Here is a 45,640-nt window from a genome sequence, read left to right as displayed (position 1 = left end):
CCGTCCCCGCGGCCGCGCTTGGGGGGGGGTGCGCCGTAGCCTCCACGCGCCCGGCGGGGGCGTTGGGGGCCGGGGGCTGTGCGCGTCTTTGGATCGGGCCGCCGGTCTGGGTCCATGGCGACGTCGCCTCGGGCAATCTGCTCGTCGAAGATGGCAAGCTCTACGCGGTCGTCGATTTCGGTAGTTCGGCTATCGGCGATCCTGCCTGTGATCTGGTGATCGCGTGGACGGAATTTTACGGCGAGAGCCGTCAGGCGTTCCGCGACGCCATTGCCCTTGACGAGCACAGCTGGGCGCGCGCACGGGGCTGGGCGTTGTGGAAGGCGCTGATCGTCGCTTCGGGACATGACGGCAACCAGCGCGAGGCGGAAAAATCGTGGCGGGTCATCAATGAGGTGCTGGCGGATCACACAAACAGTCGGAGCGGGAAGGCTAATTCAGTCTGAACGCGTCCCGCTCTAATAACGAAAGCATTACTGCCCGCCCATCTCCTTCCTGAACGTATCGAAATCGACCTGCATGCCGTTGAAGATGGTGCTCCAATGGCGGGTCAGCGCTGAAACGGCGACCGCCTCCTGGATCTCCTCGTCGGTGGCGCCGGCGCGCTTGGCGTCCTGCGTGTCCGACCAGATACAGTAGTTGCACGGGATTTGCGCCGCCACCGCCAGCGAGATCAGCGACTTGACCTTCGGCGGCAGCGCCGTCTTGTCGCTGAGCTGGATGGCCTTGACCTCGGCCCATGCACCGGGCAGACCGGCTTTCGGGAACTGCTTTACGAAACCGGGCACCCCGCCCATGGTCGACTGGATGTCCTTGACGGTCGCGTCATACTCATCGGCATAAGAAGGAGCTGCAGCCAGGGTCAGCACACAGGTGGCGGCGAGCAGGCAGGCGCGGCGGATGGAAGAATGCGTTGATGAAAGAGTACGATAGGCAGACATGACATTCTCCTCTGGCGTTTGTTTGCCTTACGGTGTAAGGTAATGTCAAAATGAACCTTACAGCGTAAGTTGTCAAGCGGCACCATGGACACATCGATCAAAAAAAAGCGACTGCGCGGCCGGCTGTCTTGCGAGATGATCGAGGATGCGGCTTTGAAGGTTATCGAGAGCGAGGGCCTCGCCGGGTTTTCGATGCGCAAGCTGGCGGCAGAACTCGGCTGCGAGGCGATGAGCATCTATCACCACTTTCCTTCGGTGGCGCATCTCTTCGAAGCCTTGGTGGATCGGCTGATCGGCTCCCTCGAAATGCCCGACGCGGACCTCCCTTGGCGACAAAGGTTACGCATTGCCGTGCAGGATTTCCGCCGCGTCGCGCGTGAGCACCCGGCCTTTGCCACGTTCCTTGTAACCTACCGGATGAATTCGCCGACCTGTCTCACTTGGCTGAACGGCATCCTTGGCGTGTTCGAGGCCGGCGGCTTCGGACCGGAACTGGGCGCGCGGCTGTTCCGCACCACCGGCTATTATCTGATGGGTGCCATCCTCGACGAGACTGCCGGCTATGCAAAGGGGCCTTCGGCCGCGACCATCGTCAGCGACGAGCAACTGGCGCAGGATTTTCCAAAAATAGCTGCGGCCGGGCGTTATTTCGGCACCGCCGAATTCGACCGGACGTTTGATCTCGGCCTTGACATGCTCCTGGACGAAATGGAGAACGCCCGCGACTGCGCCAGCGCGCCGAACACCGGGTCTTGACGTTATGTGCTCCCTGTTCGCCCTGATACTGCTCATCGGTACCGGCATCGGCGTCGTCTATCCCTGGGCGATGACCAATTTCTCCGGCCGTGAGATCGGCACCTGGCGGGTTTACGACCAGGGCCGGTTCAAGCCGGTGACCGTGCCCCTGAGCGCACGCGACGGGCCGCTACGCGTGCTGGTCGACCTTACGGCGAGAGCCGAGCGCATCGTCTCGCAGCAGCGCACTGTGTTGACCCTCACTGCCGCCACCGGCGGCAGGACGGTGCTCGCCTCGACGCTGCAGTTCAATCACTCCGACAATCCGCGCCAGGTCAGCCCGCAACTGCCGGACAGGATCTTTCGCGACGAGGCCGGCCTGATCCCGACCGTTACCCCTGGTTCCTACATCTTCACCGTCGGTCCGGGCGACGCCGAAGGCATTCCGATGCGGGCCGTCGATCTCGTCCTGCGCTCGGGTGCCGGCGAGGTCGACCGCCGGGCGCGCCCGGTCGGTTTTTCCCTGATGGCGGCCGGCCTGGTCGGGCTGGTGCTGGCATTCCGTTTCGGCGGCCGCCGGCCGGAAAATCCAAACTCGCAGCCGCCACCGCCGCGCTGGGGCAGGGGCTCCAATTGAACTATCGCCACGCCTACCATGCCGGGAACTTCGCCGATGTCGTCAAGCATGTCGTGCTCAGTCGGCTGATCGAATATCTGAAGCAGAAGGACAAGGCGTTTCGGGTCATCGACACCCATGCCGGGATCGGCCGCTACGATCTGTCCTCGACCGAAGCGCAAAAGACCGGCGAATGGCAAGGCGGCATCGGCCGGCTCGTCGATGCGGCCCTCGATGCGCCGGCGGCGGCACTGCTGTCACCGTATCTTGAAGCCGTAAATTCGCTCAATCCGGATGGCGGCGTGAAAAAATACCCGGGTTCGCCGCTGATCGCCCGGCACCTGATGCGCAAGCAGGACCGGCTGTCGGCAGTCGAACTGCACCCTAAGGATGTCGTCAGGCTGAAGGCGCTGTTCGACGGTGACTTCCAGACCCGGGTGATCGAGCTCGACGGCTGGCTGGCGCTCGGCGCGCATCTGCCGCCAATGGAAAAGCGCGGCCTCGTGCTCATCGATCCGCCTTTCGAGGAAGAGGGCGAGTTCGGTCGCTTGGTCGACGGGCTGCAAAGAGCCCATCGGCGCTGGCCAGGAGGGATTTACGCGCTGTGGTATCCGCTCAAGGACCGCAGGGCGGTCGCCGCCTTCCGCAAGGCGCTGAAGCAGACGGGCATTTCGAAGCTGCTCGACATCGGTTTTGAGATCAGGCCGGACGCCGTCGAGCCGAGCCTCGACGGCTGCGGCATGGTGGTGGTCAATCCGCCCTTCACGCTGGAAGGCGAGTTACGGACGCTGCTGCCGGCGCTGCACCGGCTGCTTGCACTTGAGCAGCCGTCGCATTGGACGCTGGACTGGCTGGCGGGAGAGTAGTTTGAGGCGCGGCCCTGCCGTTCCGTCAGCGCAACCATCGTCACCACAACCACGGTCGCTACAACCGCTTGACCGCGCGTCAGCGAATCCGCACAGTGCACGCAGTCGACCTTGAGAGGCTGCCATGACTCGCTTCGCCCAATCCGCCCTTGCCGCACTGCTCGCCTTTTGCACGCCGCTGGCCGCGCCTCTTGGCGTCACCCAGGCAGTCCAGGCGGCCGACCTTGCAATCTATACCGACGAGGATAGCGGCGTCTGCGGCGAGGCCTGGGTGCTGAACAAGATCACCGACCGCTTCTCCTATCAGGTGCATCACGTGCCGCATCTGCCCGATGTGCAGATCGTCGACTTCCAGCGCATCCACCAGCATCGCTATCTGCCGGCCGACGACACCTGGCCGATCGGCCGCCGTTATTGCGGCGCCACCGTCAGCCTCTCCGACGGCGGCGCCCGCACCATCTGGTACCTGATCGAGGAAGGCCAGGGTTTTGCCTCGATCGGCGACAATGTCGAATTCTGCGTCTCGGGCTTCGACCGCTGGATGGTCTACAACGGCCGCTGCCGCGTCCTGCGCTGATCGCACTCGCTGATTCCGACTTTTTAGCACCGGCCACCTGATCGACCGTCACCGTTTCCATGCGGCGCAGCATTCGCGGGAAGCGCGATCTGCTGTCACGAGTTTGCGGGGAAACAGCACCACATGGATTCGCTTGTTTATACTGTTGCTCTCGGCGCGGTCGTTGCAGGCTTCGTCCAGGGGCTTTCCGGGTTCGCTTTCAGCCTGGTTGCCATGTCGATTTGGGTTTGGACCGTGGAGCCCCAGCTTGCTGCTGCCATGGCGGTCTTTGGGGCGCTCACCGGTCAGATCATCGCTGCCGTCACCGTCCGCCGGGGTTTCGATCTCAGGCTTCTGCTGCCCTTCCTGATCGGCGGGACCATAGGGATTCCGGTCGGTGTCGCCATCCTGCCCTTGCTGGATGTGCAGTTGTTCAAGCTGGTCTTCGGCGCGCTGCTGGTCGTTTGGTGTCCCTTGATGCTCTTTGCGCGTCGCCTCCCTCCCATCACGGTCGGGGGTCCTGTTGCAGACGGTGCAATAGGTCTGGTCGGCGGCATCATGGGTGGACTTGGCGGCTTCACCGGCCCGGTTCCAACGCTGTGGTGCGTGCTGCGCCAATGGGAAAAGGACAGGCAGCGTATTGTCATCCAGAATTTCAACCTTGTGACCCTCTCCATGACGATGGCCGCCTATCTTGCGGCCGGAAAGATCAAGCTCGAAATGCTGCCGATGTTTGCCGTCGTCGCGCCGGCGATGTTGATACCGACACTCCTTGGCGCGAGACTCTACATCGGCGTTAGCGAGGCGACTTTTCGAAAGATCGTCCTCACACTCTTGGCCGCATCAGGTGCGGCATTGTTGGCATCGTCCTTGCCGCACCTCATAAGCCGGGTTTGAACGACACACAGAAATCCCGACTTCCGCCGTGCCATGCGCTATCGACCGATGCGGCCTGCTCCCGATAGGTAGGCGCAGATCAGGTCGACGAGTTGCTTTTGCAGCTCCGGCGCGGCGAGCATGTTCCGGCGTGCCGCATTGTGGATCACACCTTCGATCGCTGACGACAGCACGCGCGCCACGGTCTGCATGTCGGCGCCTTTCCTTGGCTTGCGATAAGTGGCGACAGCAGTCGCATAGTGATTGAGGTATTGCGCCTGGAACGAAGCATGGGCGGCCCTGGAGCCGCGATCGCCCGGCGTCTCGTCGAGCAGCACCTGGTGTAGTGTCGGGTGAATGCTGTGCGCCGCGATCATGCCGCGCACCAGCTCCTGCGCGAATTTCCTGAGCGGCTTTTGGTCTTCCGCCGAATCGCGAATGACCGACAGCACATGATCGAAGTGACGGCGCCGGACGGCAGCGAGCAGGGAAAGCTTGTCGGGAAAATACTGGTAGAGCGTGCCGATGCTTACACCTGCTGTCTCGGCAACCTTGTTGGTGGTGAAGCCGGCCCACCCCAGCCCGCTCAGAACATGAGCCGCCGCCTCGATGATCGCCTCGACGGTTGCTCTGGAACGCGCCTGGCGCGGCTGTTTGCGCATGCGCGGATGCGGTTTTGCAATGCGAGTAGACACGTTCGCCCATTCTCCTGAAAATATAAACAACATACTCGCATTTCCGGAAAAGGACACCGACCATGAATGCGCTCGCTCTGCTTCGCAGCCTGTTTGCCTATCAGGCCTGGGCCAATGACGAACTGCTGGAAAAGCTCGCGAGTCTCGACCCGCATGTTCACGGCAAGGAACGGCAGGCCGTGATACGGCTCGTCGATCACAGCCATGTGGTGTCGCGGATATTCTCGGCGCACCTGGTTGACGCAAGCCATGGCTACTCCGCCGACACCACCGAGGACACGCCGGCGTTCGACGAACTTCGCGCCGCGGTCGCAGCGACCGATCGCTGGTATCTCGATTATCTCGAAACCGTTTCGTCGCGGCAGCTGTCCGAGCCCGTCGCATTCGTGTTCACCGACGGGGATAAGGCATTGATGTCGCGACAGGAAATGCTGACCCACGTCGTACTGCACGGCGGCTATCATCGCGGTGAAGCGGGGCGCATCCTGGCGCAGATTTCGGTCATGCCGCCATGGGATACCTTCGCCGTCCATCTCCACAGGGCCGAGCCTTCGCGCCGGCTGCAGATAGGCCGTGAGCCGCTCGGCGCCTGAACGGCCAAGCGCTTTCGATCACGGTCGGCTCGACCGGATCTATCGACGGATATCCTGTCCTTCAGAAATGCGAGCTGTCTGCTTACTTTCATCGCGTCGTGCAAGATAGTGCAGCGGCGTGCTCGTCGCGTTGCTTCCTACTTACCTGTAGTTTATCGTTTCGGACAAGACGAGGCGGGCGACCGCCTTCGCTCTTGACAATGTTCGCGCCGAGCGTCGGACGTTGAAGCGCAAAGCTGGTCGAACAGGTCATGAGCTTGACGAGAAGACCGGTCGAGATAGAGCGACCAGAATTTCTGTCGCAGAACTTCGCTGCGGGACACAAAGATTCGCAGCCGATTTTTGCGCGGGTAAAATGGTCGCGCGCTCGCCGTAACCGAAACTTAAGCTACAAAAATCATTCTAATGCTTCGCTGGCTAGCAAGCCGCGAGTCAGATATGCAATGCGCGCCGGGTCAATAACGGCCGTCGGCACAACGGAAGGGGCATGATATGGCTAAGCAGTCATCCAAAGCGCCGGCATCCAAGGCACCGGCAAAGTCACCGGCAAAGAAAGCACCGGCAAAAGCAGCCGCGGCAAAGGCCGCAACTGCTGTGAAGAAAGCAGCACCCGCGGCCAAAGCGAAGGCCGCTGCGCCTAAGGCAAAAGCAGCGCCGGCCAAAAAGCCGGCCGCCAAGGCCGCGGCAAAACCAGCCGTGAAGAAAGCAGCACCGGCCAAGGCAAAAGCAGCACCGGCCAAGGCCAAGGCTGCACCGGCAAAGAAGGCGGCACCGGCCAAGAAGCCGGCTGCAAAGGCCGCGGCGAAGCCCGCTGCGAAGAAGGCAGCACCGGCAAAGGCCGCCGCTGCGAAATCTTCTGCAGCAGTGAAGAAAGCAGCGCCCGCGGCCAAGCCGAAGGCAGCGCCCGCAAAGGCGAAGGCCAAGAAGTAGTCGCGGTCCTGCTGTCGCAGGGGACAGTACTCAAGACAGCCAGGGCGGGATGCCGGACAGGCGCCTCGCTTCTTGGTTGACAGTCGGGCAGGACCAGAAAGAGGCGGGAGGAAGACGTCTTTTCGCAGCTCCCAGGACTTCGCCATGCGGCGAAGTCCGGTGGGATATTCGTGGCTGCCAAAACCAACCTTCGGTGCAAGGCCGAGTTGGTAGTTGCTCGGATCTGGATTGTCCGACCTGCTCGCGTCTGCCGCCGCACCTCCGGCTCATCGCATCCGAACGCGAGACTATGGCTGCACGCTGGCGGCGCGGTTTTCCGCCTCTGGCCGTTGATGAACCCTGCATGATCGGTCAACAGTGCCACGCACGAGCCCCTGTCGGAATCGATTTTCGGTAAGGGTCATGCGCGAAGTCACAATGCTACCGCGTCCTTTTGCGCGTCCAACAGGACGTATGGAGCTGTAGCCGACAAACAGGAATCGACAATGCCCAGACTGCTCTACGCGTCTACTTCTCCCTATAGTTCCAAGGTGCGCATGGCAGCACTTCATGCCCGCATTGCGGTCGATCTCGTGCCGATAAAGACCGAGGAAAGGCCGGCCGAACTGATCGGCGCCAATCCGCTCGGCAAGATCCCGGTGCTGGTGCTCGATGACGGCCGCTCGGTCCACGACAGCCGCGCCATCACCCAGCATCTCAACCGGATGTCGAAGAACGCATTGTTTCCGCGCAATCCCGACAAGCGCCTTGAGGCGGAGGTGCTGGAGGCATTGGCCGACGGCATCTGCGACTGCGCGCTGTCGATGGTCTATGAGCGGCGCACACGGCCGGAAGAGATGGTCTACCAGCCTTGGCTCGAGCGCCAGTGGACGAAGATTTCGGCCGCGCTCGATCTGCTCAACGCGAACCCGCCGAAGCTGCCGAAGAAAATCACCCTCGGCCAGATCGCACTGCGCGCCTGCCTCGGCTATCTCTCGCTGCGCTTCGCTGGAAAATGGGAAAAGGGCCGCGGCCGGCTGACGCGCTGGGCGGCACGCTTCGACGAGAAATTCCCGGAGCTGAAGCCCGCCATCCCGGCTTGAGGACAAGCGGTCTCAACCGATGCCAACAAAAAAAGCCGGGCGCGAGGCCCGGCTTTTTCGTGTCGTGGCTTGGACGACTTAGAACTTCATACCGACGCCGAAGGTGACGCGATTGTCGGTCGACTTGACCTTGCCGATACCGTCGAAGTCCTTCCTGCCGAAGTCCGTGTAACGATACTCGACACGGCCGAACACATTGTCGGTGATCTTGATGTCGGTACCCACGCCGGCTGTCCAGCCAAACTGCGTGTTGGTGTCGCTTACGCCGGCAGCTTCAATCTTCTGGTTCTTCAGCGCGCCACCGGCGGTGCCGTAGAGCAGGATATCCGGGGTGACGGCGTAGCCGAGGCGGGCACGCAGCGAGCCTTCGAAGCCACCCTTGGCCTCGATGCCGGCATCGTCGCCCTTGACGCCGTTGTAGCCGATATCGGCTTCGGCACCGTAGACGAAGTTCTCCTGCTGCCAGTTATAGCCGCCGAAGACGCCGCCGACAAAACCCTTGGTGTCGACGTCGACGCCAATGTCTTTGGCTTTGGCATGGCCAGCGAAGCCGTAGCCGACGCTCACACCGGCATAGGGACCGGCCCAGGATGCGACCGGAAGTTCTGCGATCGGGGCAGGTGCCGGCGGCTCTTCCTGAACCACGTCCGCGGCATAGGCGGTTCCGCCGAGGGCGAACAGCCCAAACGCCACCGCGAGCGGTCGCGCAAATTTAAGATTGGCTTGCATTGTTCTTTACTCCTTAAGCCACAGGACACAGGCTTGTTTTTCATGAGCGCCCTCAACCCGTCCGGGGGGTGAAACGGATCCGGCGTTCAACGGTTCCAAATGTCGTGTCGAAATGCGGCTGAAGCGAACCTGAACTTGGGTCATTACCTGGCACGAATGAGGCAGAACCTTGACGTTGCATCTTCGCAACAGCGAATGTCAGCAGGTTCGCCGTGCTGCACTGCACACGGCTTGGTGTAAGGGCTCCAGCGCCCTATATTGCGGGCGGGCTGGCCCGAATTCCGGTCGAGCCAAAACGCCCACCGGCCACTTTGCCACAATCCTGCCCCAGGTGGAAATGGGATTTAACGCTTGGCGGGCCATAATTTGCCGGCGCGATCCCGGCAGGTCGGAATCGGCATCGGATTAAGGATTGACAGATGAGCAAGGTCGCCGCGACGGCACTGGTGACGGGCGGGGCGAAGCGGATCGGCAGGGCGATCGTCGAAGATCTTGCCGCGCATGGTTTTGCCGTAGCCATTCATTGCAATCGCTCGCTGGCCGAGGCGGAGGAACTGGCGGCCCAGATCACCAGTGGTCATTTTGGTCGACATGGCCGGGCCGCAGTGGTTGCTGCCGACCTGACCGACATGGGCGCGGTCAGCAACCTTGTCGGCCGCGCTGCGGCGGCACTCGGGCCGGTGTCGCTGCTGGTCAACAACGCCTCGCTGTTCGAGCACGACAGCGTTGAGGATTTCGACTGGCCGGCCTGGGATCGCCATTTCGCCATGCATGTCAAGGCGCCGGCGCTGTTGGCACAGACTTTCGCCCGGGCCTTGCCGCAGAACAGTGAGGGGCTGATCGTCAACATGATCGATCAGCGCGTCTGGCGACCGACGCCGCGTTATTTCTCCTATGCGCTGTCGAAGTCGACCTTGTGGGCGGCGACCGAGATGATGGCGCAGGCGCTGGGTCCCCGCATCCGTGTCAACGCCATTGGTCCTGGCCCGACCTTGAAGAACACGCGCCAGCACGACAGCGATTTCGATGCCCAGATTGCCGGGCTGATCCTGAAACGCGGCCCGGAATTGCCGGAATTCGGTGCCACTATCCGTTATCTCTGGGCGGCACGCTCGGTCACCGGCCAGATGATCGCGCTTGACGGCGGCCAGCATCTTGCATGGCAGACGCCCGATGTGACAGGCATGACGGAATGAGCCCCATGGACCAGAAACAAAAAACGCGCGGTGGCGCCGACGACCTGCCGCCCGAAATCGACCTCGAGGACGAGGCGGCCGAGGAGGTCGTCGAGCCTGCAGCCAGCGGTCCGGACGTTACTTTCACCGCCATCGACTGGACCCCGCATGCCGGCGACGCCGACGGCATGGTCGGCGCCGAGGTGATCCAGACGCTGGTAAAGCGGCTGCCCAATGCGCCCGGCGTCTACCGCATGATGAATGCCGCCGGCGACGTGCTCTATGTCGGCAAGGCACGCAGCCTGAAGAAGCGGGTCACCAGCTACGCGCAAGGCCGGTTCCACACCAGCCGTATCGGCCGCATGGTGCGAGAGACATCGACCATGGAGTTCGTCGTCACCCGCACCGAGATCGAAGCGCTGCTGCTTGAAGCCAACCTCATCAAGCGCTTGCGGCCACGCTTCAACGTGCTGATGCGCGACGACAAGTCATTCCCCTATATCCTGTTGACCGGCGACCATGTCTCGCCCGGTATTTACAAGCACCGCGGCGCGCGCTCGCGCAAGGGCGACTATTTCGGCCCCTTCGCCTCGGCCGGCGCAGTTGGCCGTACCATCAACTCGCTGCAGCGCGCCTTCCTGCTCAGGAGCTGCACCGACTCCTTCTACGAGAACCGCACCCGGCCTTGCCTTTTGTTCCAGATCAAGCGCTGCGCCGGCCCGTGCACCGGCGAAATCTCGCACGGCGACTATGCAAGGCTTGTCGCCGAGGCGAAGGATTTTCTCTCCGGCCGCAGCCAGAAGGTGAAGACGGAGATCTCCGCCGCCATGCAGCAGGCTTCGGAGAACCTCGATTTCGAACGCGCCGCCATCTATCGCGATCGGCTGGCGGCGCTGTCGCATGTGCAGAGCCATCAAGGCATCAATCCGCAGACCGTCGACGAGGCCGATGTCTTCGCCATCCATCAGGAGGGCGGCCAGGTCTGCATCCAGGTGTTCTTCTTCCGCACCGGCCAGAACTGGGGCAACCGCGCCTATTTTCCCAAGGCCGATCCGGCGCTCGAAGCCGGCGAGGTGCTGGGATCGTTCCTGGCGCAGTTCTACGACGACAAGCCGACGCCGCGCACCATCCTGTTGTCGCATGGCGTCGAGGACCAGGAATTGCTGGCGGAGGCCCTCTCCACCCGCGCCGGCCGCAAGGTGTCGATCTCCGTGCCGCAGCGCGGCGAGAAGAAGGACCTGACCGACAACGCGCTGCAGAACGCGCGCGAGGCACTCGGCCGGCGGCTCGCCGAAACCTCGACCCAGGCGCGGCTGCTCACTGGCTTTGTCGAGACCTTCGGCCTGGAAAAACCGCCGGTGCGCATCGAGGTCTATGACAACTCGCACATCATGGGCACCAACGCCGTCGGCGCCATGGTCGTCGCCGGGCCGGAAGGTTTTGTGAAGAACCAGTATCGAAAGTTCAACATCCGCTCGACCGAGATCACGCCGGGCGACGATTTCGGCATGATGCGCGAGGTGATGCAGCGGCGCTTTTCGCGGCTGTTGAAGGAACATGGCGACGCCCCGCAAACCGAGAGCGCGGGCGAGGCGAGCCCTACCGAACCGGGCGACGATATCGAGGACGCGGGCGGCTTCCCCGCCTGGCCCGACGTCATCCTCATCGACGGCGGCCAGGGCCAGATGACGGCGGTGCGCAAGATCCTGGCCGACCTCGGCATCGAGGACCGGGTGGTGGCCATCGGCATCGCCAAGGGTCAGGACCGCGATGCCGGCCGCGAACGCTTCTTCGTCAAGGGCAGGGCCCCATTCTCGCTGCCCGTTCGCGATCCGGTGCTCTATTTCGTCCAGCGGCTGCGCGACGAGGTCCATCGCTTCGCCATCGGTTCGCACCGCGCCCGCCGCAAGAAGGAGATGGTCAAGAGCCCGCTCGACGAGATCAGCGGCGTCGGACCCGGCCGCAAGCGCGCGCTGCTGATGCATTTCGGCACGGCCAAGGCCGTCAGCCGTGCCGCCGTCGAGGACCTGGTCAAGGTCGACGGCATTTCCGAGCAGGTGGCGAAATTGGTCTACAATCATTTTCACGAGAGCTAAGACGTATTGCCGACATTTCGGCTGGCTAATCGATTCTGGCCTGTTGACCCCCCACATTCGCTTCTGATTTGACTAAGCAGGCAGAAAGAGTTCCCAAAACATGGCTCAGCGCGCATTCAACCTGCCCAACATGCTCACTTATGCCCGCATCCTGGCGGTGCCGCTGGTGGTGCTGTGCTTCTTCCTGGAAGGGCATCTGAAATCGAGCGACTTCGCGCGCTGGTCGGCGCTCATCATTTTCCTGCTCGCCTCGATCACCGATTACTTCGACGGCTATCTGGCGCGCGCCTGGCAGCAGACCTCCAACATCGGCAAGATGCTCGACCCGATCGCCGACAAGCTGCTGGTCGCCACTTGCCTGCTGCTGCTTGCCGCCGACACCGACCGCCATGCCGGCATCGCCGGCTGGTCGCTATGGGCGGCGATCATCATCCTGTGCCGCGAGATCCTGGTCTCGGGCCTGCGCGAATATCTGGCGGCCTTGAAGGTCTCTGTGCCGGTGACGCAGCTCGCCAAATGGAAGACCACCATCCAGATGATCGCCATCGCCTTCCTGCTTGCAGGCCCGGCCGGCGACAAGATCTTTCCACTGACCACCCAGACCGGGCTGGTGCTGCTGTGGATCGCGGCGCTGGTGACGCTCTACACCGGCTACGACTATTTCCGCGCCGGCCTCAAGCACATCATGGATGAATAAAATGTCGACGAAGCTCATCTATTTCGCCTGGGTGCGCGAGCGGATCGGCAGACCGGAGGAAGAGGTCGAACTGCCGGCCGGCATCGAAACGGTCGCCGACCTGTTGCGCTGGCTGAAATCGCGCGGCGAGGAGTACGAGAACGCGCTGCAATATCCTGACGTGATCCGCGTCGCCATCAACCAGGAACATGTCGAGCACCGCGAGAAGATTGCCGGCGCGCGCGAGATCGCGCTGTTCCCGCCGATGACCGGTGGCTGAACCATGTCCGCGGTGGTGCCGGTCGTGCGCATCCAGGCGGAGGATTTCGACGTCGCCGCCGAGATCGCCAGGCTGACCAGGGATCGCAACGATATCGGCGCTGTTGTGACCTTCTCCGGCCTTTGCCGCGACGAGCAAGGCAGGCTCTCCGCGCTCGAGCTCGAACATTATCCCGGCATGGCGGAAGCCGAGATATCCCGCATCGCCGGCGAGGCAATCGAGCGCTGGCCGCTGCAGGGGCTCACCGTCATCCATCGCCACGGCAAGATCGCGCCCGGCGAAAACATCGTGCTGGTGGTGGCCGCTTCCGCCCACCGGCAGGCGGCGTTCGAGGCCGCGAATTTCCTGATGGACTATTTGAAATCACGGGCGCCGTTCTGGAAAAAGGAACACCATAGCGACGGTTCCGAAGGCGGCTGGGTCGACGCCAAGGAGGCCGACGACAAGGCGGCGAGCCGCTGGAAGCGAGACTGACCAGGCTTTCCGCGAGACCTCAGCCTTTGTCGGTGCCGATCAGATGATCGAGCGAAATCCGGCCGGGTCCCCAGGCCATAATGCCAAGCGCCATCGCCGCCCAGGTAATGTGCAGCGGCCAGCCGTCCGGCACGGTGAGCTCGATGATCAGCGTCATCAGCAGCAGCCCGAATGCCGCCAGTCGCGTCGCCAGGCCGAAAACAAGGAGAACTGGCAACACGATCTCCGCTGATCCTGAGGCGAACGCCACCAGCCCAGGTGCCGGAAAATCGTAAGGGCCGCCCGGCAGATGCAATTTGAGTTCCGAGCTGAAAAGCAGCACGGCGACGTCGTTCAACTGTAGAAAACCGTCCCATTTGTTGACGCCGGACCGCCAGAACGGGACGGCGAGGGCGCAGCGCAGGACAAGCTGCGTCAGCGATGGCGTCGCGATCGTGCGCAGGGCGGTATTCAGCCTTTCGACGAGAGCGGCGACCCCTCGCGGTTCGGTGCTCGCGTTCTGCCCATCGCTCATCGTGCTCACCTTTCCTGATGTGCCGTCGTGAAGGCTCCCGCTTCCAGCACGCCGGCAATGTTGGCGGAAAGCTCGAATTCGGCACTCTCCGCAAACGCCGCCGCGGCCGCTGCGCCGAGCGCCTCGCCCGCGACCAGATGCGAGATAAACACTGCGCCGCCGGGTGGCAGGTGGCGGACGAAGACCTCGAGGCCGGGCCGCGTGACCAGCGCATCTTCAGCGCCCGTTGCCCGGATTGGCCCAACAGGAGCGTCGTTCCGGTTTGCCGCGAAGACCGTGACAGCCGGGAACCGGGAGCGCGCGACCCGCGTCGCCGGATGCGGCCGCAGCACGGTGTCGGCAAGCCTCTCGCGAGGGATCGACGCCAGTGCCTCAGCCGACAGCGCCTCCGCGTCGGCGGCATGATAGGCGTCGAGCCAGGCCCGCTCGATGCGCGCCACATCGGCCAGCCACGGCATCGACTGCGCGTATTCGTAGCGCTCGATGAAATCGGGAAAGTCGCGGCCATATTCGAATAGAAGCGGCGAGGTGGGTGGCGTTTCGCGGATGTGAAATCGCGCTATCGCGCGAAAGAAATCCGGACCGGTGATGCGCAGCGTCGCTGGAAAGCTGGCGGCCAGCGCATCGATCAGGCTGACCGTGACGTTGTTGCGGTAGACGGCATATCGCTTGACCGCAGCCTTCCCGTTCGGCCCCGAGACAGAGTCAGGCGGGGCACGGTCAGGATCGAGCAAACCGGCGGTGAATGCCGCGGCATAGTCAAACCGGCGGCTGAGATCGCCCGACTGGAGCTCATCCTGCGGCATGGGCTTTTCCGAAATAGCCGTCGGCATGACGGTCGAGGATGGCCTGGGCGGCGGCGGCTTCCGCCTTGAGCACCTGCCACTCGGGAATGTCGCTGTCCCATTCGATCAGCGTCGGCAGTGGCCCGCATCGGCCGATGACAGTATCGAAGAGCTTCCAGACCGCGTCGGCAACCGGGCCGTCATGGCTGTCGATGAGCAGCAGGTCGCCCTCGTCGTCCTCCTGCCTGGCGTGCCCGGCCAGATGGATTTCGCCGACATGTTCGAGCGGAAAGTCCGCGAGATAAGAACGTGCCGAATAGCCGTGATTGGTGGCCGAGACGAAGACGTTGTTGACGTCGAGCAGCAGGCCGCAGCCGCTACGCCGAACCAGCTCGCGGATGAAATCCGTCTCGCTCATCGTCGATTCCGGAAAAAGCACATAGGTCGAAGGATTCTCGAGCAGGATCGGGCGGCCGATCGTCTCCTGCACCTCGTCGATGTGATCAGCCACGCGCGAAACCGTTGCCGGCGTGTAGGGCAGGGGAAGCAGGTCGTTGTAATAGGTGGTGTCGTGGGTCGACCAGGCGAGATGCTCTGAAACGAGCGCCGGCTCGTAGCGATCGACCAGCGCCTTGAAACGACCGAGATGCGCCTTGTCGAGCGGATGCGGGCCGCCGATCGACATGCAGACGCCATGCAGCGAGACGGGATAATTGCGGCGGATGCGAGCGAGCGCGTCGTGCGGCGGGCCGCCGGCGCCCATGTAGTTTTCCGCATGAACCTCGAAGAAGCCGCTTTGGGGGCCGTCGCCGAGGATTGCGGATAGATGCTCATGCTTGAAACTGGTGCCGGCAAAGCCGGCGACCGGGTGCGCCGGAAAGCGCGTCTTGGACATGCGGGGTGCTGGACGAGTCGGTCCGTTCATCGTCATCGCCGCTTTCCGGGCAGGGTGCATCGCTTACGATGGGACGTCGCGGGTCAGCTCGGTGGGTGAGCCCTTGCGGCCGCCGGGTAGGTCCATCGTCGTGCAGGTGCCGCCGTCGACGAACTTCCAGGCGTTGCCTTGGTAGTCGACGGTCGAGGTGCCTTGGCAGGTGGTTCCCGGGCCTGCCTTGCAGTCATTCTGTCCCTTCAAGGCTACGCCAAAGCACTTCTCCTTGCCGGCATCCATCGCTGCCTTGACCTGTGCCTCGGTCAGCGGCGCGGCCGTCGCAAAAGAAGCAAGAGCCGTGGCAACGGCGCTGGCCAGTAAGGCCGCGCTCACGGTTGATCTCGTTGACATGATTTCACCTCCGGTTGGGTTTCAGGCGCACTCTCCTCAGCGCGCATTGGTCAGTTCGGTCCGGACGCCCGCCGTGTTACGTCTGTTTGGAACACGAATTCGTGATCGGCTGAGGCTTGGCCGAGGGTGGCCTGAACAGAGTTTGCGGAGCGGCCAAGGAAGCCGACGACAAGGCGGCGGGGCGTTGGAGGCAGCCGCCGTCGAAATAAATCCCTGCGACAGCCATCCCATACCCGGCCAGCCATTCATTGACCGCAATCCTGCGAGACCCTTCGCCGGAAGGGGAGCAGGATCATGCTGGACAGGATCGCCGAGTTCTTCATCTTCGGACTGGTGCCGCTGGCCGTCGGCATCCTGGCCGTCCCGGATCATTCCGCGGCTGCCGAAAAGACCCTCAAGGGCGAGGTGATGTATCGCGAGCGCATCGCGCTGCCGCCCAATGCCGTGCTTTCCGTGCAGCTTGCCGACGTGTCGCTGGCCGACGCGCCGGCCGCAATCATCGGTGAGCGCAAGGTGGTGCCGGCCGGCCAGGTGCCGATCAAGTTCGAGATCAGCTTCGATCCGCGGGTGATCCGGCCTGATATGACCTACGCGCTGCAGGCGCGCATCACTGTCGACGACCGGCTGCTGTTCGTCACAGATGCGCGCCACCAGGTCGACCCGCTCAGCGACGCGCCACAGACCATCATGCTGAAAATGGCGGCGCCAGGCGACGAGCCGGCGGCAGCCTCGGTGTTCGGCCAAAGCTGGCTGGTCGAATATATCGACGGCATCGGCGTGATTGCCGAGCCGCGGGCGACATTCCGGATCAGCGAAGCCGGCAAGGCCGGCGGCAGCGGCCCTTGCAACGTCTATTTCGCCACTGCCAAGGTAGACGGCTCGACGATCGCCATCAGCGACATCGGCTCGACCTTCAAGGCCTGCGCGTCCGAGACCATGGCCGAGGAAAAGGCGCTGTTCGAGGCACTGGCCAAGGCAGCGTCGTACCATATCGATGCCGGCAAACTTGTTATCGCCGACAAGGACGACCGCGTCATCCTGCGCTTCAACGCCGCGAGCTAGCTCTCAGCTTTGAGCATGTCGATCACCGCCCGAAGCCCGGCCGAGAGGTACCGTCGGCTTGCATAATAGAGGAACAGACCGTCATCGACGGCGCACCAGTCGTCCAGGCAACGGACAAGTGCGCCGCTGGCGAGATGCGCCGTAACGCGACTGTCCCAGACGTAGGCAAGGCCGCATCCTTGCAGCGCCGCTTCGACCATGAGTTCCTGATTGTCGAGCGAAATCGGACCATCGACCTCGACATCGACCGCCTCACCGCCGCGCTCGAACTGCCAGTTGTAGATCGCGCCGCTCGGATAGCGATAGCGGACGCACAGGTGCTCCCGCAGGTCGCCCGGCACCAGCGGCGTTCTGCGTCCCGTGAAATATTCGGGTGAGCCGACGACTGCGAAACGCAACCGTGGCTTGATGCGAACCGCGATCATGTCTTGTGTGAGGCGTTCGCCAAAGCGGACGCCGGCATCGAAGCCTTCCTCGACGATATCGACCAGCCTGTCGGTGGCAACGATATCGAGGCGAAGTCCTGGATTCCGTTTCAGCAATGGTCCCATCACGTCGTGCAGCAGAAAAGGTGCGATGGAACTGGGAACATTGATGCGCACCGTTCCGAACGGCGTGCCGCGGAAGGCGTTGAGGCTCTCCAGCGCCTTTTCGATTTGATCGAACGCAGGGTGCAGTTCCGTCAGGAACCGCTCGCCCGCCTCCGTCAGCGACACGCTGCGGGTCGTGCGATGGAACAGCCGCACGCCGACACGCGCCTCCAGGCTGCGGATCGTGTGGCTGATTGCCGAGGTAGCGACGCTGCGCTGGACGGCGGCCTGCTTGAAGCTCCTGTGACGCGCGACCGCGAGGAAGGTCGACAATTCGGCGAGTTCGGTTCCGTGCATTTGGCATACTGGATCAATTCATATGTTTTATTCACTACAATGAGAAGAATTATGCGTCTAATCATATCTTTCCGAGGCATCTAGATACAGCGCCACCGGAACAACAGCTCCATCGAATGGCGCTCTGCCCGGGCAGATTTCAACCGATGGAGAACCTCATGACAAAGATCCTGAAGACGCTCGACGGCAAGGTCGCTCTGGTGACCGGCGCCAGTTCGGGTATCGGCCGTGCAACCGCATTTGAACTCGCGCGTCGCGGCGCCAAGGTCATCGCCAGTGCTCGCCGCCGTTCCGAGATCGACACGCTGGTCGCCGAAATCAGGGAAGCAGGCTTGGAGGCAACAGCCGTCGTCGCCGACGTCAATGTCGAGCAGAGCGTGATCGACCTCGTGGCAAAAACGATCTCGGCCTACGGGCGGATCGACATCGCCTTCAACAATGCCGGTACCGAAGGCGGGTTCACCCCTTTCGTCGACCAGTCGAACGAGGTCTACGACACGATCTTCAATGCCAATGTCCGCGGCGTCTTCTGGTCGATGAAGCACGAGGCCAAGGCGATGTTGGCTCAGGGCGGCGGCACGATCATCAACAATGCTTCGATGGGCGGCGTCATCGGCTTCGGCAATGCCGGGCTCTATGTCGCGAGCAAGCACGCGGTGCTCGGCCTCACCAAGACCGCATCGATCGAACTGTTCAAGCAGGGGGTGCGCGTCAACTCGATCTGCCCCGGCATCATAGACACCCCGTTCCAGGACCGCATCTGGCCGAGCACCGAGGCAAAGCACGCCTTCGCGGCATCGACCGTTGCCGGCCGGGCTGGCTCGCCGGAAGAGATAGCGACGGTCGTGGCCTTCCTTGCGTCCGATGACGCCTCGTTCGTCTCCGGCAACGGCCTGCTCGCCGACGGCGGCTATTCGGTCGCCTGATCGGCTGCATGCCGATCACGTTGTGTTTCAGCGGGAATAGGCCGGGCAGAGGGCGCGTTAGTTCCACATAAGATGGCGGGTAAGGCAAAAGGGACGTTGTCCCTTCGTTGAAGCCGCCAGAATGGCTGCGGCTCGTTCTGGCCTTAACTCAAAGGAGTCCAGACATGAAAACGCACACGCTTATCCTTGCCGCCACCGGTGCATCGCTCCTTGCCTTTACCGGCCTTGCCAAGGCGGACGACCATCTCGTCAATGCTCTTGACCACGGTCTCAAAGCGGACAGCCAACCGTTCCAGACCAACAAGGCCGGCCATAGCGGCGATCTCGCACCGGGGCAGGGCAGCCCGTTTTCAGGTGAAGAGACCAAGACCCCGTCCACCGACACGGAAGCGGCGAACGAACATGCGAACGTGAAGGAACGCCAGGCGAAATAGACTGGCAGAACCCGCCGCTAGGGGGCGGCGGGCGACATGTATCGGGCGACGACGCCGCATCTCATGCGATATTTCGTCAATTCGTCGCGAGTTTGAATACCGCGCCATAGTGATAGGGCGGCACATCAACCAGCTCGGCGAGCTTGAACCCGCTCGCTTCCACCGACGCGGTGGTCTGTTCGGGTGACAGCCTCAGCTCGGTCTTTGGCCCGCGCGGCTCGCCCAGGACCGTGGTCTGCTCGCGCGGATACTGGTGCCAGTTGACGATGGCAAAACGACCGGCAGGGCCAAGCGTCGCACGCACGGCGCGGGCAAGCCGCGGCCGATCCGGAACGCCGTGGAAAGCGTTGGCGATAAAGACGAAGTCGACGGCTTGAGGCACCAGCCTGGCAAGTTCATAGGCGTCGCCCGCCAAAAACTCGCAATTGCCCGCGCCTCCTTCGGCCAGCCGCCGCCTGGCGACTTCGAGCAGATCGGCATCAATGTCGATGGCGATCACATGACGGGCGACCCTGGCGATTGGCAACGTGAACCAGCCGTCGCCGCAGCAGAGATCGACCACGTCCATGCCGGGCTTCATTCCCACCGCCGTCAACACCCCGGCAGGGTCGGGCCACAACGCTTCCCACCAGCCGCCGGTCGGCATTTCGGTGCCTTGGAAGAAACCGGGAATGGTGCTGGTCATGGCCTGGTCGGCTCCATTGTCGGGACCGCGTTTGATCCGCCCCTCCGAGCTTAACGCACCCGTAACCCGTCGAGGAGCCTGAAGCTGAAAATGTCCGCCACTGCATGTCGCGCAAAAGTGTGCAGCGGTTTTGCGATAACGATGCGATAACGACATGCATCAAGACAAGAAACCTAAAGCGCGTCGCAGGAGGCCGGTCGAACGCGACGCGCTTTAGCAAAAAAGGCCGGCGTTGCGCCGGCCTCTTTTATGGGGTTCGGGATGCCGGCTCAGCCGACGATCTCGGTGTCCGAGAACCAGTATTTGATCTCCTGCGCGGCGGTTTCCGGCGCATCGGAACCATGCACGGAATTCTCGCCGATCGACAGCGCGTGCAGCTTGCGGATGGTGCCTTCGGCTGCGCTTGCCGGATTGGTGGCGCCCATCACTTCGCGGTTCTTGGCAATGGCGTTCTCGCCTTCCAGCACCTGCACGACTGTCGGGCCCGACGACATGGACTCGACCAGCTCGCCGAAGAACGGACGCTCCTTGTGGACGGCATAGAAACCTTCCGCCTCGCGGCGGCTCATCCACACCCGGCGCGAAGCGACGACGCGCAGGCCGGCATCTTCCAGTATCTTGGTGATAGCGCCGGTGAGATTGCGACGGGTCGCGTCCGGCTTGATCATGGAAAAGGTGCGTTCGAGCGCCATGAGATCGTCCTTGTGATGGAGAGTGGAAATGAGGGTGGCGGGCTCTATACAAGCCGCCCGCCGCCTTGCCAAGGGGAGGCCGGCGCGATGGTTCCTCCTCCCCCGATAGCCCCGAACACGTTCGTGCACGCTGGTGGCGCGAGAACGTGGCGCATATGGGCCGGTCGGAGGTACCCGAGCTGACCGGCGTGTCAGTTCCCCGCATTGCCGATTTCGAAACCGGCGAGAATCGGACGACGAAGACGCCGATCGCCGAGGCGACCATGCGGCGCTACCGTATGGCCTGTGCGGCAGTCACGCTCAGGCCGGCTTATGTTAGCCAGAGCGAACAGAACGTGATTCCGCAGGGATGGAAAACGCGTACAAGGCAGCGAAGGTGACTGTCATTATAGCCACCACAACGAAGACCCAGCCGCAAAGGTCCCACATTGAGGTAATCATGCTCTGAACGACCCTGCTGCGCGGCCAGGAAAGGAACAAGCGCGATCCGTAGCAAACGAGGGCGAGCACGAGTGTCATCACCAGCAGGTTTTTAGTTGTCCGCAGCTTGTAGGAGCCATCCCACGATTTTCCGATAAGAACGACCACAATCGAAAGGAACACGGAGAGAGCGAGTGCCGTATTGACGAGCGCGTGCGGTACGTCCGGGCGCAGGATAGCGGTGCCTTTGAATAGGTTAACCCATGGTTCTGCAAACGTCAGCGCGATGCTGGGCGTTATACTGAATATGAATTCAAAAGCCTTTTTCACTGCTCAGGCCCGAACATCGGCATAGGAATGGAACCAACAACGCGGTTATCAGAGGAGATAAACTCATAGAAAGCTGTAGCAGGAACCAAATTCGTATTAGAATTGAAAACCGTAAATACAATATTGCCTTTAGATCCGAGCGGTGTAATTTCCTTATTATAGTCGAAAAAAGCTTTATAATACGATTCTGGTGCTGTCACAAATATTGGCCGCACTCGGATAGCGTCAGGGTTTCCGTCGGGTCTGTCTTTGTATTTTTGCGCGCTGTACGTGAAGAAACTTTCGAACGCACCATCGATCGGGGAGATTCCGATCACCCCATTGATTTCAAGCATAGTCTCGCGGGGCTTGTCCGGATTGCTTGGAAAAAACACCCGCACCTGGTCACTGTAGCCGTCCTCCGGTATGCCGGGCTTGGCCAACTCAGGACCGCCCAAGGTGTTTGCTACAGTACACGGGTTGTCTTTGGCGTTTTCGTCTTCGTCAGCGGCCGAGCCTATGAACTGGGCCCCCGCGTAGTCACCGAGATTGCCATATTTGATGCAGCCGTTGACCGGCCTAGGATTGAGATCGTTGCTCATCCGCCGTTCGGTTGCCACATCATCTGAGGGTACATATGTGCCCGTTGGGCCGGCGACATGCCAAGTGACAAGTAGGTCGGAATCGCGATCAAAATTCCCAACACAGGACACGTATCGGCGCAGCTTGCCGCTTTCCTCGACCCACGAGTTGGTGACAAAATTGAAGTTGCCGACATGGTGCTCTTGTCGGGTTTCGCCTGTAGGGCAGTCTGCTGCATTAGACGGCGACGCAAATAAGACAAGCGACCCCAGTAGTAGAGCTAAGGTTGTATGTTGGATGATTTGCATTAATCCCCCCAAAATACTGAGTTCGCCAGCGAACTCCATCAGTCAACTCGAAGTGCGGAAGATATTCAAGGGATCGTTTGACGTCGCCCGTGTCTGGCATAGAACGACGGCATGACGAGCATTCTTGACCGATTCAGAAAACCAAATGTCCGACTATTCACCTCTCTCACATTCGCTCATAATGAAGTCGAGCGAATGTACCAAAACGTCAAATGCTGCAAGCCTAAGGATCTCTAGATGCCGCGGGGAAGCTCCCTCTCTAGCCTCACTCATCCGGTCCAACATCTGTTTCAGTACTTTGAAGCCATCCGGTGTCTGACAGTACAGTTTTCGATCAGGGAACTTCTGCTTAGCTGTCCTGTATTCATTCGAGGCCGACCATACCCTCTCACTGATAGCCGGAAAAGTGTATGAATTCGTTGAGAGCTTTATGAACATGCTTGAATCGGCTTCTTTGCCACGAAATATCAGAGCACGCGATCCGACCGCTGGATACATTCGCTCAAAGCCCTCGATCTGAGCGTCAATAAGTTTGTCGTATTCGCCTGTGGCCATGATCTTGGTCTGCTCGCCGATGAACTTGGCCGTTTTCTGCGCCTCCTCAGCCTGGCCCTTAGCGACGTCACGGTTTAGCTCAAACTCCCGCCTCGTTAGCTTCAGTTCCCTTCGCTGAAGGGCCAACTCTTGGGATTGGACCATGGTGGCAATAAATAGCCAAAGGAATGCGAGAGGCGCGAACATCCCGGCCATCGCGTTCGCGAATTCATTCAGCTGCAAGCCGGATTTGATTTGAACGAGGCTTTCTGGACCTGATCTGAGGATCACCCACCCTACAGCCCCGAAATAGATGGCCGTGAAGAAAAACCCGATCCGAACCCAGCTGAAAGCTTTACCCTCATCGCGGTCAACCACTTCCATTTAGCCCCACCACGGTCAGCTCTTTGCTGGCCCTTGCCCCGCCTCCTACTACGTATAGCACCTTGACATCATCGATGTCGAAACTCGTGTTTCGTGTAGTACTCTAGTTGAGAAACGTACAAATCAGGCAACGACATCGGCCAATGAGGGAGAGCGATAGCGCTTGAAGTCCTTGCTGATGAGAACGTTGTTCACTCGACCGCCGACGAGATCCAGCGACAGTTGCCGGTCATCGTGGCCGAGGCTTGCGGCCGTCATCGATGCGCACAACGATAAGTGCCAGGCCGATCGCTTCTAGCCACAGCCGCAGCGTCATCGGGCCATGCCGCCGCTCATCTTTTTGTTGAGCATCGGATTTTCCAAAAACCGGTACTCACTTTGGATCCGACCGACTGGCCGCCCTATAGCGCGTCGTCGTCAGCCTGACCCAACGTCGTCATAACTGCATCTCGATCGTCAGGTTGGCCGTGTCGCCAGCCCCGAGGCCTTCGCGGACCCGCACCGCGGTCTTGATCGGCAAGAGCAGGCTGCCGGATTTCTTGTCGGGAAACAGCGATGTCCGCCATCTGGTCTGGCCGATGACGGCTTCCACGCCGAGCGAGCCCCAGGGCCGTGCCAGCCCCGTCATCGCCGTCTTGATCCATGCTCCAGGCTCCGGCGGCAGCGTCACGAAATGCCAGCCGCCCTTGCCCGGATAGACCCAGATCTCGGCCTGCACGTCGCAGCGAAACATTCAATGCCCTTCCTCAGATCAAGGCCGTCACGACTGGCATTGCCATGGTGTCTTGCTGGCAATGATGACGATCGGCGAAACCATCCCTGACGTCCACAGCCCTGCAGGGAGGAGTCATTCTTCCCCGCAAAGAGGATGGCAGCGCCGCCGTTGCACTACCGCCTTATCACGATCGAAGCGCGCCGGACCTCCCAGCCTTCCCGTTCCAGTTCCGGCACGCTGTGTTCCTCCGAGGGATAGCCGACGCAGAAATAGCCGATCAGCGTCCACTCCGCCGGCACGTCCATGATCGTCGCCACCTCGGCCGGATCGAGGATCGAGACCCAGCCCATGCCTATTCCTTCGGCGCGCGCCGCCAGCCACATCGTGTGGACCGCCATGACAGCGGAATAGTCTATGGTGGCTGGCATGGTCAGGCGGCCGAGCCCATGCCCTTGCTCGGTTGCGCGGTCGGCGAAAACCGCAAGCTGGCAGGGCGCCTCATTCAGGCCGGCAAGCTTCAGGCGCGAATACAGGGCGGCGCGTTCACCGCAAAAGCTTTGGAGTGCCTCCGCGTTGCAGCGCTCGAAGCAGGCCCTGACGGCGGCGCGGCATGCTTCGCTCTCGGCGACGACGAAGCGCCAGGGCTGGCTCAGCCCGACGGACGGTGCGGCGCTGGCAAGCTCGAGCAGCCGCTCCAGCGCTCCATCGGGGAGCGGCGTCGGCTTGAATCGCCTGACGTCGCGCCGCCACAGGAAGAGGTTGGCGAGCGCAGCGCGAAAATCGGCCGGGAAATCTGGGTTTGCGATCATGGCGCGCTGCCTTTGTTGTGATTGCCCGGTTCGCCGGATGTTCGTCTTGTTTGCTTCGATCCAGGCGCTGATGAGGCGCTTCAAGCGACACTTCGTCTACCCGCATTGTCGCATTTCGCCGGCTGGCAACTTGCAGCTAAGGCCGGACGACGTCCCTGCCGGTAACGCCGTTGGACCTCGATCGGCAAAACAAAACCCGCCTCGGCAGGCCGGGCGGGCGTCGGTGCGAATCATCACCATATCGAGATTAGTAGCATAGCTGCCGGCACAAAGCAAGAACAAAATGTGCCGCCGCCGATGAAAACTGCCGATTTCAACTCTCAAGGCGGGAGATCGCTGCGGCCGCAACCGTGCGGCCGAGGCCGCCATGCAGATCGAGGCATCGTTCGAACCATTGCGCCACGACATCGCCGTCGTCGAGCAGCCGGTAGGGCGTGGCGATGCGCGCCCATTGCAGCGCGCCGAAAACGATGTAGTCGGCAAACAGCGGCGACGGGCCGCCGATGAAGGGCTGATAGCCAAGCATCGAGCGGAGCGGCTCCAGCGAGGCGCGGAAGCCGGCGAGCCCGGCGTCGCGGGTGGCGTAAACCGCCTCCAGGGGCTTGCCGAAGCGCTGCTCGCGGTTCTGCCGGAAATAGGCGGCGTTCGCCTCGTCCTGCATGGCGTGCAGGTCCAGTATCGCAGCGGTGGTGACGTAGGGATGGATGGTCAGCTGCGACCAGCGTTCGATGAAGCGCGCCGTCGCCTTGCCGCCGTCGCCGGAAAACAATGTCGGGCGCTCAGGATAGGCCTCCTCGAGATAGAGCGCGATAGCGAAGGAATCGGCGACCACCGTCTCGCCGTCGCGGATCACCGGAACGAGCTTCGAGACGCCGCCTTCCACCTTCGGCACTTCGAGGAAACGGGTCGGCTCGCTGGCGATGTCGAGCCCTTTGTGGGCCAGCGCCATCGCCGCCTTCCAGCAATGTGGGCTGAATGGGCGGGCGGCGTCGCGTCCGACAAGGTCATAGAGCAGAATGGTCATTGGCGGCAGCGTCCTTGCAGTCTAACTATGGCCGAAACAGACCCGCGCGAAACAGGGTCTCGCAGGTCGAGAGAAGAATGAAACAGCATTTCAGGATGTTTGCGGCCTACAATCAATGGGCTAACGGCCGCATCTACGATGCCGCCGCCGATCTCGATGAGGAAGAGTTCGACCGCAATATCGGCGTCTTCTTCGGTTCGATGATGGGAACGCTCAACCACCTCCTGGCAGCCGACCGTATCTGGATGAAACGCTTCACCGGCGAGGGCGACGCGCCGGCAAGGCTCGACACGATCCTGCACCGCGCCTTGTCAGGCTTGCGGCTGGCGCGCGAGGCCGAGGACAAACGGATCATCGACTGGGTCGACGGCCTGAGCGACAAGGCGCTGTCGGGCCGCTTCTCCTACATGACCGTCTCGGATATGCGCACCGTCTCGCAGCGGCTGGCGCCGGCGCTCGACCACTTCTTCAACCACCAGACCCACCACCGCGGCCAGGCGCATGCGATCCTGACCATTCTGGGCAAGCCAAGCCTCGGACTGGACCTGACGATGTTCCAGCGCAGCGAGGAGGGCAGGGCTTTCGCCTGAACCTGGGGCGGCTGGTGAAGCGGACGGTGGATAGAGGACGATCTGCCGAGATTGCAAAACGCGCCAAAACATTTTATGGAGCGCACGGTCGTGAGGGCGGCCGCTTCAGCAGCATTCAGCAGCAACAGCGAGAATTGGCACGCATGCCCAATGAACCCTTGCGCCTCGTGGCGTTCTTCGCCGTGGTCCTGGCGCTTCTCAACTCCGGTTATTATTTCCACCAGGGCGACATCGTCGCGACCATCTATTTCATGATCGGCGCCATTCTTGTGACTGCGGTGACCCGGATGAGTATCAGAAGGCAGCTGATTTAGGATCCGCCGGGCCAGCACTGGTGACCGGAATCCGGCCGGCCATGATGACGAAGAGTCTTGTCAGGCGGCGTAGCCGCCGGGGCCCCGGGCGACCGGCTTGACCGAGACTGCCGGCTGGGCGGCCGGCCAGAGGATACCTGCCGTCACGGCGAAGGTGATCAGGGCGTCGCGTGCCGCTTCGGCCGAGATATCGCCGGCACGTGCCGCCTCGCAGGCCTTTACCGCGGCGCCATAGCTCAGCCGGCGGCGCGAAGGCGGGAACTCGGTCAGGAATTCGTGCATCTCGGAGAACGAAGCGATCGTACGCTTGTAGCCGGCGCCAACAGTTAGGGCGACCGGGGTGGAAAACGTCCTGTCGTGCATTCTGGCCTCTCGAATGGGCGGAGGTCACGGCGGACGCCGTTCTCCGGTCTGGGGGTCGGGCAGAAACGCGGATCACGGCGCGAGGTTCCATGTTGCCGGGATTGTTTTTTCGCCGGCTCCGGGAGCGGTCGCCGGGCGAGCAGCGCCGACGTCGAGGCGGGTGCCTATTTCCACATGCCGCGCATGCGGGCGCCGAGGTCGACACGCACCTGCGGCTGGCGGCGCGGATCGTCTCTGGCCTGGACGCTGGCCCATGCCACCTGCTCGAAGGCGCCGAGGATAGAGCGCGGGATGAAGCGCGTGCGCGAGGCATAGACATGGCGGTCGCCGCGCGCCGCCTGGCCGTGGACGAAAAAGCGATGCGGCATGACCAGGTGCAGGCTGTCCTTGGCCCGCGTCATCGCCACGTAGAGCAGCCGCCGCTCCTCGTCGACGTCCTCCTTGCTGCCGACGCCGAGATCGATCGGGATGCAGCCGTCGACGGTGTTGAGCACGAAGACGTTCTTCCACTCCTGGCCCTTGGCCGAATGGATCGTCGACAGGATCAGATAATCCTCGTCGCGGTGCGGCGGGCCGGCTTCGTCGCTGGTCGCGTCCGGCGGATCGAGCGTCAGCTCGGTGAGGAAGCGCTCGCGCGAGCCATAGCCGGAAGCGATCTGCTCGAGCTGCAGGAGGTCGGCCCGGCGCGTCGTCGCATCCTCGTGGATGCGTTCCAGATGCGGCTCGTACCAGAGCCTGACCTGCTCGATGTCGGCCGGCCATTTTTTTGCGCCGGCGCGCAGGCCGCAATAGAGCGCGACAAAGCCCGGCCAGTCGTCGGCGGCCCGCTGCGGCGGCCGGTAGCGGGCAAGCCCCATCGTCTCGTCGAGCGACGTCGCCATGGTCTCGACGATCGCATTGGCGGCCGAGGGGCCGATGCCGGGCAGAAGTTGCAGCACGCGAAATCCGGCGACGCGGTCGCGCGGGTTTTCGGCAAAGCGCAGCACGGCCAGTACGTCCTTGACGTGGGCGGCATCGAGGAATTTCAGCCCGCCGAACTTGACGAAGGGGATGTTGCGGCGTGTCAGTTCGATCTCCAGCGGGCCGCTATGGTGCGAAGCGCGAAACAGCACGGCCTGCGCTTTGAGAACGGTGCCGGCCTCGCGTTCGGTGAGTATCGCCTGGCAGACATAGCTCGCCTGCTCGGTCTCGTCGCGCACGCTCACCAGCTTCGGCTTTTCCGCTGATTTGCGCTCGGTCCAGAGATTTTTGGTGAAACGTTCCGAAGCTTCGCCGATCACCGCATTGGCGGCCGCCAGGATGGTCTCGGTCGAGCGGTAGTTGCGCTCCAGCATGACGACCTCCGCCGGCTGCGCGAACTGCTTGGGAAAATCCAGGATATTGCGCACTTCCGCGGCGCGGAACGAATAGATCGACTGCGCGTCGTCGCCGACCACCGTCAGCCCCGATCCGTCGGGCTTGAGCGCCGTCAGGATCGATGCCTGCAGCCGGTTGGTGTCCTGGTACTCGTCGACCAGCACATGGTCGAAACGTGCACCCAGATGCGCGGCGATTTCCGGCTCGCCGGCCATCTGCGCCCAGTAGAGCAGCAGGTCGTCGTAATCGAGCACGTTCTGCCCCTGCTTGGCCTCGACATATCGGGCGAACAATTGCTTCAGCTGTTCGGCCCAGCCGGCGCACCACGGGAACACCGAACCCAGCACCTCGCCGAGCGGCGCCTGTGCGTTGACGGCGCGCGAATAGATCGCAAGGCAGGTGCCCTTGGTCGGGAAGCGGGCTTCGGTCTTCGAAAACCCAAGCTCGTGGCGGGCGAGGTTCATCAGGTCGGCGGAATCCTCGCGATCGTGGATGGTGAAGGCCGGATCGAGACCGATCTCCAGCGCATAATCGCGCAGCAGCCTGGCGCCGATGCCGTGGAACGTGCCGGCCCAGCTCAGCGCATCGGTGATCACTGAGGCATCGCGCCCCAGCACCTCGCCGGCGATGCGCTCGACCCGCTTGGCCATTTCCGCTGCGGCACGGCGCGAAAATGTCATCAAAAGGATGCGGCGCGGGTCGGCACCCCTGACGATCAGATGCGCGACCCGGTGCGCCAGCGTGTTGGTCTTGCCGGAGCCGGCGCCGGCAATGACCAGCAACGGTCCGGCGATCTTGCCGTCGCCATGTTCGACGGCAAGCCGCTGCTCGGCGTTGAGCTTCGCCAGATAGGCCGGCTGGAAGGACGAATCACGGGCGGCGAGGTTCATCGCCCATCAAGCATCGTTTCTGCTTTGTTCGCAACGGTTTGCGGAGCCGGAATAGGGCCCGTGAGCGAAGAAGCCTTGCGGGCAGGCCTGTCGACTAACGCTCGGGCTCGACGCCCATCCTTGCCGATTGCCGCCGCAGCGCCTCGCGATCGTCCTGCGGCGGTGGCAACAGCAGCGGATCAAAATCGTCGGGCACCTCGTCGATCACTTTCTTGGCGACGCGATAGGCAACATAGACGATTGCCCCGGCGATGAGCAGACGGATCATGCCTTCCTCCATTGATTGTGGAGCAACCGGAGACGCGGCATTTTGTTCCCAGGCCCCTTGGCGAATGCAGGAACGACACCGGCCGCGCAACCAAATCGCCGACGCCTCGTTGTCGGGCGAGAGGAGACTGCGATGAAAAAGCGCTCAATCCTGCTGCTTATGGCAGCTCTGACTGTTGCGGGTTGCGACAACAATATCCAGCCGACCAAGGCCCCTGGCGACACGGTCGATCAGAACCCGCAGGTCGACAAGAATCCGGTGCCGAAGTCGACGACCGGCGGCGATCAGCCCGGCACGCCGCCGAAACAATGACCGCCTCAAATGGCGTCGGCGCCGGTCAAGGAAGGTGGCCGGCGCCGCTTGGGAGGAAGCTGATGGCGCCGGCCAGGCGGAGATCAGGCCCGCCGCACATCCAAGGATAGCCGAGTCTTTCCGCAGCGTCATGGTCGATAGCGTACAGACGGCACGCCCCTGTGGACAAACCTGCCGGCCACAGCAGCATTTGTTCATCACATAGTTCGTTCTTCCCAAGGAACAAACCGGGCTCCTGCGTGTTTGGATGTCGATCGGACGCTCCCAAGGCCGCCGTTCACGAAAGAGCCCGCTCTCCTTGTCCCCCCTCAGGATAGCGGGTTCTTTTTGCGTTTTGCGGGAAGTCGCGGCGCGGCGGGCTGACTTGCTTGCCGGTTTTCGCGCCTTATGCGGCGAACCGGGGCTCAAGCCCTTGCGAAGCATGGTTGTCCCGTGCAAAAGCCCGGCCATGCTGATCATCAACGACCTTTCGCTCCGCATGGCCGGACGCCTGCTTCTCGACCATGCCTCACTGACCTTGCCGGCCGGCAGCAAGGCTGGCCTTGTCGGCCGCAACGGCACCGGCAAGACGACCTTGTTCAAGGCGATCACCGGCGATCTCGCCTCCGAAACCGGCTCGATCAGCCTGCCCAAGAACACGCGCATCGGTCAGGTGGCGCAGGAAGCGCCGGGCACCGAGGAGCCGCTGATCGAGATCGTGCTCAAGGCCGATCTTGAACGGAGTGCGCTGCTCGAAGAGGAAAAGACGGCGACCGATCCGCACCGCATCGCCGACATCCACATGCGGCTGGCCGATATCGATGCGCACTCGGCCGAGTCACGCGCGGCCACCATTCTCGCCGGCCTCGGCTTCGACGATGCCGCGCAGCGGCGCCCGGCCTCGTCCTTCTCCGGTGGCTGGCGCATGCGCGTCGCGCTGGCCGCCGTGTTGTTTGCCGAGCCCGATCTGCTGCTGCTCGACGAGCCGACCAATTATCTCGATCTCGAAGGCACGCTGTGGCTGGAAAACTACGTGTCGAAATACCCGCACACCGTGCTGCTGATTTCGCACGATCGCGACCTGCTCAACCGCGCCGTCAACTCGATCGTCCATCTCGACCAGAAGAAGCTGACCTTCTGGCGCGGCGGCTACGACCAGTTCGAGCGCCAATACACCGAGCAGCGCGAATTGCAGGAGAAGGGCCGCGTCAAGCAGGAAGCAGCGCGCAAGCACATGGAATCCTTCGTCGAGCGCTTCCGCGCCAAGGCGTCGAAGGCGAGGCAGGCGCAGTCGCGCATCAAGGCGCTGGAGAAGATGAAGCCGATCGCCGCGATCGTGAACGACACGGTGCGGCCGTTCTCCTTTCCGGAGTCGGTGAAGTCGGTGGCCTCGCCGATCATTGCGCTGAACAACGTCAACGTCGGCTACACCGAGGGCGAGCCGATCCTGAAGAAGATGACGCTGCGCATCGATGCCGACGACCGCATCGCGCTGCTCGGCGCCAACGGCAACGGCAAGTCGACTTTCGCCAAGCTTTTGGCCAGCCGGCTGAAGCCGGAGACCGGCAGCATGACGGTGGCGCCCGGGCTCAAGGTAGCAATCTTCGCCCAGCACCAGCTCGACGACCTCAGGCCGGACGAAAACGCCTATGAGCATGTCCGCCGGCTGATGCCGGAAGCGCCGGAATCGAAGGTGCGCGGTCGCGTCGCCCAGTTCGGCCTGACCACCGAAAAGATGAACACCGCAGCCAAGGACCTGTCCGGCGGCGAGAAGGCGCGGCTGCTGATGGGACTGTCGGCCTTCGAGGGGCCGAACCTGTTCATCCTCGACGAGCCGACCAACCATCTTGATATCGACAGCCGTGAATCGCTGATCCATGCGCTGAACGATTTTCCCGGCGCGGTCATCCTGATCTCGCACGACCGCCATCTGCTCGAAGCGACCGCCGACCGGTTGTGGCTGGTCAAGGACAGCGCGGTTAATCCGTATGACGGCGATCTCGAGGATTACAAGACGCTGGTTACCGGCGTCTCCGGCGACCGCCGCGGCAAGCGCGAGGCGGACAAAGCGTCGAAGGCCGACCGCCGCCGCGATGCGGCCGCGCGCCGCGCCGCCTTCGAGCCGCTGGCCAAGGAAATCCGCGCCACCGAAGCGCTGATGGACCGCCTCCGCAAGCGCATCGACCTGATCGAGGACGAACTCGCCAACCCGGCCGTCTACGAGAAGGACCCCTCGACCGCGACAAGGCTGGCCAAGGAGCGCTCACAACTTGCGCAACAGCTGGCCGGCCATGAGGAAAAATGGCTGTCCATGTCGGCGGAGTACGAGGAAGGCACGGCGGAGTAGGAAGAGCGCAATCTCCCCCCTCGCGGGGGAGATGCCCGAAATGCCGCGCCTACGACGCGTTGCTCAAGCGTGTCGCGGTCATGTGGCCGGGTACGTTCCCGGATACCCAAATGGTTCGCGGTAGGAGGTGAATGAGATGCTTGAAGGTCGGGAGTGGCGCAAAAAAGATGGAGCGTCAGACGAAGCGATCGAGAAACTCAGGGACGTGGGGCCTTTGGTCCTGCCTGAAAGCTATGTTGCCCTTCTCTCTTTCAGCAACGGTGGTGAGGGCCCCCTGCCAGTCCAGCCGCTATGGCTTGCCTTGCACGCTGCGGAAGAGGTGATCGAAATAGAGCAACAGGGGACATTCAAGGAGTTCTTTCCGGGTTTTTTCGTTATCGGCAGCAACGGGGGCGGCGAGGCGATTGCGTTCGATCTACGCACAGTGGGGCTTTATCCGCTCGTTGCGTTTGACATGACAAATATCGATCTTGTCGAAAGCGTTTGGCCCATTGCGCCGGACTTTGATGCATTCTTGGACTTGATCGGCCTTTCCGACGAATAGCCCAGAGGGGGATGTAGGCCCGCCCATCTGGCCCTACACGCCGCTATCACAACCGGCTAGTTTGCTCCCATGAATCAGCACGCCAAGCTCAAAATCGGCCATTCGGCCTGTCCGCATGATTGCCCTTCGACCTGCGCGCTCGAGGTCGAACTGCTCGACGAAAAGCGCATCGGCCGTGTCCATGGCGCCAAATCCAACAGCTACACGGCCGGCGTCATCTGCGCCAAGGTCGCCCGCTATGCCGACCGCGTCCATCATCCCGACCGCCTGCTGAAGCCGCTGGTCCGGGCCGGCGCCAAGGGCGACGGCGCCTGGAAGGAATCCAGCTGGGAGGCGGCGCTCGATCTGGTCGCTGAAAAATTCATCGCGGCGGAGGCAAAATATGGCTCGGAGACGGTCTGGCCCTATTACTATGCCGGCACGATGGGTCTGGTGCAGCGCGACGGCATCGAGCGGCTCAGGCACGCCAAAAAATATTCCGGCTTCTTCGGTTCGATCTGCACCAATCTGGCCTGGACCGGCTGGATGATGGGCGCCGGCGCGCTGCGCGGCCCCGACCCGCGCGAAATGGCGAAGTCCGACTGCGTGGTGATCTGGGGCACCAACGCCGTGGTCACGCAGGTCAACGTCATGACCCACGCCATCAAGGCGCGCAAGGAACGCGGCGCCAAGATCGTCGTCATCGACGTCTACGAAAATGCAACGATGAAGCAGGCCGATCTCGGCCTGGTGCTGAAGCCCGGCACCGACGGCGCGCTGGCCTGCGCGGTGATGCACGTGCTGTTCCGTGACGACATGGCCGACCGCGCCTATCTGGAACAATACACCGACGATCCGCACGGTCTGGAAGCGCATCTCAAGACGCGGACGCCGCAATGGGCGGCAGACATCACCGGGCTTTCCGTCGACGAAATCGAGACCTTCGCCCGGCTCGTCGGCACGACGAAGAAGACTTACTTCCGCCTCGGCTACGGCTTTTCGCGGCAGCGCAACGGTTCGGTCAACATGCATGCCGCGGCCTCGATCGCTGCGGTTACCGGCTGCTGGCAATATGAGGGCGGCGGCGCCTTCCATTCCAATTCGGGCATCTTCAAGCTCAACCAGGAACTGCTCGAAGGCACACGGATGCGCGATCCCTCGATCCGTCATCTCGATCATTCGCGCATCGGCCCGGTGCTGACCGGGGCTGAGGATGCGCTCTATGGCGGCCCGCCGGTGACGGCGCTGCTGATCCAGAACACCAATCCGGTGAATGTCGCGCCGGAGCAGCGGCTGGTGAAGCAAGGTTTTCTGCGCGACGATCTGTTTTCCTGCGTGCACGAGCAGTTCATGACCGACACCGCCAAGCTCGCCGATGTGGTGCTGCCGGCGACGATGTTTCTCGAGCATGACGACGTCTACAAGGGTGGCGGCAACCAGCACATCACGCTGGGGCCGAAGCTGATCGAGCCGCCGGAAGGCCCGCGCACCAACCATTTCGTTGTCGAGGAGTTGGGCAAGCGCCTCGGCGTTGCCAACATGCCGGGCTTCGGCCTGACAGAACAGCAGCACATCGACATCATCCTGGGCAAGCGCGGGCTGGGCAGTTTCGACAGTCTGAAGGAAGACAAATGGGTCGACCTGCAGCCGGATTTCGAGGCCGCGCATTTCATCACTGGCTTCGGCCATGCCGACAAGAAGTTCCATTTCCGCGCCAACTGGACCGGGCAGGCAGCGCCCAACCGGCCGCCGAAAAGCATGGGCCTCTTCGGGCCTGTGCAGCGGCTGCCGGAATTTCCCGATCACGTCGACCTGATCGAGGTGGCGGACGCGGCGCACCCGTTCCGGCTGACCACCTCGCCGGCGCGCAATTTCCTCAATTCGACCTTTGCCGAAACGCCGGTATCGCAGGCAAAAGAGCGCCGGCCGGAGCTGCTCTTGCATCCCGATGATGCGGCGGCACTCGGCGTCGCCGACGGCGGCCGTGTCGAAGTCGGCAACCAGCGTGGCGAAGTGGTGCTGCACGCAAAACTGTTCGACGGCATCAAGCGCGGCGTGGTCGTCGCCGAAGGCATCTGGCCGAACAGCGCCCATGAGCGCGGCGAGGGCATCAACGTGCTGACCGGCGCCGATGCGCCGGCGCCCTATGGCGGCGCCGCCTTCCACGACAACAAGGTCTGGCTGCGCCCGGCGGATTGAGCGTCGGAACGATATCTCCATCCGGCCGTTTTCGCGTGGCGGGTGGAGGCATTGTCATGGCAGAAGTGTTGCCGGCGCCGGATCCCATCGGAAGGACACTGTCGTCCGGCGAACTCGTAACCACGATGTCCCACTTTCATCGCGCCGAGATTGCGCGCATGGCTGGGTGGCGCGACCGCCTGGACCGGACGAGCAACTGGGCGTTAACCGTTGTCGCAGCCATGCTGTCCGTTTCGCTTTCGACAGCCAGCGCTCACCATGGCGTGCTGCTGTTTGCCATGCTGCTTGTTCTGCTGCTGCTGTGGATAGAGGCCCGCCGATATCGCTTCTTCGACTTCTATCGGGCTCGCGTGCGCCAGTTCGAACGGCACTATTTCGCGCAGATATTCTCGCCGCAGCCGGACTTCGCGTCCGATTGGCTGTTGATCGTCGGCGAGAGCCTGCGCGCGCCGAAATTCCTGATTTCGCAACGCGTGGCTTTGGCGCGCCGCCTGCGTCGCAATTACATTTACATGCTGCTGATTCTGCTGCTGGCCTGGATCCTCAAACTGTCGACCCCCAGTCTTCTGGCCGAAGGCGTCCGCATCGGCTTCGTCGGGTCGATGCGTGAGGCCGTCACCAGTGCTGCCCTGGGTCCCGTTCCTGGTGGCGCCATCGTCGTGCTGGTCGCCGTCCTCTATGCAGGCCTGCTGGTGACAGCCTTTCTGACAGAGAGCGACGACGGCGAACTCTCCTTCGGTGACGTCCACGTCTAGCAACGCAACGCCCTGTCGCGCGTTGTTGGACACGTGCATTGGGCGATGGGGGTTTCATGGCTTGGCAGGCTCCGACACGTTCCAGCCTGACACTGCTGGTTTGCGCTTTCGTCCCCGCGGGCGCGGCCTGGGCAGCGGAGACGCTCGTTGCCGGTACCCGGGCCTCCGGCATGGGTGGTTCGGGCGAAGGCGCTTTCGTCGCCGAGATCGTGCTTCTGCTGCTTGTTGGGCGCGGCCTGGGCGAAGTGCTGCAGCGTTATGGCCAGCCGGCAATCATGGGCCAACTGATCGGCGGCATCCTGCTCGGTCCTTCGCTGTTCGGCTGGCTGTGGCCGTCGGCCCAGCACCTGATCTTTCCCAGTGATCCTGCGCAAAAGGGCATGATCGACGCCGTCTCGCAGCTCGGCATCCTGATGCTGCTTTTGCTGACCGGCATGGAGACCGACCTGCGGCTGGTGCGCCGGGTTGGCGCGGCCTGTTTTTCCATTTCGGCGACCGGCGTCGTGGTGCCCTTCATCTTCGGTTTCGCGCTGGCGCAATTCCTGCCGGACGCATTGCTGGCTGACCCGACGCAGCGCACCGTCGCCGGGCTGTTCCTGGGCACCGCGCTGTCGATCTCGTCGGTCAAGGTCGTCGCCATGGTGGTGCGCGAGATGAACTTCATGCGCCGCAACCTCGGACAGGTGATTATTTCCTCGGCAATCATCGAGGACACGATCGGCTGGCTGGTCATCGCCGTAACCTTCGGCATCGCCACCAATGGCAAGCTACAGTTCGCGCCGCTGGTGACCACCATCGCCGCGGTGGCACTGTTCATGGTGTTCTCCTTCACCATTGGCCGCCGTCTTGTCTTCACCTTGATCCGCTGGACCAACGATCAATTCCGCAGCGAGTTTGCGGTGATCACCATGATCCTCATCATCATGGGAGCGATGGCGCTGATCACCAATTTGATAGGCGTCCATACCGTGCTGGGGGCGTTCGTCGCCGGCATCCTGGTCGGGGAATCGCCCATCCTCTCCAGCCATATCGAAGGCCAGCTTCGCGGCGTCATCACCGCGCTGTTCATGCCGATCTTCTTCGGCATGGCGGGGCTTTCCGCCGATCTCACAGTTCTTGCCGATCCGACGCTTGCCATGCTGACGGGCGCTCTCGTGGTCATCGCCAGCATCGGCAAGTTTGGCGGCGCCTTCATCGGCGCCAAGCTCGCCGCCATGTCGTTCAAGGAAGCAATCGCCGTCGGCAGTGCCATGAACGCGCGCGGCTCGACCGAGGTGATCGTCGCCAGCATCGGCCTGTCGATGAACATCCTGTCGCACAATCTCTTCACCATGATCGTCACCATGGCCGTGATCACCACCTTGGCCATGCCGCCGATGCTGCGCTGGGCGCTCGGCCGGCTGCCGGTTGGGCACGACGAGCAGCAGCGTGTCGAGCGCGAGGCGTTGGACGAATACGGCTTCATTTCCAGGCTGGAGCGGCTGCTGGTGCTGGTCGACGACAGCAGGATCGGCAAGTTCACTGCATATCTCGCCGGACTGGTCGGCGGAGGCAGCGGCATGCCCACCACCTTGCTTCGCCTGCCCACCACCTTGCTTCAGCCGAAAGACGGCCGAGTTGACAGGCCGACCGACAGCAAGGGACAGGAGCGCGCCCTGCAGGAAATCAAGAAGGGTGCAAAAAAGAGCGCCCGGGCGGTGAAACGGATCGAAGATACGCTTGTCGACAAAGTCCACCTGACGGCCCGCACCGAATTGGAGGCCACGGGTGAGACGATCGCCGAAGAGGCCCGCAAGGGATACGGCCTGTTGCTGGTCGGCCTGGACAATGTGCTGACCGCCGATGGCGCCTTCGCGCCGGCCCTCAACGACATTGCCGCAGGATTTGACGGCCCGCTTTGCCTGGTCCTGAACGGCGGCAATGCTGGCGAAAAGATGCCGACGCTGAGGGCCGGCACCAGCATTCTCGTCCCCGTCAACGGTACCCAGGTGGCGCGTCGCGCCGCCGACTTGGCGCTGGCGCTGGCCCGTCCAAACCGGGCGCGGGTCAAGATACTTTACGTCTCGCAAAAGGCAGCCAAGGGCCGCAGGTCGACATCGGTGTCGCATAGCCGCGAAGAGGCCGTCCTGAAAGACATCGCCGACCTGGCGGGCCGCTACGGCCTGCATATCGACACAGCGTTCCATACCCGCGTCACACCCGACAAGGCGATCACCCGGGAGGCGGCCAAAGGCGCGGCGATCGTTGTAATGGGCGTCACCCAACGTCCGGGTGAGGACCTGTTCTTCGGTGAAACCGCCGGCGCTGTTTTAGCCGCCTGCAACTGCCCCGTCGTGCTTCTGGCCAGCGCGCGGCCCAAGCACGACGCCGCTGGCGCTGAGCTGGCAGCGTGAATTTCACGGCGCATTGATCCGTCGGCAGGAATGTCGATCGAGCCTCTGAAAGCGCTGATCAGCCAAACGTAAAAGAACTCGAAACGAACGGTTTGGTTCTGTTGACAGAGAGTACAGGAAAGGGTGAACGCCGGCTCAAAGAATGTTCGCGCGGCAAATCACCACTGACCCATAACTAGTTGAAAAGAAATAAGAACATTGTGGCGCAAGGAGCTGCATGTCGAATTTCAAGCGGCCAATTTGGCGCACCCGTACAAAATTTTCGTGATTGGAAACGACAGGCTTGCCGACCCATCTCGGGGTGGTCCGAGCGACGCGAATTCCTCCCGAGGCACGCCACTTGACGGACAGACTAAAGAACTACCGGAGTACCCGAAATGACCAAGCTCGCTCTTACCGCCGCCGCCATCCTCGTTGCCACCGGCACTGCTTTTGCCGGCAGCGACCATTATGGCTCGGACAACGTCAACCAGCCGGCCGCTGCTGCTGCTGCCAACGTCGACAACACCTTCACCGGTTCGATCCGCAAGCCAGTTACTTCCGAGCGTACCGGTGCCAAGATAACCTCCGAGTCGGTGGCGCCTGAATCCGGCCAAGGCATCTGGGGCCGCTGATTATCACGGCCCGCAACACAAAGAGCGGCGGGCTTGGCCCGCTACTCTTGCTTTCGCGTATCAACGGGCGTGTGCGCCGAATAGCATCCTGCGCCAATCGAATACGTTGATCTGCAGGTTTCATCTGTAGCCACAATCTCGGTTGCTGAAATCGTCCAGCAACGTGCACATCGGAAAAAGCCGGGTGCGTATTCGTCGGCGCGGACAGCGCTCTCATCTCGAATGCGTCGAAAGCAACGACAACTCACGAATGACCAGTACACTGGAGTACCTGAAATGACCAAGATTGCTCTTACCGTCGCCACCATCGTCCTCGTCGCCACGGGCAGCGCCTTTGCAGGCAGTGATCACTATGGTTCGGACGGCGTCAACCAGCCGGCCGCGCCTGTTGGCAACGCGCCTGTCGGCACCATCGACAGCGGGTTTACCGGTTCCATCCGCAAGCCGCTGACGGCCGAGCACAACGCCGTCGACACCGAGGCGACGACCCGGTTCGGCACTGATCAACCCGTAGTGCCCCAATCTGGCCGGGGCAACTGGGGCCGATAGTTCCTCAAACCCCGGAGCACGAAGAGCGGCGGGCTTGGCCCGCCGCTTTTGTTTGTGCGAAGCCGGGTTTGGCCGAAAGGTCGGCGATCCCCCGGCCTGTCAGGCAGTCCCTAGCGAAGATCCTTCGGCCAAATGCAGTGCGTCAGCCGGGCGCTGCCGAAGGTGAGACCGGCCCAATCGCCATCGACGTCGAACCGAGCCAGGGCCGCGGTCGGGAATTTTTCCGCCAGTTTTTTCAGCGCCGCTTCATCAGATCCAGCCCCGGCAAGACCGCGCGCGAACTCCTCCAACCCGGGATTGTGGCCAAGCACCAGCAGCGTTCCGGTCCCCGCCTTCACTTGCCGCACCTTGGCGAGGATGTCCGCCGCTGCTGCCTCGTAAAGCGCCTGGGCAGATTTGGCCTGCACCTTCGCCGGCAATTCCGCCGAGACCAGCCGCCATGTGTCGCGGGTGCGCAGTGCCGGCGACACCAGCGCCAACTCCGGCAGCCAGCCGCGCCGGGCCAGTTCGCGCCCGACCAGTGGTGCTGCCTTCAGCCCGCGCGCGGACAGCGGCCGGTCGAAGTCGATGAGGTCGGGATCGTCCCAACTCGACTTGGCGTGACGCAGGAGCAGCAGTTGCTTCATGGATTCAATTCAAGTCCAAGAGATGTCCGGCTGAAAGTCTTTCCCATAGCCGCCGCCATGTTTTGTGCCCATGGCGGTATCAAAACTCGCCCAAAGCGCACCAAAGATGAACAGGCCTACATGCCGTTCATCTTTATCCCATCTGACCAAAATGTCTGCTTCAGTGATGGCCCAATCGCCCGATCGAAGGTGAATTGCACCGACGACGGGACCTACTCGTCCGTCCTCGATCCGACAGAGATAAAAATATGCCGTGGCACTTTTCGGATCGTCCGCCTCGTCGTACTCGAAGACGCCGGCGAGATCACGCTTTGTCCGGATCGCGCTGTCGAAAACGTCCATTGATCTATTCTGTCATTCCCCGGCGATTTATTGGCCGTTTCTGCGGACCCTCACGGCGTGATCCGCGCCAGGTGCTCGAGATCGGTCTCTTCGCGCAGCGGGTCGGGCGCGATCACCACCGACGTGGCGTTGTCGGCATCGTCGGCGAAGCGCGAAAACACCGTGCGGCCGCCTTCCATCCGCGCCTTGCCTTCGGCGACTAGGCCCAGCGCCAGCGGATAGAGCTGGTGCTCGGCCTTGAGCACGCGCGCGGCCAGCGTATCCTCATTGTCGCCGACCATCACCGGCACGGCGGCCTGGGCGATGATCGGCCCGTCATCCATGTCGAGCGTGACGAAATGCACCGTGCAGCCATGGATGCGCATGCCTGCGCGCAGCGCCCGCGCATGCGTATCCAGCCCCTTGAAGGCAGGCAGCAGGGCAGGGTGGATATTGATCATGCGGCCCTGCCACTTCTCTACGAAGCGCGCGCCGAGGATGCGCATATAGCCGGCCAGCGCGACGATCTCGGCGCCGAACGACAAGAGGGCCGCATCGATCGCCTCGTCATGCGCTTGCTTGCTGGCATAGTCGGAGCGCGAAATCACTCTGGTGGCGATGCCGCGCGCCGCGGCGATGCCAAGGCCGGCGGCATTGGCGCGGTCGGAGATGACGCCGACGATCTCGGCCGGATAGGCCGGGTTGCTCGCCGCCGCAACCAGCGCCGTCATGTTGGAGCCGCGCCCCGAGATCAGTACGACCGTCCGTTTCCTGGTCATAGGCCAATCGAGCCCCGATAGATGACGCCGGCATCGCGGCGCGGCACGATCTGGCCGATCGGCGTCACCGTCTCGCCGGCCTCCTGCAGAACGGCAGCGACCTGCGCCGCCTGGCCGGAGGCGACGACCAGGATCATGCCGATGCCGCAATTGAAGGTCCGCATCATCTCTTCCGGCGCGACGCCGCCGGTCTTGGCCAGCCACGAAAACACCGGCGGCACCTCGATGGCGCCGAGATCGAGCTCGGCCGAAAAATCCTTGGGCAGAACGCGCGGGATATTTTCGGGAAAGCCGCCGCCGGTGATATGGGCTAGCGCCTTGATGCCATGCGTGTTGCGGATCGCCTTGAGGATCGACTTGACGTAGATGCGCGTCGGCTCGAGCAGCGCCTCGGCCAGCGTCGCCTCGTCATTGAACGGCGCCGGATCGCCCCAGCCAAGGCCGCTTACGGCGACGATGCGGCGGACCAGCGAAAAGCCGTTCGAATGCAGGCCCGACGAGGCGAGGCCGAGCAGCACGTCGCCTTCGACGATGTCGTCGGTCGGCAGCAGCTGGCCGCGTTCGGCGGCACCGACGGCAAAGCCGGCAAGGTCGTAATCCTTGTCGTGATACATGCCGGGCATTTCCGCCGTCTCGCCGCCGATCAGCGCGCAGCCGGCCTGCCGGCAGCCGGCAGCGATACCGCCGACGATCGAAGCACCCTGGTCGGGATCGAGCTTGCCGGTGGCGAAATAGTCGAGGAAGAACAGCGGCTCGGCGCCTTGCACGACGATGTCGTTGACGCACATGGCGACGAGGTCGATGCCGATCGTATCGTGCTTGCCGGCATCGATGGCGATCTTCAGCTTGGTGCCGACGCCGTCATTGGCGGCCACCAGCACCGGATCGGTGAAGCCGGCGGCCTTGAGGTCGAACAGGCCGCCGAAGCCGCCGATCTCGCCATCGGCGCCCGGCCGGCGGGTGGCGCGCACCAGCGGCTTGATCTTCTCGACCATGAGGTTGCCGGCATCGATGTCGACGCCCGCTTCGGCATAGGTGAGCCCGTTCTTGCGCTTGCTCATTTCCGGCGCCTGCTCATCTGTTGCGCTTGCCTGTCGCTGGTTTCATTCGCTTGCGGGCTCTTCGCATGAACGGTTTTGCCCCGCAAGGCAAGCGCGTGATGATGGTGTTTCAGTTGGATAACGGCGGAACCGGGCGTGATACACTCCAACAGTAAAAAGAAATCCCTGCCAGAATTGCGGCGAGGCCTCCGACGGTGGCAAGAGACCTGATCTCACCGTCGAAGGGCAGGGTCCCATACGAGAAGCCGGCGGCGATCAAAGCCGCCGCGGCAGTCCACAGACCTGGCTTTGCAGCGACTGACCTTGAGAAAACGAACGCGACGACAGCGGCGGTCAGCCAGAGGGGCCAAGAGACGACCACGCCTACGGCCAGATAAAGAGCGAAGGTCGAAAGAAGATCCTGCGCTGCCACGTTGCGGTGCGAGGCTCCGAAAAATGCGAAGACCAAAAGACTTTCCGTCAGTCCGGCCAGATAACAAAGCGTTACTCGCCAAGCGATTGTGATTCTCTGCGCCATCGTCATTCAGCAGTGGGGAAATAGGCTGTCGCTTCACGGGCTCTTCGCATGAACGGCCGCACCTCGCAAGGATGACGGCGGGATCAGACGGTCTTGGCTCGACAAAGGAGTGGACAGTCGCCCAAGCTGCCCCCCTTATGGACGCCCCTCTCGTTCCGCCAGAACCATGTCGACGCGGTCGAGTTGTGCCTTGGCGTAGCCGCTCAGCGCTATTCCGCCATTGTTCGTTCGAATCCAGTGCACAGCCTGCTTAACCCGCTCGTAGTGCCCAAGTTCGATTTCGCAGGCAATCAGCGCGAGGATTCGAACTGCGAAGGGCTGTGTGAATTCGTAAGGTTTGTCGAGCAACTCGCTATGTCCGGCGACGTAACTGGCGAGGTCCGGGTTCTGAGCCCTGATCCTTCGCGCCAGCTCGACATATTTCCCCAGCAACCTATCTATGCTCGTCTGGTCAAGGTGCTCGAAGTAACGAGCATAAGCTTTCAGCTCATTGTTAAATATCGTTTCAGGATGAAACTGCGACAGTCCGGGCCAGATCCATTTTTTGCCGTACAGCCTTTCAAGCAACGGCCTGACGGTAAGAAAGTCCAGGTAAACGAGCATGTTCAAATGAACATCGCCATGGCTTGCAGTAAAGGCCTCTTCGAGAATCAGGCTGATATCGTCGCTCCGGTCGACTTCGAAGACGCCTTTCCGGATGCGGCGAAAGCCATGTCCCGTCATGAACGTATCGAGATACTTACGCGCTTCGCCAACGGCCAAAGACAAGGTTCCACTCCCTCTCTGTTGCGCATCGTGCCTTGCTAGCGGCCTATTAGTCCATCCACAGCGCGCCTTGTTTCCTAACGGCCAAAGGAAAGCGCGCTTCGGGCTCGCTTCCATTTGGTTAGTTCAACGCTGGCTATTCTTCACGCCCCTCTGCGTTGATTGCAAATTGCGCGGCGAAAGCCCGGATATAAGCCGGCCGAGCTTCCCCGCGCGCTACATAGGCAGCCAAGTTTTGATATTCGTCCAAAATGCCTGACATTCTTAGTCGCAGCAGCACCGATACCATCAATAAATCGCCTGCGCTGAACGTATCATCGAGCCAGTCGGCGACGCCCAAGTGGGCCGAGAGTTTGTCCAGCCGAGCGCGAACACGGTCCTTTACCAACGGCAAGCGCTCCTCGCTCCAAGGCTTGTCACGTTCGAATATTCTTGCCGTCGTTAATTCGAGGATCGGCGGCTCGACGGTGTTAAGTGCGGCAAACATCCACGTGATCGCACGCGCGCGGGCATTGCGATCCTTCGGCAGCAATCCCGCATGCTGCTCAGCAAGATGAAAGACGATCGAGCCGGTCTCGAACAGCGAGAGAGAACCTTCCTCATAGGTGGGGATCTGGCCGAAGGGATGGATGGCCAGATGTTCAGGCGCCTTCATCTCTGCGAAGGAAACAAGACGAACCTCATACGGCTGCCCCACTTCTTCGAGCGCCCAGCGAACGCGCGTATCACGCGCCAGTCCCTTGCCGCCATCGGGCGATCGTTCAAATGCTGTGATAGTGATTGTCATCGCGTCCGTTTCCTTGCTGGGCAAATTTCCTCGGCTTCCTATCGTGAGACGAATGAGCCTCCCCGAAATCGACATCGGTCTTGACCTATTTCATTGCTGGCGCCCTCGTGGGGAGATTGGCAGCTTCTGTGTCGCTTCTCACTTGCCGTAACCCTCCATCTCCATCATGTATCGACAAACAAGAGCGACGGGATATGCGTTTGACCATCCCCAACATGATCACGATCATGCGCTTCGTGCTGGTGCCGGCCGTGGTGCTGGCCATGCTGCAGGAACGCTGGGACTGGGCGTTTGCCGGCTTCCTCATTGCCGGCATTTCCGACGGGGTCGACGGCTTCATCGCCCGCCATTTCAACCAGTTTTCCAGGCTCGGCGCCTATCTTGATCCGATGGCCGACAAGCTGCTGCTGGTCTCGGTTTTCGTGGTCCTGGGCTTCAGCGGCGAACTGCCGCTGTGGCTGGTCGTTACCATGGTGTCGCGCGACGCACTGATCGTCTGCGCCGTGCTTTTATCCACCGTCATGGCACATCCGGTCGAGATGAAGCCGCTTCTGGTGTCGAAGGCCAACACCGCGATCCAGATCGTGCTGGCGGCAGTGGTGTTGGGCGAACTCGCCTTCGACATCCGTCTCGATCCGCTGAGACCGGCCCTCATATTGCTGTCCGGGGTCTTGACCGTGGCTTCGGCCGCGGCCTATCTCGTGGCTTGGCTGAGGCATATGAGCGGCTATGGCGAAGGCTCCACACCCGGCACCTGAACGCGGGGCACCTGACCACCGGGCACCTGACGAACGGTCCATCGACGCCGAGGCCGAAGCCGCGGCAGCGGAGGCTGCGGCATCGGCGTCGTTTCGCCGGCAGATCCGCTTCTGGCTGGTCAGCGCCATCATCCTCGCCGTCTTCCTCTATGTCTTCAGCGGCATCCTTCTGCCGTTCGTCGCCGGCATGGTGCTCGCCTATTTCCTCGATCCTGTGGCCGACCGGCTGGAGCGGCTCGGCCTGTCCAGGCTGATGGCAACGGTGGTCATCCTCATCGCCTTCATCGTCGTCCTGGTGCTGGCCGTCGTCATCCTGGTTCCGGTGCTCGCCTCGCAGATGGCTGATTTCGCCAGCAAGCTGCCGGACTATCTGACCCGGCTGCAGGGCCTGATCACCAGCTTCGACCCGAAATGGCTGGAAGAGAAATTCGGCGTCGACGCCAACGGCCTGCGCGAAGGCCTGAACTCGCTGCTGACCTCCGGCTTCGGCCTCCTGACCACCGTCTTCACCTCGATCTGGAGCTCCGGCGTGGCGCTGGTCTCGGTGGTCAGCCTGTTCGTGGTAACGCCGGTCGTCGCCTTCTACATGCTGCTCGACTGGGACCGCATGGTGGCAATCGTCGACAGCTGGGTGCCGCGCGATTACGTCAAGACCGTCAGGACGATCGCCAGGGACATCAACACGGCGACCGCCGGCTTCGTGCGCGGCCAGGGCACGCTGTGCCTGGTGCTCGGCGCCATGTATGCCACCGGCCTGACACTGACGGGCCTGAATTTCGGCATCCTCATCGGTCTGTTCGCCGGGCTGATCTCCTTCATCCCCTATGTCGGCTCGCTGACCGGCCTGGTGCTGGCCGTCGGCGTCGCCTTCGTCCAGTTCTGGCCAGACTGGACCATGATCG

The 45,640-nt window shown here is 62.4% G+C and carries 56 protein-coding genes (1 of these 56 cut by a window edge); 29 read left to right on the top strand and 27 right to left on the bottom strand.

All coding sequences use genetic code 11. The features are described from left to right. A partial coding sequence (locus NKI52_RS19985) for a phosphotransferase (protein ID WP_352699203.1) occupies positions 1-446 on the top strand: 446 nt, incomplete at its 5' end. Between the two features lie 27 nt (positions 447-473). Here the strand turns inward: NKI52_RS19985 and NKI52_RS19980 are convergent. Beyond that, positions 474-941 (bottom strand): carboxymuconolactone decarboxylase family protein, encoded by a 468-nt coding sequence (locus NKI52_RS19980; protein WP_352454415.1) that lies wholly within the window; start codon positions 939-941, stop codon positions 474-476. Positions 942-1,025: 84 nt separating this feature from the next. On the opposite strand from NKI52_RS19980, the gene NKI52_RS19975 reads away from it, so the two are divergent. From NKI52_RS19975 to NKI52_RS19955, 5 genes are all read left to right on the top strand, one after another. Next, positions 1,026-1,697 (top strand): TetR/AcrR family transcriptional regulator, encoded by a 672-nt coding sequence (locus NKI52_RS19975; RefSeq protein WP_352699201.1) that lies wholly within the window; start codon positions 1,026-1,028, stop codon positions 1,695-1,697. Positions 1,698-1,701: 4 nt separating this feature from the next. Next, on the top strand, positions 1,702-2,313 hold the full coding sequence (locus NKI52_RS19970; protein WP_352699199.1) for a hypothetical protein: 612 nt from the start codon (positions 1,702-1,704) through the stop codon (positions 2,311-2,313). Beyond that, complete coding sequence (locus tag NKI52_RS19965; protein WP_352699197.1) at positions 2,310-3,158, top strand: 23S rRNA (adenine(2030)-N(6))-methyltransferase RlmJ; 849 nt, start codon at positions 2,310-2,312, stop codon at positions 3,156-3,158. The genes NKI52_RS19970 and NKI52_RS19965 overlap by 4 nt, the downstream gene beginning before the upstream one ends. Positions 3,159-3,282: 124 nt before the next feature. Further along, the gene (locus NKI52_RS19960; protein WP_023677684.1) at positions 3,283-3,735 is read left to right on the top strand and encodes a hypothetical protein; all 453 of its coding nucleotides are present in this window, start codon (positions 3,283-3,285) and stop codon (positions 3,733-3,735) included. Between the two features lie 123 nt (positions 3,736-3,858). Beyond that, positions 3,859-4,611: a sulfite exporter TauE/SafE family protein gene (locus tag NKI52_RS19955; protein WP_352622388.1), complete on the top strand. Its 753-nt coding sequence runs from the start codon at positions 3,859-3,861 to the stop codon at positions 4,609-4,611. A 38-nt stretch (positions 4,612-4,649) separates the two neighbouring features. Here NKI52_RS19955 and NKI52_RS19950 read toward each other — a convergent pair whose 3' ends face one another. Beyond that, positions 4,650-5,285: a TetR/AcrR family transcriptional regulator gene (locus NKI52_RS19950; protein ID WP_502897773.1), complete on the bottom strand. Its 636-nt coding sequence runs from the start codon at positions 5,283-5,285 to the stop codon at positions 4,650-4,652. Positions 5,286-5,347: 62 nt separating this feature from the next. Here NKI52_RS19950 and NKI52_RS19945 point away from each other — a divergent pair, with 62 nt between their 5' ends. From NKI52_RS19945 to NKI52_RS19935, 3 genes are all read left to right on the top strand, one after another. Continuing rightward, positions 5,348-5,878 carry a DinB family protein gene (locus tag NKI52_RS19945; RefSeq protein WP_352569694.1) on the top strand — a complete coding sequence of 177 codons (531 nt, stop codon included), beginning with the start codon at positions 5,348-5,350 and terminating at the stop codon, positions 5,876-5,878. Positions 5,879-6,370: 492 nt separating this feature from the next. After that, complete coding sequence (locus NKI52_RS19940) at positions 6,371-6,808, top strand: hypothetical protein (protein ID WP_084641221.1); 438 nt, start codon at positions 6,371-6,373, stop codon at positions 6,806-6,808. A 485-nt stretch (positions 6,809-7,293) separates the two neighbouring features. Then, a complete protein-coding gene (locus NKI52_RS19935) occupies positions 7,294-7,890 on the top strand; it encodes a glutathione S-transferase family protein (protein ID WP_352569696.1) in 597 nt (198 codons plus the stop codon). Positions 7,891-7,968: 78 nt separating this feature from the next. On the opposite strand, the gene NKI52_RS19930 is transcribed toward NKI52_RS19935, so the two are convergent. Next, positions 7,969-8,619: an outer membrane protein gene (locus NKI52_RS19930; protein WP_292662341.1), complete on the bottom strand. Its 651-nt coding sequence runs from the start codon at positions 8,617-8,619 to the stop codon at positions 7,969-7,971. Positions 8,620-9,038: 419 nt separating this feature from the next. Here NKI52_RS19930 and NKI52_RS19925 point away from each other — a divergent pair, with 419 nt between their 5' ends. The 5 genes from NKI52_RS19925 (at position 9,039) to NKI52_RS19905 (ending at position 13,320) form a co-directional block, all read left to right on the top strand. Then, positions 9,039-9,815: an SDR family oxidoreductase gene (locus NKI52_RS19925; protein ID WP_023677677.1), complete on the top strand. Its 777-nt coding sequence runs from the start codon at positions 9,039-9,041 to the stop codon at positions 9,813-9,815. After that, a complete protein-coding gene (uvrC, locus tag NKI52_RS19920; RefSeq protein ID WP_352699195.1) occupies positions 9,812-11,890 on the top strand; it encodes an excinuclease ABC subunit UvrC in 2,079 nt (692 codons plus the stop codon). Before NKI52_RS19925 ends, uvrC begins: the two co-directional genes overlap by 4 nt. A 100-nt stretch (positions 11,891-11,990) precedes the next feature. Then, positions 11,991-12,587, top strand: coding sequence for a CDP-diacylglycerol--glycerol-3-phosphate 3-phosphatidyltransferase (gene pgsA, locus NKI52_RS19915; protein ID WP_352481786.1), 597 nt, complete (start codon positions 11,991-11,993; stop codon positions 12,585-12,587). A gap of 1 nt (position 12,588) precedes the next feature. Next, positions 12,589-12,846, top strand: a complete 258-nt coding sequence (gene moaD, locus NKI52_RS19910) for a molybdopterin converting factor subunit 1 (protein WP_023677674.1) — start codon at positions 12,589-12,591, stop codon at positions 12,844-12,846. A 3-nt stretch (positions 12,847-12,849) separates the two neighbouring features. Next, entirely contained in the window at positions 12,850-13,320 is a 471-nt protein-coding gene (locus tag NKI52_RS19905; protein ID WP_352699193.1) for a molybdenum cofactor biosynthesis protein MoaE, read from the top strand. A gap of 19 nt (positions 13,321-13,339) precedes the next feature. Here the strand turns inward: NKI52_RS19905 and NKI52_RS19900 are convergent, their stop codons facing one another. The 4 genes from NKI52_RS19900 to NKI52_RS19885 are packed head-to-tail and all read right to left on the bottom strand — an operon-like array spanning position 13,340 to position 15,901. Beyond that, positions 13,340-13,834, bottom strand: coding sequence for a DoxX family protein (locus NKI52_RS19900; RefSeq protein WP_352699191.1), 495 nt, complete (start codon positions 13,832-13,834; stop codon positions 13,340-13,342). A gap of 5 nt (positions 13,835-13,839) precedes the next feature. Further along, on the bottom strand, positions 13,840-14,640 hold the full coding sequence (locus NKI52_RS19895) for an HvfC/BufC family peptide modification chaperone (RefSeq protein WP_352699189.1): 801 nt from the start codon (positions 14,638-14,640) through the stop codon (positions 13,840-13,842). Further along, the gene (gene bufB / locus NKI52_RS19890) at positions 14,627-15,550 is read right to left on the bottom strand and encodes an MNIO family bufferin maturase (RefSeq protein ID WP_502897772.1); all 924 of its coding nucleotides are present in this window, start codon (positions 15,548-15,550) and stop codon (positions 14,627-14,629) included. The genes NKI52_RS19895 and bufB overlap by 14 nt, the downstream gene beginning before the upstream one ends. 27 nt (positions 15,551-15,577) lie before the next feature. Continuing rightward, positions 15,578-15,901: a BufA1 family periplasmic bufferin-type metallophore gene (locus NKI52_RS19885; protein ID WP_352479258.1), complete on the bottom strand. Its 324-nt coding sequence runs from the start codon at positions 15,899-15,901 to the stop codon at positions 15,578-15,580. 294 nt (positions 15,902-16,195) lie between these two features. On the opposite strand from NKI52_RS19885, the gene NKI52_RS19880 reads away from it, so the two are divergent. Then, positions 16,196-16,963 carry a YbaY family lipoprotein gene (locus tag NKI52_RS19880; protein WP_352699187.1) on the top strand — a complete coding sequence of 256 codons (768 nt, stop codon included), beginning with the start codon at positions 16,196-16,198 and terminating at the stop codon, positions 16,961-16,963. Here NKI52_RS19880 and NKI52_RS19875 read toward each other — a convergent pair. Continuing rightward, the gene (locus NKI52_RS19875) at positions 16,960-17,850 is read right to left on the bottom strand and encodes a LysR family transcriptional regulator (RefSeq protein WP_352699185.1); all 891 of its coding nucleotides are present in this window, start codon (positions 17,848-17,850) and stop codon (positions 16,960-16,962) included. The two genes, NKI52_RS19880 and NKI52_RS19875, sit on opposite strands and share 4 nt — an antisense overlap. Positions 17,851-18,008: 158 nt before the next feature. On the opposite strand from NKI52_RS19875, the gene NKI52_RS19870 reads away from it, so the two are divergent. Beyond that, entirely contained in the window at positions 18,009-18,776 is a 768-nt protein-coding gene (locus tag NKI52_RS19870; protein WP_352699183.1) for an SDR family NAD(P)-dependent oxidoreductase, read from the top strand. 164 nt (positions 18,777-18,940) lie between these two features. Further along, the gene (locus NKI52_RS19865; RefSeq protein WP_254820285.1) at positions 18,941-19,210 is read left to right on the top strand and encodes a hypothetical protein; all 270 of its coding nucleotides are present in this window, start codon (positions 18,941-18,943) and stop codon (positions 19,208-19,210) included. Positions 19,211-19,286: 76 nt separating this feature from the next. Here NKI52_RS19865 and NKI52_RS19860 read toward each other — a convergent pair whose 3' ends face one another. The 9 genes from NKI52_RS19860 to NKI52_RS19820 form a co-directional block, all read right to left on the bottom strand. Then, positions 19,287-19,895: a class I SAM-dependent methyltransferase gene (locus NKI52_RS19860; protein ID WP_352699181.1), complete on the bottom strand. Its 609-nt coding sequence runs from the start codon at positions 19,893-19,895 to the stop codon at positions 19,287-19,289. Between the two features lie 269 nt (positions 19,896-20,164). Further along, a complete protein-coding gene (gene ndk / locus NKI52_RS19855; protein ID WP_023677669.1) occupies positions 20,165-20,587 on the bottom strand; it encodes a nucleoside-diphosphate kinase in 423 nt (140 codons plus the stop codon). 315 nt (positions 20,588-20,902) lie between these two features. Further along, the gene (locus NKI52_RS19850) at positions 20,903-21,337 is read right to left on the bottom strand and encodes a hypothetical protein (RefSeq protein WP_352594399.1); all 435 of its coding nucleotides are present in this window, start codon (positions 21,335-21,337) and stop codon (positions 20,903-20,905) included. Next, a complete protein-coding gene (locus NKI52_RS19845) occupies positions 21,334-22,245 on the bottom strand; it encodes a hypothetical protein (RefSeq protein WP_352622378.1) in 912 nt (303 codons plus the stop codon). Before NKI52_RS19845 ends, NKI52_RS19850 begins: the two co-directional genes overlap by 4 nt. Before the next feature lie 114 nt (positions 22,246-22,359). Then, entirely contained in the window at positions 22,360-23,124 is a 765-nt protein-coding gene (locus tag NKI52_RS19840; RefSeq protein ID WP_352699179.1) for a hypothetical protein, read from the bottom strand. Between the two features lie 123 nt (positions 23,125-23,247). Then, on the bottom strand, positions 23,248-23,382 hold the full coding sequence (locus tag NKI52_RS19835) for a hypothetical protein (RefSeq protein ID WP_352594402.1): 135 nt from the start codon (positions 23,380-23,382) through the stop codon (positions 23,248-23,250). A 178-nt stretch (positions 23,383-23,560) separates the two neighbouring features. Then, positions 23,561-23,857, bottom strand: coding sequence for a DUF1905 domain-containing protein (locus tag NKI52_RS19830; protein WP_023677668.1), 297 nt, complete (start codon positions 23,855-23,857; stop codon positions 23,561-23,563). Positions 23,858-24,012: 155 nt separating this feature from the next. Continuing rightward, complete coding sequence (bluB, locus tag NKI52_RS19825) at positions 24,013-24,648, bottom strand: 5,6-dimethylbenzimidazole synthase (protein ID WP_352622375.1); 636 nt, start codon at positions 24,646-24,648, stop codon at positions 24,013-24,015. Positions 24,649-24,961: 313 nt separating this feature from the next. Further along, positions 24,962-25,672: a glutathione S-transferase family protein gene (locus NKI52_RS19820; protein WP_352622373.1), complete on the bottom strand. Its 711-nt coding sequence runs from the start codon at positions 25,670-25,672 to the stop codon at positions 24,962-24,964. Between the two features lie 77 nt (positions 25,673-25,749). Here NKI52_RS19820 and NKI52_RS19815 point away from each other — a divergent pair, with 77 nt between their 5' ends. Next, on the top strand, positions 25,750-26,262 hold the full coding sequence (locus tag NKI52_RS19815) for a DinB family protein (RefSeq protein ID WP_352622371.1): 513 nt from the start codon (positions 25,750-25,752) through the stop codon (positions 26,260-26,262). 14 nt (positions 26,263-26,276) lie between these two features. Next, positions 26,277-26,576 carry a hypothetical protein gene (locus tag NKI52_RS19810; protein ID WP_156937369.1) on the top strand — a complete coding sequence of 100 codons (300 nt, stop codon included), beginning with the start codon at positions 26,277-26,279 and terminating at the stop codon, positions 26,574-26,576. Positions 26,577-26,636: 60 nt separating this feature from the next. On the opposite strand, the gene NKI52_RS19805 is transcribed toward NKI52_RS19810, so the two are convergent. From NKI52_RS19805 to NKI52_RS19795, 3 genes are all read right to left on the bottom strand, one after another. After that, a complete protein-coding gene (locus tag NKI52_RS19805) occupies positions 26,637-26,939 on the bottom strand; it encodes a DUF982 domain-containing protein (protein WP_352699177.1) in 303 nt (100 codons plus the stop codon). Between the two features lie 164 nt (positions 26,940-27,103). Continuing rightward, positions 27,104-29,185 carry an ATP-dependent helicase gene (locus NKI52_RS19800; RefSeq protein WP_352569709.1) on the bottom strand — a complete coding sequence of 694 codons (2,082 nt, stop codon included), beginning with the start codon at positions 29,183-29,185 and terminating at the stop codon, positions 27,104-27,106. 94 nt (positions 29,186-29,279) lie between these two features. Continuing rightward, the gene (locus NKI52_RS19795) at positions 29,280-29,453 is read right to left on the bottom strand and encodes a hypothetical protein (RefSeq protein WP_023677660.1); all 174 of its coding nucleotides are present in this window, start codon (positions 29,451-29,453) and stop codon (positions 29,280-29,282) included. A gap of 132 nt (positions 29,454-29,585) precedes the next feature. Between NKI52_RS19795 and NKI52_RS19790 the strand changes: the two genes are divergently transcribed. The 8 genes from NKI52_RS19790 (at position 29,586) to NKI52_RS19755 (ending at position 39,124) form a co-directional block, all read left to right on the top strand. Next, on the top strand, positions 29,586-29,765 hold the full coding sequence (locus tag NKI52_RS19790; RefSeq protein ID WP_023677659.1) for a hypothetical protein: 180 nt from the start codon (positions 29,586-29,588) through the stop codon (positions 29,763-29,765). A gap of 448 nt (positions 29,766-30,213) precedes the next feature. Then, positions 30,214-32,091: an ABC-F family ATP-binding cassette domain-containing protein gene (locus NKI52_RS19785; RefSeq protein WP_352569711.1), complete on the top strand. Its 1,878-nt coding sequence runs from the start codon at positions 30,214-30,216 to the stop codon at positions 32,089-32,091. A gap of 136 nt (positions 32,092-32,227) precedes the next feature. After that, entirely contained in the window at positions 32,228-32,635 is a 408-nt protein-coding gene (locus NKI52_RS19780; RefSeq protein WP_352594409.1) for an SMI1/KNR4 family protein, read from the top strand. A gap of 69 nt (positions 32,636-32,704) precedes the next feature. Next, positions 32,705-34,813, top strand: a complete 2,109-nt coding sequence (locus NKI52_RS19775; protein ID WP_352699174.1) for a molybdopterin-containing oxidoreductase family protein — start codon at positions 32,705-32,707, stop codon at positions 34,811-34,813. Between the two features lie 56 nt (positions 34,814-34,869). Beyond that, complete coding sequence (locus NKI52_RS19770; protein WP_352699172.1) at positions 34,870-35,568, top strand: DUF2270 domain-containing protein; 699 nt, start codon at positions 34,870-34,872, stop codon at positions 35,566-35,568. Positions 35,569-35,738: 170 nt separating this feature from the next. Continuing rightward, positions 35,739-37,961 carry a cation:proton antiporter domain-containing protein gene (locus tag NKI52_RS19765; RefSeq protein WP_502896684.1) on the top strand — a complete coding sequence of 741 codons (2,223 nt, stop codon included), beginning with the start codon at positions 35,739-35,741 and terminating at the stop codon, positions 37,959-37,961. A 377-nt stretch (positions 37,962-38,338) separates the two neighbouring features. Continuing rightward, positions 38,339-38,575, top strand: a complete 237-nt coding sequence (locus NKI52_RS19760) for a DUF680 domain-containing protein (RefSeq protein WP_352452970.1) — start codon at positions 38,339-38,341, stop codon at positions 38,573-38,575. 276 nt (positions 38,576-38,851) lie between these two features. Further along, positions 38,852-39,124 carry a DUF680 domain-containing protein gene (locus tag NKI52_RS19755; RefSeq protein WP_352452971.1) on the top strand — a complete coding sequence of 91 codons (273 nt, stop codon included), beginning with the start codon at positions 38,852-38,854 and terminating at the stop codon, positions 39,122-39,124. Positions 39,125-39,234: 110 nt separating this feature from the next. On the opposite strand, the gene NKI52_RS19750 is transcribed toward NKI52_RS19755, so the two are convergent. The 7 genes from NKI52_RS19750 to NKI52_RS19720 all read right to left on the bottom strand — a co-directional run bounded on the left by NKI52_RS19750 (position 39,235) and on the right by NKI52_RS19720 (position 43,980). After that, complete coding sequence (locus NKI52_RS19750) at positions 39,235-39,750, bottom strand: SixA phosphatase family protein (RefSeq protein ID WP_352569716.1); 516 nt, start codon at positions 39,748-39,750, stop codon at positions 39,235-39,237. Between the two features lie 9 nt (positions 39,751-39,759). Further along, positions 39,760-40,092, bottom strand: a complete 333-nt coding sequence (locus tag NKI52_RS19745) for a hypothetical protein (RefSeq protein ID WP_352569718.1) — start codon at positions 40,090-40,092, stop codon at positions 39,760-39,762. A gap of 50 nt (positions 40,093-40,142) precedes the next feature. Continuing rightward, positions 40,143-40,850, bottom strand: coding sequence for a phosphoribosylglycinamide formyltransferase (purN, locus tag NKI52_RS19740; protein WP_352457663.1), 708 nt, complete (start codon positions 40,848-40,850; stop codon positions 40,143-40,145). Beyond that, positions 40,847-41,911, bottom strand: coding sequence for a phosphoribosylformylglycinamidine cyclo-ligase (gene purM, locus NKI52_RS19735; RefSeq protein WP_352472623.1), 1,065 nt, complete (start codon positions 41,909-41,911; stop codon positions 40,847-40,849). The genes purN and purM overlap by 4 nt, the downstream gene beginning before the upstream one ends. Positions 41,912-42,020: 109 nt before the next feature. After that, complete coding sequence (locus NKI52_RS19730; protein ID WP_352569719.1) at positions 42,021-42,428, bottom strand: hypothetical protein; 408 nt, start codon at positions 42,426-42,428, stop codon at positions 42,021-42,023. Between the two features lie 135 nt (positions 42,429-42,563). Next, on the bottom strand, positions 42,564-43,196 hold the full coding sequence (locus NKI52_RS19725; protein WP_352594417.1) for a hypothetical protein: 633 nt from the start codon (positions 43,194-43,196) through the stop codon (positions 42,564-42,566). Positions 43,197-43,329: 133 nt separating this feature from the next. Further along, the gene (locus tag NKI52_RS19720) at positions 43,330-43,980 is read right to left on the bottom strand and encodes a glutathione S-transferase family protein (RefSeq protein ID WP_352699167.1); all 651 of its coding nucleotides are present in this window, start codon (positions 43,978-43,980) and stop codon (positions 43,330-43,332) included. A gap of 200 nt (positions 43,981-44,180) precedes the next feature. On the opposite strand from NKI52_RS19720, the gene NKI52_RS19715 reads away from it, so the two are divergent. Both NKI52_RS19715 and NKI52_RS19710 read left to right on the top strand, forming a co-directional pair. Then, positions 44,181-44,738, top strand: a complete 558-nt coding sequence (locus NKI52_RS19715; protein ID WP_023677645.1) for a CDP-alcohol phosphatidyltransferase family protein — start codon at positions 44,181-44,183, stop codon at positions 44,736-44,738. Beyond that, positions 44,710-45,640: the 5' portion of an AI-2E family transporter gene (locus NKI52_RS19710; RefSeq protein ID WP_031212006.1), read on the top strand. Its footprint extends 296 nt past the window's final position; 931 of the gene's 1,227 nt are visible here — the first part of the coding sequence; the start codon lies at positions 44,710-44,712; its stop codon lies beyond the right edge, outside the window. Before NKI52_RS19715 ends, NKI52_RS19710 begins: the two co-directional genes overlap by 29 nt.

Source organism: Mesorhizobium sp. M0590 (genome assembly GCF_040320905.1).
GTDB lineage: Bacteria > Pseudomonadota > Alphaproteobacteria > Rhizobiales > Rhizobiaceae > Mesorhizobium.
The sequence above is the reverse complement of the archived record's forward strand: the minus strand, read 5'-3'. Positions and strand labels throughout refer to the sequence as shown.

Bases quoted from the DNA above. Each gene is read 5' to 3' on its own strand.
- NKI52_RS19955 (WP_352622388.1), top strand. From the start codon at position 3,859: ATGGATTCGCTTGTTTATACTGTTGCTCTCGGCGCGGTCGTTGCAGGC.
- NKI52_RS19750 (WP_352569716.1), bottom strand. From the start codon at position 39,750: ATGAAGCAACTGCTGCTCCTGCGTCACGCCAAGTCGAGTTGGGACGAT.
- NKI52_RS19720 (WP_352699167.1), bottom strand. From the start codon at position 43,980: ATGACAATCACTATCACAGCATTTGAACGATCGCCCGATGGCGGCAAG.
- NKI52_RS19745 (WP_352569718.1), bottom strand. From the start codon at position 40,092: ATGGACGTTTTCGACAGCGCGATCCGGACAAAGCGTGATCTCGCCGGC.
- NKI52_RS19845 (WP_352622378.1), bottom strand. From the start codon at position 22,245: ATGGAGTTCGCTGGCGAACTCAGTATTTTGGGGGGATTAATGCAAATC.
- NKI52_RS19780 (WP_352594409.1), top strand. From the start codon at position 32,228: ATGCTTGAAGGTCGGGAGTGGCGCAAAAAAGATGGAGCGTCAGACGAA.
- NKI52_RS19800 (WP_352569709.1), bottom strand. From the start codon at position 29,185: ATGAACCTCGCCGCCCGTGATTCGTCCTTCCAGCCGGCCTATCTGGCG.
- NKI52_RS19875 (WP_352699185.1), bottom strand. From the start codon at position 17,850: ATGCACGGAACCGAACTCGCCGAATTGTCGACCTTCCTCGCGGTCGCG.
- NKI52_RS19760 (WP_352452970.1), top strand. From the start codon at position 38,339: ATGACCAAGCTCGCTCTTACCGCCGCCGCCATCCTCGTTGCCACCGGC.
- NKI52_RS19945 (WP_352569694.1), top strand. From the start codon at position 5,348: ATGAATGCGCTCGCTCTGCTTCGCAGCCTGTTTGCCTATCAGGCCTGG.
- NKI52_RS19830 (WP_023677668.1), bottom strand. From the start codon at position 23,857: ATGTTTCGCTGCGACGTGCAGGCCGAGATCTGGGTCTATCCGGGCAAG.
- NKI52_RS19885 (WP_352479258.1), bottom strand. From the start codon at position 15,901: ATGTCAACGAGATCAACCGTGAGCGCGGCCTTACTGGCCAGCGCCGTT.
- pgsA (WP_352481786.1), top strand. From the start codon at position 11,991: ATGGCTCAGCGCGCATTCAACCTGCCCAACATGCTCACTTATGCCCGC.
- NKI52_RS19925 (WP_023677677.1), top strand. From the start codon at position 9,039: ATGAGCAAGGTCGCCGCGACGGCACTGGTGACGGGCGGGGCGAAGCGG.
- NKI52_RS19980 (WP_352454415.1), bottom strand. From the start codon at position 941: ATGTCTGCCTATCGTACTCTTTCATCAACGCATTCTTCCATCCGCCGC.
- NKI52_RS19930 (WP_292662341.1), bottom strand. From the start codon at position 8,619: ATGCAAGCCAATCTTAAATTTGCGCGACCGCTCGCGGTGGCGTTTGGG.
- NKI52_RS19895 (WP_352699189.1), bottom strand. From the start codon at position 14,640: ATGCCGCAGGATGAGCTCCAGTCGGGCGATCTCAGCCGCCGGTTTGAC.
- NKI52_RS19765 (WP_502896684.1), top strand. From the start codon at position 35,739: ATGGGTGGTTCGGGCGAAGGCGCTTTCGTCGCCGAGATCGTGCTTCTG.
- NKI52_RS19790 (WP_023677659.1), top strand. From the start codon at position 29,586: ATGAAAAAGCGCTCAATCCTGCTGCTTATGGCAGCTCTGACTGTTGCG.
- NKI52_RS19805 (WP_352699177.1), bottom strand. From the start codon at position 26,939: ATGCACGACAGGACGTTTTCCACCCCGGTCGCCCTAACTGTTGGCGCC.
- NKI52_RS19815 (WP_352622371.1), top strand. From the start codon at position 25,750: ATGAAACAGCATTTCAGGATGTTTGCGGCCTACAATCAATGGGCTAAC.
- NKI52_RS19940 (WP_084641221.1), top strand. From the start codon at position 6,371: ATGGCTAAGCAGTCATCCAAAGCGCCGGCATCCAAGGCACCGGCAAAG.
- NKI52_RS19905 (WP_352699193.1), top strand. From the start codon at position 12,850: ATGTCCGCGGTGGTGCCGGTCGTGCGCATCCAGGCGGAGGATTTCGAC.
- uvrC (WP_352699195.1), top strand. From the start codon at position 9,812: ATGAGCCCCATGGACCAGAAACAAAAAACGCGCGGTGGCGCCGACGAC.
- NKI52_RS19840 (WP_352699179.1), bottom strand. From the start codon at position 23,124: ATGGAAGTGGTTGACCGCGATGAGGGTAAAGCTTTCAGCTGGGTTCGG.
- NKI52_RS19975 (WP_352699201.1), top strand. From the start codon at position 1,026: ATGGACACATCGATCAAAAAAAAGCGACTGCGCGGCCGGCTGTCTTGC.
- NKI52_RS19870 (WP_352699183.1), top strand. From the start codon at position 18,009: ATGACAAAGATCCTGAAGACGCTCGACGGCAAGGTCGCTCTGGTGACC.
- NKI52_RS19755 (WP_352452971.1), top strand. From the start codon at position 38,852: ATGACCAAGATTGCTCTTACCGTCGCCACCATCGTCCTCGTCGCCACG.
- NKI52_RS19775 (WP_352699174.1), top strand. From the start codon at position 32,705: ATGAATCAGCACGCCAAGCTCAAAATCGGCCATTCGGCCTGTCCGCAT.
- bufB (WP_502897772.1), bottom strand. From the start codon at position 15,550: ATGACGATGAACGGACCGACTCGTCCAGCACCCCGCATGTCCAAGACG.
- NKI52_RS19970 (WP_352699199.1), top strand. From the start codon at position 1,702: ATGTGCTCCCTGTTCGCCCTGATACTGCTCATCGGTACCGGCATCGGC.
- NKI52_RS19935 (WP_352569696.1), top strand. From the start codon at position 7,294: ATGCCCAGACTGCTCTACGCGTCTACTTCTCCCTATAGTTCCAAGGTG.
- NKI52_RS19835 (WP_352594402.1), bottom strand. From the start codon at position 23,382: ATGACGGCCGCAAGCCTCGGCCACGATGACCGGCAACTGTCGCTGGAT.
- NKI52_RS19730 (WP_352569719.1), bottom strand. From the start codon at position 42,428: ATGGCGCAGAGAATCACAATCGCTTGGCGAGTAACGCTTTGTTATCTG.
- NKI52_RS19865 (WP_254820285.1), top strand. From the start codon at position 18,941: ATGAAAACGCACACGCTTATCCTTGCCGCCACCGGTGCATCGCTCCTT.
- NKI52_RS19770 (WP_352699172.1), top strand. From the start codon at position 34,870: ATGGCAGAAGTGTTGCCGGCGCCGGATCCCATCGGAAGGACACTGTCG.
- NKI52_RS19820 (WP_352622373.1), bottom strand. From the start codon at position 25,672: ATGACCATTCTGCTCTATGACCTTGTCGGACGCGACGCCGCCCGCCCA.
- NKI52_RS19900 (WP_352699191.1), bottom strand. From the start codon at position 13,834: ATGAGCGATGGGCAGAACGCGAGCACCGAACCGCGAGGGGTCGCCGCT.
- NKI52_RS19860 (WP_352699181.1), bottom strand. From the start codon at position 19,895: ATGACCAGCACCATTCCCGGTTTCTTCCAAGGCACCGAAATGCCGACC.
- NKI52_RS19785 (WP_352569711.1), top strand. From the start codon at position 30,214: ATGCTGATCATCAACGACCTTTCGCTCCGCATGGCCGGACGCCTGCTT.
- bluB (WP_352622375.1), bottom strand. From the start codon at position 24,648: ATGATCGCAAACCCAGATTTCCCGGCCGATTTTCGCGCTGCGCTCGCC.
- moaD (WP_023677674.1), top strand. From the start codon at position 12,589: ATGTCGACGAAGCTCATCTATTTCGCCTGGGTGCGCGAGCGGATCGGC.
- purM (WP_352472623.1), bottom strand. From the start codon at position 41,911: ATGAGCAAGCGCAAGAACGGGCTCACCTATGCCGAAGCGGGCGTCGAC.
- purN (WP_352457663.1), bottom strand. From the start codon at position 40,850: ATGACCAGGAAACGGACGGTCGTACTGATCTCGGGGCGCGGCTCCAAC.
- NKI52_RS19960 (WP_023677684.1), top strand. From the start codon at position 3,283: ATGACTCGCTTCGCCCAATCCGCCCTTGCCGCACTGCTCGCCTTTTGC.
- NKI52_RS19880 (WP_352699187.1), top strand. From the start codon at position 16,196: ATGCTGGACAGGATCGCCGAGTTCTTCATCTTCGGACTGGTGCCGCTG.
- ndk (WP_023677669.1), bottom strand. From the start codon at position 20,587: ATGGCGCTCGAACGCACCTTTTCCATGATCAAGCCGGACGCGACCCGT.
- NKI52_RS19795 (WP_023677660.1), bottom strand. From the start codon at position 29,453: ATGATCCGTCTGCTCATCGCCGGGGCAATCGTCTATGTTGCCTATCGC.